The sequence below is a fragment of the Paracoccus versutus genome (genome assembly GCF_000763885.1).
Lineage (GTDB): Bacteria > Pseudomonadota > Alphaproteobacteria > Rhodobacterales > Rhodobacteraceae > Paracoccus > Paracoccus versutus.
Genome location: NZ_JRKO01000010.1, coordinates 1 through 56,628, shown reverse-complemented (window position 1 = coordinate 56,628; position 56,628 = coordinate 1). Strand labels below are relative to the sequence as shown.

Genomic DNA, 56,628 nt, shown 5'->3' with positions numbered 1-56,628 from the left:
TGCCCTGCGCAAAGGCCGGGGCCACCCCGCCTGCTGCCAGCATCGCGGCCATGGCCGCCCCCAGAAGAATTCGCCGCATCAGCTCCCTCGCCGCATGGTTTCGCCGGACATTAGCGCAGGCAGGCGCGGCGCGCCACCGTTCCCGGACCGGGCTTTTGCTGGCCGAAGCCGCCCAGCCGGATGCCCAGGTCCAGCCGGGTGTCCGGCCGCACCTCTTCCGATGAGGTAAAGCGCCGCTCGACCGACATTTCGACGGTTATGCATTCATTGCGGTATTCCAGGCCCAGCTGCGCTTTTTGCGCGCGATCGGCGGTGAAGTCATACCGCGTCTCGGTCGTGGCCCACCAGCCGGGCGCGACCTGCCAGCCCCCGGCCATGGTCAGTTCCGACACATCCTTGTCGCGGCTTTCGCCTTCATCCGAATCAAGCCAGAGATAGCCGGCCGAGACCTGCAGTCCCGGCCTGAACCAGCCCAGCCGCAGCTCGTTGCGGCTGATCGAGAAACCGTCGTCGAACAGCGCGCGGTTGGCGATGGCAAGCCCGTTCGACCCCGAGTAATGTGCCGCCAGCAGCCAGTCCGAGCGCTTGCCGCCCAGGGGGCCGCCGTCCCAGAACCCCGGATCGGTGGCGCCGCTTTCGAAGGCCGCGTCGGCCTCGTCGCGAAAGACGCGCCCGGCGGTCAGGCCGATGGACCAGCCGGCCGGGTCGATCCGGGTCCAGCCGATGCCCAGGTTGGCGCGCCAGCCCGATTCGCGCGCATCCCAGCCGGGAAAGCGGTTCAGCGCGAACAGGTTGCCCTCGTCGAATTCGATCAGCTGGCTGTCCTCGTTCGGCACCTTGTCCTCGGCGTCGCGTTCGGGCGACCAGACCAGCTGCGCCACCGGCTCGACGATATGGGTGATGCCGCCGGAATGGCGGGCGAAGGGCCAGCGCAGCTCGGCCGCCAGCACCGGATCGGCCCGCACCACCCAGTCGTCATAATCGCTGTCCTGGTTGATGCGGTAGAAATCGGCGTCCAGCCGGGTCTCGACCGCGCCGACCAGCCCGCCGGGCAGAATCGCGCTGCGATACCAGTCCAGCGCGACCGAGCCCCGCGCCATGTCGCGGCCGTCGCGATCCAGCGAGGACGAGCGGCGGTGGGCGTGCAGCGACCATTCCAGGCTGGCGATGCCGCCGATCCGGCCGGGCGTCCAGCGCCGCTTCCACAGCGCATCGGCGACGACCGAGGGGGTGAACTCATCGGCCTCGTCCTCGCGCAGCGATTCGTAATTGCCGATCCGCGCCATCATCATGCGGTCGCGGCGCACGCGGTCCAGCGTCAGCCCGCTCCACAGCCGGTCGGCGCTGGAGATGTCGTAATCCAGCAGATAGGCGCGGTTGCTGGCCATCTGGATCTGCAAGCCCAGCATGTAGCCGCGCGGCAGCTCGAACCGCGCGCCGCCGAACAGATAGCCGCGGGTGCGACCCTGCTCGATGCTGTCGCGCGAGATGGCGCCGTTCCATTCCATCGCGCCGTTGCTGAAGGCCTGGCGATAGCGCAGCTCCAGCGTGCGGGTGCGCGAAACGGCGACATAGGGCGTCAGCGTGATGTCCGCATGATCGCCCAGCGTGACGAAATAGGGCAGCTTGATGCCGAACCCCAGCCCCGAGGTGGTGCGGAACTGCGGCCGCAGGAATCCGGTCATGCGCTCGACGCTGGGATCGGGCGCGGTCAGCCAGGGCAGGCTGGCGATGGGCAGGCCAAGCGCGCGCAGCTGCGGACGGTCGAAATGCAGCTTGTTCGTGCGCGCATCATGGGTGATGGCCTGGGCGCGGATTTCCCACAGCGGGATCGGGTTCTCGGCGCAGATCTGGCAGCTGGAGGCGACGACATTGTCCAGCCGGGTGACGGCGCCATTCTCGCTGCGGCGCATCTCGCGCGCGGCCATCTGCATCTCGCGCGCCAGCACCAGCCGGGCGCCGCGCAGGATGCCGTCCTGCATGTTCGGGTCCAGCTGGGCGCTGTCGGCGATCAGGATGGTTTCCTGGGGCGTGCCGGCGCGGGCCGGTTCGGTCAGGTGGATCGGCCCCTCGATCACCGCCGAGCCGGTTTCGTTGTCATAGACCACGCGCGAGGCAACCAGCCGCGCGCCGCGATACCAGATCACCACCCCGCCCGAGGCGGTCAGCCGGTTGTCCGCGCCCAGCGTGACCTGGTCGGCCAGCAGCGTGGCCGGGCTGCCGGTGCCCTCGGCCTCGCTGCCGGTGATGCGCAGGCCGCCGGGCCGGGCGGCGACGCGGGGCGTCTGCGACGCCTCGGTGCCGTCGGCGAAGCGGGCGCTGTCATCGGGGCTTTCGGTCGGGGCCAGCGCCGGGCCGGCGGGGCCCTGCGGCACCTCTTCGGGCTGGTCATAGACCGGCAGGGTCTGGCCCTCGGGCGTCAGGCTTTGTCCCAGCGCCATGCCGGGCAGCATGGCCGCCAGCAGCGCCGCGCGCGCCGTTTTCGCAGTCTTGCGTCCCTTGTGCCTGCGCGCCATCAACCGTCCTCCAGCCGCAAGAGTGCCCCGAGGGCGAAAAGCAGCGCCACGACGGGCGGCGCCCAGCCGGCCAGCGCCGGCGGGATGCCGCCGTTGTCGCCCAGCACCTGCGCCAGGTTGCGCAGGAAGAACAGCGCGATGCCGCAGCCGAAGGCGCCCAGCACCAGAAGCCCCATCCGGCGCCCGCGCATGTGGCGCATGGTGAACACCGCCGCGATGGCGATCATGGCCGCCATCAGCAGCGGCCGGGCCAGTTCCATCTGGAACCAGACCTTGTGGCGCTGGGCGGAAAAGCCCGCCCGCTCCAGCCCCTGGATAAAGGCAGGCAACTGCCAGACCGGGATCGCCTCGGGCCGGCCGAAGCTGTCGCGGATGCGGGCGGCGGTCAGGTCGGTCGGCAGCTCCAGCCGCGGCGCGGTGCGGGCCATGGCCTCGGGGTTGGGCTGGGTCAGCGGCCATTCCTTGGTGTCCGTCAGCTCCCATGCGCCCTGGGTCAGCCGCGCGGTGGCGGCGTCGATACGGCGGGTCGGCCCGATCTCGGGCGAATACACCATGAAGGTCGCGTCATACAGCGTCGTGGCATCGGGGCTGGCGCGGCTGGCGCGGATGACGACCTGGCCCGCGGTCTCGGCCCCGTTCGCGTCCAGCTCGGGCAGGGCCTGGCGCAGCCAGACCGCATTGTCGCCGACGCTGACGGTCTGGCCGCCGCCGCTGCGCATCTGCGCGACCGCGTCGTCATAGCGCTTGGTCGTCGCCGCCACCATCGGGTTCAGCACCGCGACCGCCAGCATCCCGGCCAGCGCCGCCGTGATCGCCGGGGCGCAAAGCACCCGGATGCCCGAACGCCCCGAGGCGCGGATCGCCACCAGTTCCGAGCTGCGCGACAGGCCCAGGAACAGCGCGATCCCCGCCAGCACCGTGATCAGCGGCAGGATGGAATAGAAGCTGGCGGTGATGTTCAGCAGCGACAGGCCCGCCGCGCCCGAAAGCCCGATATTCTCGTCCGAGAAGCGGCGGATCTGCTCGACCACGTCGATCAGGAACAGGATGGCGCCAAAGATCGCCGCGATCATCACCAGCATGCGCAGGAAGCGCCGCGCGACATAGGTGGACAGGATCATGCCGCGCCCCCTTTTGCCGCGGTCGCCTTGGCGGCGCCGCGCAGCCGCCGCGGCCGGGCGGCAAGCCACAGCACCGCGGCGCAGATCGCAGCGCCGACCAGGGGCGAGACATAGATCAGCGGCCAGCGCGCGGCATTGCCGGCGACCTGGTTCTCGGCCGCCGTGCTGAGGAACTGCACCACGATCAGCGCCACCACCGCCCAGATCACCTGCCGCCAGACGCCGAAGCGGCTGAAGCCGCCCAGCAGCAGCATGCCAAAGCCCAGCAGCGCCGCCACCGGCGCCTGGAAGGGCTTGGCCAGCCGCTCATGCGCCTCGGCCAGGGCGCGGTCGGGGGTGGCGCCGGTCGCGGCCAGCAACTCGGGGTCGGGGTCCAGCAGCCGCGGCGTCGAATAGGCGCGCAGGTCGCGCTTGCGGCTGGCACCCGTGTCGATCAGCGTGCCGAGGTCATAGGCCAGTTCGGAGAACCGCGTCACCGACAGGCTTTGCCGGTCGCCGGCATGGCGCAGGTCCTGCACCATGCCCTGCATCATCACCAGCCGCGGCCCCTCGTCGGTCCTGACCAGCAGCGCCTCGGCCGCGGTATAGGTGGTCTGGCTGCCGGGGTCGCGGGCGTCCTCGAGGAAGAAGTCCACCAGACGCCCGTCCGCCGCGATGTCGCGGATGTAAAGCGTGACCCCCTGCACCGGATACTGGAAGGCGCCGGCGCGCAGGAATTGCGCGGTGACGTTCTGCGCGATCTCGGCCTGGCGGTCGGCCAGCCGTCCGCGCGCCATCGGCACCACGGCATGGACCAGCAGCGCCACCATCAGCCCGACCAGCACGCCAAAGACCAGCACCGGCCGCGCCAGCCGCCAGGGCGACATGCCCGTCGCCTGCATCGCCACCAGCTCGGATTCCGAGGCCAGCCGGTTGGTGCCATAGGCGCTGGCCGCGAAGGCCGCGATCGGCAGCACGACCGAGATCACCAGCGGCAGGGTCAGCGCGGTGAACTCCAGCACCACCAGCGCCGTCTGCCCGTCCGAGATCAGCTGCTCGAACAGCGAGACGGCGCGGTTGATCCAATAGACCGAAACCAGCACCAGCGCGAAGAACCCGAACAGGGTCAGCAGTTGCGACAGGATGTAGCGGTCGATGCGGGGCATGGGGGCTTTCGCGGGCTCGGACCCCGCCTGATTAGCCGCTGCGCGGCGGTTGGGAAAGCCCCGGCTCTGGTCAAGCCGCGCGGGCGTGACTAGTTTCCGCCAAGACAGAGCAACGCGAGGGGCGGGACCATGACTCATCCGGTCGAAATTTCCTTTACGGCGACGGATGTCGCGGGGCTGGCCGAGCGGCCCGGCCGCGTCGCCATCCTGGTGCCCAAGGCGGGGCGGTTGCCCGCCGGACTGCCGCGCGCCACGCGCGAGGCGCTGGGGCGCGCCTTCGCCTCGGAGGCATGGAAGGCGGTCAAGCCCGGCAAGGCGCTGGAACTGGCCTTTCCCGCCGGGCTGAAGGCCGAATCGCTGCAGGTCGTGCTGCTGCCGGCCGATGCCGACGTGGCGACGGCGCGGGCGGCGGGCGCCAGCATCGGCGCCAAGCTGGGCAAGGCCGAGACGCTGGTGCTGGCCGGCAACCATGCGCGCGCGGCCGAGGTCGCGCTGGGGCTGGCGCTGCGGGCCTATGACTTCTCGGCCTACAAGACGAAGAAATCCGGCAATGGCGCCGCCGCCGAGGGAGAGGCCCCGGCCGAGCCCGCCGCGACCACCAGCCGCACCGGCGCGCCCCAGGATGCGCGGCTGTCCGATGCGGCAGGCACCGACGATCCGGCATCCGAGCCGACCCAGGGCGCCACGCCGCGCGGCCGGGTGATTTTCATGCACCAGAACCCCGAGGCGCTGGCCCGCGCCGCGGCCGATGGCGCCGCCCTGGCCGAGGGGGTGTTCTTCACCCGCGACCTGGTGAACGAGCCCGCCAACGTCCTGACCACCGGCGATTTCGCCGACCGGCTGCTGGCCATGCGCGAGCTGGGCCTCGAGGTCGAGGTGCTGGAAGAGGACGAACTGGCCAAGCTGGGGATGCGCGCGCTGCTGGCCGTGGGGCAGGGTTCGGAAAGCCCGTCCAAGGTCGTGGTCATGCGCTGGAACGGCGGCGGCGATGCCGCGCCGCTGGCGCTGGTCGGCAAGGGCGTGGTCTTCGACACCGGCGGCATCTCGATCAAGCCCGCCGCCGGCATGGAAGAGATGACCATGGACATGGGCGGCGCGGGCGTGGTCGCCGGCGTCATGCGGGTGCTGGCGCTGCGCCGGGCCAAGGCCAATGTCGTGGGCCTGGTCGGCCTGGTCGAGAACATGCCCGACGGGCGCGCCCAGCGTCCGGGCGACATCGTCCGCTCGATGAAGGGCGACACGATCGAGGTGATCAACACCGATGCCGAGGGCCGGCTCGTGCTGGCCGATGTGCTTTGGTATGCGCAGCAACGCTTCAAGCCCGCCGCACTGGTCGACCTGGCGACGCTGACCGGCGCCGTCATCATCGCGCTGGGGCATGAGAATGCCGGCGTGTTTTCCAACGACGACGCCTTCGCCACCGCGGTGCTGGACGCCGCCAAGGCCGAGGGCGAGGGCGCCTGGCGCCTGCCGCTGGGCCCGGCCTATGACAAGCTGATCGATTCGCGCCTGGCCGACATCAAGAATACCGGCGGTCGCGCGGCCGGCTCGATCACCGCGGCGCAGTTCCTGCAGCGTTTCGTGGGCGAGGGCCTGCCCTGGGTCCATCTGGACATTGCCGGGGTGGCGCTGCCGCCCGCCGAGACCGGGCTTGCGCCCAAGGGCGCATCCGGCTGGGGGGTGATGACGCTGGACCGGCTGGTGCGCGACCGTTTCGAAAGGCGGGGCTGATGGGCTCGGCCCTGTTCTATCACCTGACCCGCTCGGGCCCGGTGCAGCTCTTGCCGATGCTGATCGGCAAGAGCCTGCAGGCGGGCTGGCGGGTCGAGCTGCGGGGCAGGGACCGGGCGCGGCAGGTGGCCCTGGACGAACGGCTGTGGCTGGGCGAGGGCTTCCTGCCGCATGGCCTGGCCGGCGGGCCGCATGACGCCCGCCAGCCGGTGCTGCTGACCGTCGAGGGCCAGGCGGCCGCCAATGACCCGCGCTGCCTGATCGCGCTGGACGGGGCCGGGGTGTCGGCTGCCGAATGCCTGGCGCTGGAACGCGCCTGCATCGTCTTCGACGGCAATGACGCAGAGGCGCTGGAGCGCGCCCGGACGCAATGGCGGGCGCTGAAGGCCGAGGATGTCGCCGCGGAATACTGGTCCGAGGCCGGCGGCCGCTGGGAACGCAAGCAGTAGGGCGGGGCGGACGCCTCCGAGCTTCTCGCCGGACCATCCGCCCTGGCGCCGACGCGACGGACAGGGCTCAGGGGCGGGAACAGCATCCCCGCGGCCTCGCCGCCACAAGGTCGCGCAAGGGCGAGGCGGCCGTCTTCAAGGGGCTGCGTAACCCACAGGACACGCTGGAAATCGCGGCGCTTTTCCGTCGAGGAGATCGTGGCAGAGGGCCGGGGGCTTCCTGCCCCGGAACCAACTCGGAAACGGGCCTGCGAGCGGGCACCGCTTGCGTTTCCGGGCCGCCCGTCGGCAGCTGCGACAGGGTCGGCAGGCTCGCACGGCTAATCCGCAAACTGCGCCCCGGCACGCATCAACTGCACCGGCAAGCCGCTGCAATGCAGGAAGTCCCAGGGTCTGAAGGCCAGGATCTGAAGGGATGGGATGGTGCTGCGAGAGAGGATTGAACTCTCGACCTCTCCCTTACCAAGGGAGTGCTCTACCACTGAGCTACCGCAGCGCCGTGGACGGGGCTTTAGACCGACTGTGCCGGGCGTGCAAGGGGGAAGATCGGGAAAAATGCATTTCGCCGATCGTTGCCGATCGCCGCGCGGCCAGGGCGCCGCCGCTGGACGCAAGCCGGCAAGGACGCTAACAGAAAGGCATGACAAGAACACCCCGCGATCCCCAGGACGATACACGCGAAGCGCGGCTCAAGGCCGCGCTGCGGGCCAATCTCGCGCGGCGCAAGGCGCAGGGGCGCGCGCGGGCCGGGACATCGGCGGAAACGACGAACGAGCAGCATGGGCCAGGGATGCCGCCAAGCCGGCAAGTGCCCACGAACGAGGAATAGATGGACCAGATCATTGTAAGGGGGAACGGGCCGCTCAAGGGCGAGATCCCGATCGCCGGCGCCAAGAACGCCTGCCTGGCGCTGATGCCGGCGACCCTGCTGACCGACCAGCCGCTTACGCTGACCAATGCGCCGCGGCTCTCGGACATCCGCACCATGACCGCGCTCCTGCAATCGCTGGGGGCCGAGGTCGCCAGCCTCCAGGACGGGCAGGTGCTGGCGCTGTCGAGCCACGACCTGACCAGCCACCGGGCCGATTACGACATCGTGCGCAAGATGCGCGCCTCGATCCTGGTGCTGGGGCCGATGCTGGCGCGCGACGGCCATGCCGTCGTGTCCCTGCCCGGCGGCTGCGCCATCGGCGCCCGGCCGGTGGACCTGCACCTGCGCGCGCTCGAGGCGATGGGGGCGGAACTCGACCTGCGCGAGGGCTATGTCCATGCCAAGGCACCCTCGGGCGGCCTCAGGGGCGCGGTGATCGACTTCCCGCTGGTCTCGGTCGGGGCGACCGAGAACGCGCTGATGGCGGCGACGCTGGCGCGGGGCACGACCGTTCTCAACAACGCCGCGCGCGAGCCCGAGATCGTGGACCTGGCCGAATGCCTGCGCCGCATGGGCGCGCAGATCGAGGGTGAAGGCACCTCGACCATCACCGTCGAGGGCGTGCAGGCGCTGGGCGGCGCCACGCATCCGGTGGTGACGGACCGGATCGAGCTGGGCACCTATATGCTGGCCCCGGCGATCTGCGGCGGCGAGGTCGAATGCCTGGGCGGCCGCATCGACCTGGTCGCCGCCTTCTGCGAAAAGCTGGACGAGGCCGGTATCGAGGTGGTCGAAACCGGGCGCGGGCTGAAGGTCGCGCGCAAGAACGGCCGGATCCGCGCGGTCGACGTGGTGACCGAACCCTTCCCGGGCTTCCCGACCGACCTTCAGGCGCAGATGATGGCGCTGCTCTGCACCGCCGAGGGCACGTCGGTCCTGGAGGAGCGGATCTTCGAGAACCGCTTCATGCATGCGCCGGAACTGGCGCGCATGGGCGCCCGGATCGAGGTTCACGGCGGCCACGCCACCGTCCACGGCGTCGAAAAGCTGCGCGGCGCCCCGGTGATGGCCACCGACCTGCGCGCCTCGGTCAGCCTGATCCTCGCCGGGCTCGCCGCCGAGGGCGAAACCATCATCAGCCGCGTCTATCACCTGGATCGCGGCTATGAGAAGGTGGTGCGCAAGCTGCGCGGCGTCGGCGCCGATATCGAACGCATCAAGGAGACCCCCGCCGATGGCTGACGCCCGTTTCACCGATGCCGATCCCGCGCCGCTGGCGCTGCTGGCCGGCGATGCCGACGACCTGACCGTGATCTCGACGCTTACGCAGGATGCGATCCTGCCGGTGACCGAGATCGCCTATGACAGCCGCCACCGCCAGCTGGCGCTGCTCCTGAACCGCTTTCGCTGGGAGGATGCCGAACTCGCCCGCCGCGACGGCCGCCCCTATGAGCGGGTGCGCTCGGTGCTGCTGATCTCGGACGTGCAGCGGGTGCTGAGCGACGGCATCGACCGCAAGGACAAGGATCTGGTCCTGGAACTGCTGGCCCTGACATGGCAGGCGGGCGAGGATGGCACCGGCCGTCTGCTGCTGGAGTTCGCCGGCGACGGCACGCTGGCCATCGACGCGGAATGCCTGAACGTCGAGCTGCGCGACGTGACGCGGCCCTATGTCGCCCCCTCGCGCTGCGCGCCCCAGCATTCCGACACTTGATCCGCCGCGCACTTCAGGGTGCGCGTACGCCGGTTTCGCGGCCGGATGGGTATTTGGGGAACGAAGAAGACGAGCGCTTCTCTGTTCCACAAATACTCGAATCCGGCCTTGCATCCCGCGCTGAACGGGCAGGTTCAGCGCTGCCATAGCCGCTTGAGCCCCTTGCCCGCAGCGGCTAACAAGGGCGGGTCATTGAAGGCTCGAGCCATGCCCATCCACCTTTCGACCGCCCAGCCCGATTTCGCCGAACGCTTCGCCGCGCTTCTTTCGATGAAGCGCGAGGATGCGGCCGATGTGAACGATGCGGTGGCGGCGATCATCGCCGATGTGCGCAGCCGGGGCGACGACGCGCTGGTCGAGTTGACCGGGCGTTTCGACCGCCTGGCGCTGACGCCGGAAACGCTGGCCTTCTCGCGCGAGGAGATCGCCGCGCAGACCGCGAAGGTCTCGGCCGAGGATCGCGCCGCCTTGGCCATGGCTGCAAGCCGCATCCGCGCCTATCATGCCCGGCAGATGCCTGACGATCTCAGCTGGACCGATCCCGAGGGCGCGACCCTGGGCTGGCGCTGGACGCCGGTCGCGGCCGCGGGGCTCTATGTGCCGGGCGGGCAGGCGAGCTATCCCTCGTCGGTGCTGATGAATGCCATTCCCGCGCGGGTGGCGGGGGTCGAGCGGCTGGTGGTCTGCGTGCCGACGCCGGGCGGCGTGGTGAACCCGCTGGTGCTGCTGGCGGCCGAACTGGCCGGGGTGGACGAGATCTATCGCATCGGCGGGGCGCAGGCGATCGCCGCCATGGCCTATGGCACCCGGACCATCCGGCCGGTGGACAAGATCACCGGCCCCGGCAATGCCTATGTCGCCGCGGCCAAGCGGCAAGTCTTCGGCCGTGTCGGCATCGACATGATCGCCGGCCCCTCGGAGGTGCTGATCATCGCCCAGGGCGCGCAGAACCCCGAATGGCTGGCGCTGGATCTGCTGGCCCAGGCCGAGCATGATGCCGATGCCCAGTCGATCCTGGTCACCCCCGACGAATCCTTGGCCCGCGCCGTGGTGGCCGAGGTCGAGCGCATCCTGCCGACCCTGCCGCGCGCCGAGGTGGCGGGCGCCAGCTGGCGCGATTATGGCACGGTGATCGTGACGCGCGACCTCGACGAGGCGGCGGCGCTTTCGGACCGGCTCGCCCCGGAGCACCTGGAGCTTTGCGTCGACGATCCCGAGGCGCTGGCGGAAAAGACCCGCCATGCCGGGGCGATCTTCCTGGGCGGCTGGACGCCCGAGGCGGTGGGCGATTATGTCAGCGGTCCCAACCATGTCCTGCCGACGGCGCGCTCGGCGCGGTTCTCGTCGGGCCTGTCGGTGATGGATTTCCTCAAGCGCAGCACCATCGCCCGGCTCTCGCCCCAGGCGCTGGGGGCGATCGGCCCGGCCGCGGTGCGGCTGGCCGAATCCGAGGGGCTTTCGGCGCATGGCCGCTCGGTCTCGGCGCGGCTGGCGGTTCTGAACGGGGGGCAGCCATGAGCCAGTCCACGAACCGGCTGTGCCGGATCGACATCGACGACAGCGCCCTGCCGCCGCCCACGCCCGAGATCGAGCAGGACCGCCGCGTCGCGGTCTTCGACCTGCTCGAGGACAACAGCTTCATCCTGCCCGGCCGCGAGGGGCAGGAGGTTCCCGCCGGCCCCTATGCCCTGGCGCTGGCGGTGCGCGAACGCCGCCTGGTCTTCGACATCGCCACCGAAGCGGGGGACAAGGTGGCCGAGTTCCACCTGTCGCTGGGTCCGTTCCGGCAGACGGTCAAGGATTACTTCCAGATCTGCACCAGCTATTTCGACGCGGTCAAGCGCCTGCCGCCGGCGCAGATCGAGGCGATCGACATGGCCCGGCGCGGCATCCACAACGAGGGCGCCCGCACCCTGCAAGAGCGGCTGGAGGGCAAGGCCGAGGTCGACATAGACACGGCGCGGCGCCTGTTCACCCTGATCTGCGCGCTCATTCCGGGGTGATTCGTGGTCGGACCGATTCCCCATTCGGTGCTGTTTTGCTGCGACCACAACGCCATCCGTTCCCCCATGGCCGAGGGGATGATGAAGAAATTCTACGGCCGCGCCGCCTATGTGCAGTCGGCCGGGGTCAAGAACGACATGGAGATCGACGGCTTCGCCATCGCCGTCTGCAAGGAGATCGGGGTCGAGCTTTCGACCCATCGCGCCCGGTCCTTCGAAGAGATGAAGGCCTGGGGCGACGACCTGACCAGCTTTGACCTGGTGATCGCCCTTTCGCCGGCCAGCCAGAGGCAAGCCCTTGAACTGACGCGGGTTTCGCATCTGGACGTGGAGTATTGGCCGATCATGGACCCCAGCGGCCTGGCCGAGGGGCGCGAAGCCAAGCTGGCGCTTTACCGCACCGTGCGCGACCAGATCCGCAAGCGGATGATCGAGCGTTTCGGCCCGCCGACCGAAGGCTGAAGAAAACTTCCGCGCGCTAACGGAATCTTAGCCTATTGGCGCAATGCTGCCGGAAATCCCTTGCAGGAGGTTTCCCGGATGACCGAAATCCAGCGGCTTCACCACGATCTTGAATGGGCCATGCGGGCGATGGGTTCGCATCGCGCGGTGCTGATCCTCGACCTTGCCGGGCATATCGTCGCGGTGAACCAAAGCTACCTGGGCATGTGCGGCTATCGGCGCGAGGAGTTGATCGGCCGGCCGGTGGTGATGCTTCTGGATCCCGTGGACAAGGTGCCGGACCGGCTGTGGCGCATGCTCGAGACGCCGGATGGGCGCGAGGCGCGGCTGCACGACCTGGCGCAGGTGGCCAAGTCGGGGCGGCGCTTCCGGGTCGATGCCCGCATCTGCCCGATTCGCGACGAGGGGGGCCGGGTCTGCCTGACCGTGCTGTTCCTGCGCGAAGCGGCGGAAGAGGCGGGGCCGCAGCACCCGGACCTGCCGCGGATCGCGGGCATGGCGCAGATCCTCCGCCTGCCGCCGCGCCGGCTGGCCGAGCCGCGGTCGCGGCCGGGCCGATGCGGCCGGTCGGGGACCGGCATCGCCCTGTGCGCCCCGGCGCGGCGCGACCATTGACGGATGCCGTGCGGCGGGTGTCTCGCAGGGGGGGCGGTCAGACGACGACCGCCGCGCCCTCGGTGGCGGGGCCGACATTGCGGCGGAAGGCGGCGAAAAGCTCGCGCCCCAGCCCTTCGGCCGAATGGGAGGGGTCATGCGTGGCCGCCGGCCGGTCCTCGAAGCCGGGGGCAAGGCAGGTCAGCGTGCCGGCCACCGCGTCGAGCCGGACGGGATCGCCGTCGCGCAGCCGCGCCAGCGGCCCGCCATCGGCCGCCTCGGGCGAGATGTGGATCGCCGCGGGAACCTTGCCCGAGGCGCCGGACATTCGGCCATCCGTGACCAGCGCCACCCGCAGCCCGCGATCTTGCAGCACGGCAAGGGTGGGGGTCAGCGAATGCAGTTCGGGCATGCCATTGGCGCGGGGGCCCTGGAAGCGGACGACGACCACCACGTCCTCGGTGAACTCGCCGCGCTTGAAGGCGGCCTTCACCTCTTCCTGGTCGGCAAAGACGCGCGCGGGGGCTTCGATGACATGGCGTTCGGGCGCCACGGCCGAGACCTTGATGACGCCGCGGCCCAGGTTGCCCGACAGCTGCTTCAGCCCGCCGGTCGCGGCAAAGGGATCGGCGGCCGGGCGCAGGATCTTGTCGTTCAGCGTCTCGCGCGCGCCGCCGACCCATTCGATCCGGCCGTCCTTGAGGCGGGGTTCCTGCGCATATTGCCCCAGCCCGCCGCCGGCGATGGTGCGCACGTCCTCGTGCAGCAGCCCCGCCTCCAGCAGCTGGCCGATCATGAAGCCAAGGCCGCCCGCGGCATGGAAATGGTTCACGTCGGCCAGGCCGTTGGGATAGACGCGGGCCATCAGCGGCACGGTCTCGGACAGGTTGTGGAAATCCTCGAGGTCCAGGATCACGCCGGCCGCCCGCGCCATCGCCGGCAGGTGCAGCACCAGGTTGGTCGAGCCGCCGGTCGCCATCAGCCCGACGATGCCGTTGACGAAGGCGCGTTCGTCCAGCACCTCGCCCGCAGGCAGGTAGTCGTTGCCCAGCCGGGTGATCGAGGCCGCGCGCTGCACGGCGGCGCTGGTCAGCGCATCGCGCAGGGGCGTGTTCGGATTGACGAAGCTGGAGCCCGGCAGATGCAGGCCCATGAACTCCATCAGCATCTGGTTGGTGTTCGCCGTGCCGTAGAAGGTGCAGGTGCCCGGCGCGTGATAGCTGGCCATCTCGGCCGCCATCAGCGCCTCGCGGCCGACCTCGCCGGTAGCGAATTGCTGGCGGACCTTGGATTTCTCGTCATTGGGCAGGCCCGAGGGCATGGGGCCGGCCGGCACGAAGACGGCGGGGATATGGCCGAAGGTGGCGGCGGCGATGATCAGCCCCGGCACGATCTTGTCGCAGACGCCCAGGTAAAGCGCCGCGTCGAAGGTGTCATGCGTCAGCGCCACGCCCGAAGCCAGCGCGATCACATCGCGCGAGAACAGCGACAGCTCCATCCCCGGCCGGCCTTGCGTCACCCCGTCGCACATGGCCGGAACCCCGCCCGCGACCTGGGCCGTGGCACCCGCGGCATGGGCGGCCTGGCGGATCAGGTCGGGATAACGCTCATAGGGCTGGTGGGCCGAAAGCATGTCGTTATAGGCGGTGACGATGCCGATGTTGGGCTTGCGCGTTTCGGCGAAGTCCTGCTTGTCGGGCATGGCGGCATAGGCATGGGCCTGGTTGCCGCAGGACAGGTGGGCGCGGCGCGGCCCTTCCTCGGCGGCGCGGGCGATCTTGGCCAGATAGGCGCTGCGGCTTTGGATCGAACGCTCGCGGATACGGTCGGTCACCCGGTCGATGGTGGCGTGCAGGGTCATGGCTGGCATCTCCTTTGGCGCCAATGTAAGCCGTTAGCGTTAACAAGGCAACCGGCCGGCTCTTGCCCGCGGCCGCGCGGCGTGGCAATCCTGCGCCGTTTTGCACGAGGCCGCCATGACCGCCGATCTGCCCATCATCCGACTGCGCCCGAAATCCAAGCCCCAGGCGATCCGCCACGGCTTTCCCTGGGTCTTTGCCGACGAACTGGTGACGGACCGGCGCACGCGGGTGATCCCGCCGGGCAGCTTCGCCGTGCTGGAGGACGCCGAGCGCCGCCCCCTGGGGCTGGTCACGGTCAACCCCGATTCGCGGATCATCGCCCGCGTGATGGACCCCGACCCGCAGGCGCGGATCACCCGCGACTGGATCGCGGCGCGGCTGGACCGGGCGCTGGCGCTGCGGGCGCGGCTGTTCGACCGGCCCTTTTACCGGTTGGTCCATGCCGAGGCCGACGGGCTGCCCGGCACCATCATCGACCGTTTCGGCGATGCCGCGGTGATCCAGCCCAATGCCGCCTGGGCCGAGCGCATGGTCGGGGAGATCGCCGCGGCGCTGCGCGAGGTCGCGGGCGTTGCGACGGTGATCCTGAACGGGCAGGGGCGGGCGCGGGCGCTGGAGGGGCTGGACGAGCGGACCGAGATCCTGTCGGGCGCCGTCGACGGCCCGGTCGAGGTGCCGATGAACGGCGCGATCTACCTGGCCGACCTGACGCAGGGGCAGAAGACCGGCCTGTTCTATGACCAACGCCCGAACCATGCCTTTGCGCAGCGGCTGGCCCAGGGCCAGCGGGTGCTGGACGTGTTCTCGCATGTCGGCGGCTTCGGCCTTGCCGCCCTGGCGGCCGGCGCCACCCATGCCACCTGCGTCGACGGCTCGGCCGCCGCGCTGGAGCTGGCACGGGGCGGCGCGCGCGCCATGCGCGCCGAGTCGCGGCTGACCATCCGCCAGGGCGACGCCTTCGAGCAGATGGAGGCGCTGGCCGCCGAGGGCGCGCAGTTCGATCTGGTGATCTGCGACCCGCCGGCCTTCGCGCCCTCGAAACCGGCGCTGGAGGCGGGCTTGCGCGCCTATGAGCGGGTGGCGAAGCTGGCCGCGCCCCTGGTCGCGCCGGGCGGCTATCTGGGGCTGTGTTCCTGCAGCCATGCCGCCGATCTCAACGCCTTTCGGAATGCCAGCGCCCGCGGCATCGGCCGCGGCGGGCGGCGGATGCAGCTTCTGCATACCGGCCAGGCCGGCCCGGACCATCCCACGCTGCCGCAGCTGGCCGAGACCGGCTATCTCAAGGCGCTGTTCTTCCGGCTGGACGGATGAAGGCAGTCCTGGACGCCTGCGTGCTGTTTCCGACCGTGCTGCGGGAGATCCTGGCCGACACGGCGGCGGCGGGGCTGTTCCAGCCGCTCTGGTCGCGCCGCATCCTGGACGAATGGCGCCATGCCGCAACCCGCCAGGGCGTCGAGGCGGGGGCCGAGATCGCGCTGCTGGAATCGCGCTTTCCGCAGGCGCTGGTCGAGCCGGGGCAGGAGGTCTTCGGGCTGGACCTGCCCGATCCGGCCGACCGGCATGTGGTGGAATGCGCGCTGGCTGCGGGCGCGCAGGCGATCGTTACCGCCAATCTGCGCGACTTTCCGCGCAGGGCGCTGGCCCCGGTCGGGCTGCGGGCGATTCATCCCGACGAATTTCTGCGCGACCTCTGCCTGCGGGCCCCCGAAACCGTGCTCGCGGCCGTGCAGGCGACCGAGGCGCGCGCCCGTGCCGCCGGCGGCGACATGACCCGCAAGGAGCTGATGCGCCGCGCCCGCCTGCCGCGCCTGGCCAAGGCGATGGCGCGTCTTGATGCAACCGAAACCGCGCCCTTCCCGTTGCATGGCGCGACCCCGCGGGAACAGGATTGAAAGGGGACGGATTTGAAGGACTTGATGTTATCGCTAACATCCGCTAATCGGCAGAGCAGCGATGAGGAGGCAGCGATGGTTTCACGCGTCATTCCGGTTGAGGATTTCGACCTGGTGATCTTTGGTGCAACCGGCGACCTGGCCCGGCGCAAGATCGTGCCGGGGCTGTATCGCCGCTTTGTGGCCGGGCAGGTTCCGGCCAGCGCGCGCATCATCGGCGCCGCCCGCACCCGCCAGGACGACGAAGCCTTCCGCGCCGAGATGCGCGAGGCGATCGAGGAATTCATCGGCCCCGGCCAGGACCAGGCGCAGCTTTCGGCCTTTCTCGACATGCTGGGCTATGTCGCCATCGACGCGCGCGGCACCGATGGCTGGGCCGAACTCAAGGCGCGGGTGCGTCCCGGCGTGATCCATGCCTTCTATTTCTCGGTGGCGCCGGCGCTGTTCGGCGATATCGCCGAGCGCCTGGCCGGCAACGGCATCGCCGATGCCGACAGCCGCATTGTTGTCGAAAAGCCCTTCGGCCGCGACCTTGCCACTGCTCGCGCGCTGAACGCCACGCTGGCCCGGCATTTCGACGAGAACCAGATCTATCGCATCGACCATTACCTGGGCAAGGAAACCGTCCAGAACCTGATGGCGGTGCGCTTCGCCAACATCCTGTTCGAGCCGCTGTGGAACGCGCAATACGTGGACCATGTCCAGATCACCGTGGCCGAGACGGTGGGCGTCGGCGGGCGCGGCGAATATTACGACCATTCCGGCGCCATGCGGGACATGGTGCAAAACCACCTGATGCAGCTTCTGTGCCTGATCGCGATGGAGCCGCCCTATCATTTCGACCCCGATGCGGTGCGCGACGAAAAGCTCAAGGTGATCCGGGCGCTGGAGCCGCTTGCGCCCCAGGACATCGTGCGCGGCCAGTATCTGGCCGGCCCCGACGGCCCCGGCTATCTGGAGGATTCCGAGAACCCGCAGTCCCGCACCGAAAGCTTCGTGGCGCTGAAGGTGCGGATCGCCAACTGGCGTTGGACCGGCACGCCTTTCTACCTGCGCACCGGCAAGCGGCTGCGCGCGCGCACCAGCGAGATCGTCGTGACCTTCAAGGAGCCGCCGCATTCGATCTTCGACGACGGCGGCACGCACAAGGCCAACCAGCTTGTCATCAAGCTGCAACCGAACGAAGGCATGCACCTGACCGTGATGATCAAGGAGCCGGGGCCGGGCGGCATGCGCCTGGTGCAGGTGCCGCTGGACATGAGCTTTGCCGATGCGCTGGGGGCCGAGGGCTCCGACATGCCCGATGCCTACGAGCGGCTGATCATGGACGTGATCCGCGGCAACCAGACCCTGTTCATGCGCGGGGACGAGGTCGAGGCCGCCTGGGCCTGGACCGACCCGATCATCGCCGCCTGGGAATCCGGCTCGAAGCGGCCCGAGCCCTATGATGCCGGCTCCAGCGGCCCCGAAGAGGCGCTGCGCCTGCTGCATCGCGACAACCGCCGCTGGAGGGAGATCCGGCCATGACGCTCGAGTTCATCGAATATCCCGACCGCGAGATGCTGTTTTTGTCGCTGGCGGACCGCGTGGCGGGGCAACTGTCGCAGCATTTGCGGGTGAACGACAGCGCCAGCCTCTGCGTGCCGGGCGGCACCACGCCGGCGCCGCTTTACGACTATCTCTCGGGCAGCGAGATCGACTGGCCGCGCGTCACCGTGCTGCTGAACGACGAACGCTGGGTGGATGGCGAGCATCTGCGCTCGAACGGCCGGCTGTTGCGCCGCCACCTGCTCAAGGACAAGGCGGCGGGGGCGCATTACATCGACCTCTATACCGGCGACGAGCGCCCCGAGGACGCGGTGCCGGCGCTGGCCGAGGCGATCGCCCCGCACCTGCCGCTGACCGTGCTGCTTCTGGGCATGGGCACCGACATGCATACGGCAAGCCTGTTCCCCGCGGCTTCCGAAACCGTCCTGGCGCTGGCGCCGGACGCGCCGGTGGTGATGGCGATCAACAGCGTCAAGGACGAGCCGCGGATCACCCTGACCGCCTCGGCGCTGAAGGGCGCGATCAACACCCATCTGCTGATCGCCGGGGCCGACAAGCGCGAGGCATTCGAGCGCGCGCAGGGCCTCGACCCGACCGAGGCGCCGATCCGCGCCTTTCTTGGCGACATTACCGTGCATTGGGCAGAGTGACATGACCATCTGGAGCCGGTTGCAAGACCACCGCAAATCCCAGGGCGCGCTGCGGATCGAGGCGCTGTTTGACGCCGATCCGACCCGCGCCGCCACCTTCTCGACCCAGGCCGAGGGGCTGGTGCTGGACTGGTCCAAGACCAGCATCGACGCCGGCGCGCGCGAGCTGCTGCTGGAACTGGCCGCGCCGGTGCCCGAGCGCCGCGAGGCCATGTTCGCCGGCCAGCGCATCAACGAGACCGAGGACCGCGCCGTGCTGCACACCGCGCTGCGCAACCTCGAAGGCAGCGTCGCGGTGGACGGCCGGGACGTGATGCCCGAGCTGCGCCGCACCCATCGGCGGATGTGCGATTTCGCCCGCGCCATCCGCGACGGCAGCTTCGCCGGGCAGGGCGGCCGAATCACCGATGTCATCAACATCGGCATCGGCGGCTCGGACCTCGGCCCGGCCATGGCCACGCGGGCGCTGGCGCCCTGGCATGACGGGCCGCGGGTGCATTTCGTCTCGAACGTGGACGGGGCGGACATCGCCGATACGCTCAAGGGGCTCGATCCGGCGACCACGCTGGTCATCGTCGCCTCCAAGACCTTCACCACCATCGAGACCATGACCAATGCCAGGACGGCGCTGGACTGGATGGCGAAGGCCGTGGCGCAGCCGGCGGCGCAATTTGCCGCGCTCTCCTCGGCGACCGACCGCACCGCCGAATGGGGGATCGAGCCCTCGCGCGTCTTCGGCTTCGAGGATTGGGTCGGCGGGCGCTATTCCATGTGGGGCCCCATCGGCCTTTCGCTGATGATCGCCATCGGGCCCGAGAACTTCGACCGCTTCCTTGCCGGCGGCGCGGCCATGGACCGCCATTTCCGCGAGGCGCCGCTGGCCCAGAACCTGCCGGTGATCCTGGCGCTGGTCGGCATCTGGCACCACCAGGTCTGCGGCTACGGCACCCGTGCCGTCTTGCCCTATGACAACCGCCTGGCCCGGCTGCCGGCCTATCTGCAGCAGCTGGAAATGGAATCGAACGGCAAGCGCGTGGCCATGGACGGCAGCGACCTGGTGCTGCCCTCGGGCCCGGTGGTCTGGGGCGAGCCGGGCACCAACGGCCAGCATGCTTTCTACCAGCTGATCCACCAGGGCACCGCGGTGGTGCCCTGCGAATTCATCCTCGCCGCCCGCGGCCACGAGCCCGAGCTTGCGCATCACCACCTGCTGCTGATCGCCAATTGCCTGGCGCAATCCGAGGCGCTGATGCGCGGCCGCTCGCTGGACGAGGCGCGCGCGCTGATGCAGGCCAAGGGCCTGACCGGCGCCGAACTGGAACGCCAAGCCCGCCACCGCGTCTTTCCCGGCAACCGCCCGTCGACCACGCTGCTGATCCCCGAACTCGACCCCTACACGCTGGGCCAGATCGTCGCGCTCTACGAGCACCGCGTCTTTGCCGAGGGGGTGATCCTGGGCATCAACAGCTTCGACCAATGGGGCGTCGAGCTTGGCAAGGAACTGGCGCTGAAGCTGGCGCCGCTGCTTCAGGGCAAGCCCGCGCCCGGCCACGACCCCTCGACCGAGCATCTCGCGGCGCTGATCCGCGACGCGCGCAGCTGAACGCTTCTCTGTTCCCCAAATACTCCAGGGACGGCGCCACCAGCGCCGCCCTCGCCGATTCGATCCACTTGCGCATTCCGGGATTGACCGCCGGCGCATCCCGGCTAGCCTTGGCCTGCGCAGACGGGAAGGAAAGCGATGGATCTTCTGGCCAGGGCGACAGCCGCCATCGGCGGCGCGATGGTGCTGATGCGGCGGATGGGCGCGCCGCGGACGGCGGCGTTCGGGCCAAGCCCCGCCATCCCCGAGGCGAAGAAACAGGGCATCATGACGCTGAAGATGCCCACCGCCCGCGGCTGGGCGCCGGGCCAGCGGCCCAAGGCCGCGCCGGGCCTGCGCGTCGATGCCTTCGCCCGCGACCTGCAACATCCGCGCTGGATCGAGGTGCTGCCCAATGGCGACGTGCTGGTGGCCGAGGCCCTGCAAGAGGCCAGCCCGCCGCAATCCCTGCTCGACCGCGCCGCCCAGGCCACCATGCGCCGCGCCCGCGCGCTGGGCACCAGCGCCAACCGCATCACGCTGTTGCGCGACGGCGATGGCGATGGCGTCGCCGAGACGCGCGAGGTTTTCCTGGCAGGCCAGCGCCAGCCCTTCGGCATGGCCCTGGTCGGCGACACCTTCTATGTCGGCAATACCGACGGCATCGTTGCCTTTCCCTATGCGCCCGGTGCCACGCGGCTGGACGGGCCGGGCCGCCGGCTGGTCGATTTCAAGCCCGGCGGGCATTGGACGCGCAGCCTGATCGTCTCGCCCGACCGCAAGCGGCTTTATTGCGGCGTCGGCTCGCTGACCAATATCGCCGACGAGGGCATGGAGGCCGAGGAAGGCCGCGCCGCGATCTGGGAACTGGAGCTGGAGACCGGCGAGGCCCGCATCTTCGCCTCGGGCCTGCGCAACCCGGTCGGCCTCGCGTGGGAGCCCGCGACCGGCGCGCTCTGGACCGTGGTGAACGAACGCGACGGGCTGGGCGACGAGACGCCGCCGGACTACCTGACCTCGGTGCAGGAGGGCGGCTTCTACGGCTGGCCCTGGTCCTATTGGGGACAGGTGGTGGACGACCGCGTGCCCCAGGACGCGGCCGAGGTCGCCCGCGCCATCACCCCCGATTACGCCCTGGGCGGCCATACCGCCTCGCTTGGCCTGTGCTGGATGCCCGAGGGCACGCTGCCCGGATTCCCCGACGGCATGGCGATCGGCCAGCACGGCTCCTGGAACCGCTCGACGCTGTCGGGCTACAAGCTGATCTTCGTGCCCTTCCGGGACGGCCGGCCCGCCGGGCCGCCGCGCGACATCCTGTCTGGCTTTCTTTCCGAGGACGAGAAATATTCCCATGGCCGCCCGGTCGGCGTTGCCATCGGCCCGGACGGCAAGTCGCTTCTGATGGCCGATGACGTGGGCGACGTGATCTGGCGGGTCAGCGCGGCCTGAACCGGCCCGCTTGCGTCAGAACCACTGGCCCGGCTCCATCAGCCCCAGGTCCATCAGCTGCTGGGCGTTCCAGCGGAAGGGATGCGAGTTGCGCCAGCGGAAGCTGCGGATATGCCCGCGCGAGCCGGGGTTCTTGGCCAGCGCCTTGGCCACCCGGAACGAGGCGACGGCGGCGGTCAGGTTGTTGTGCCAGGGGCAGGCATAGGTGTTGTATTCCTCGACGTTGAAGCGCAGGTCGGGCAGCAGCCGCAGTCCCGGCTGGCTGCGAAACAGCGCGATGCGGTCGATGCGGCGGCGATCCTGGGGCAGGTGCTCCTCGAATCGCCAGCGCAGCCCGCCGTGGAAATCCAGCTGCCGTTCCTTGTGGCGGCCGTCGCGGTCCACGCGGCCAAGCGCGTAATAGCCGGTGCGGTCGAACATCGCCTCGTCCAGGCTGACCGCATCGGGGAAACGCTCCAGGTCCGGGGCATAGAGGTCGACGACATAGGTCAGCATCGCCCGCCGGCGTTCCTCGGCGTGAAAGGCCAGCATCTCGCCCACGCTGCGGCTTTCCGAGAAGGGATAGAACAGGAACTCGGCATTATAGCCGTAGTAGAGCCAGGTATCGGCGGGCGCGGTCTCGATCACCGCATTGACCGCCTCGACCTGGGCCCGGCCGCGGCGGGAATCGTGGCGCAGGTTGAGGATCCGGTCCGCGCCCTCGCCGGGCAGGACATGGGCGGGCAGCGGCTCGGGCGACAGCGCCAGGATCAGCCGGAAACCGGCCGCAAGGTGGTGCGCCAGCGTCCTTTGCACCGCCGCCTCGTCCTCGATCAGCAAAACCGCGACCGGCCCCTTGTCCAGCCGGCCGCCCGGTGCCTTCAGGAAATCCCCCAGGCTGGGAAAGCTCATGGCAGGGCGGCCTTGATCTGTTCCAGCGCCTGCGCCAGCGCCGCCGGGTCCAGCGCCGCGCGATCCAGCAGGGCCAGAAGCTCGGCCTTGCGTTTGGGCGCAAGGGACGAGCCGTCGATCATGGCGCGCACCTTGGCGGCATCGAAGCCCTGCGGGGTCAGGGCGGCATCGATCCCGACCGCCTCGCCGGCCGCGGCGCCGGCTTCGCGCGTGGCGCTGGCCGCCTCGCGGGCGGCGGTGCTTGCGGCGATGGCGGCGGCCTCGGCCTGTTCGGGGGTGGCGTTGGCCTGGGCCGCGGCATCCGCGGCGCGGTCGGCGGCGGCGATGGCGGCCTCGGCCGCCGCCTCGGCCTGGTCGGCGCGGCGGGCGCTGCCGCCGACCGCCGCCTGCCCGGCCGAGGCCGAGGCTTCGGCCGCGGCATCCGCCGCGATGGCCGCCGCATCGGCCGCGGCGTCGGCTGCGGCATTGGCGCCCTGCTGCGCCGGGGGCGGGGGCTCGGCCGGTGCCTGGGCCGGCGGGGGCGGCGCGTCGCCGGCCAGCCGGCCCATCGGATCGCCGCCGCTCCACAGCCACAATCCGCCAAGCGCAAGGGCAAGAATCACGATCACGGCCAGGAATTTCTTCATCGGTCTCTCCGTCAGGGCTGCGGCGGGTCGCCCCCTTCTATGCCATGCCGCGCCAAGGGGGGGAAGCGGCCCCGCAAAACCGTGCAAAACGGCGGCGGAACCTGGGGCCGAGCCATCGAATCCGGTTGAAAATCTGCCTGCGCAGGACTATTTAACCGCCCGGAACCCCTGGCAACACAAGGAAGACAGCCATAGCCCGCAGACCGCATAACGCTCCGCCCACCCGTGACACCGGCCCCCGCGTCAACGAGCGCATCCGAGTCGCCGAAATCCGCCTGATCGGTCCCGAAGGCGAGAATGTCGGCGTCGTGACACCCGCCCGCGGTCTGGAGCTTGCACAGGAAGCCGGGCTGGATCTTGTCGAGATCTCGCCGAATGCCACGCCCCCGGTCTGCAAGATCATGGACCTGGGCAAGTTCAAGTATGAACAGCAAAAGCGCGAGGCCGAGGCCCGCAAGAAGCAAAAGATCATCGAAATCAAGGAGATCAAGTTCCGTCCTGGAACCGATACCCATGATTACGACGTCAAGATGCGCTCGGTCATGAAGTTCCTGGCCGAGGGCGACAAGGTCAAGATCACCCTGCGCTTCCGCGGCCGCGAGATGGCGCACCAGCAGCTTGGGGTCGAGCTTCTGAACCGCGTCGCCGCCGATGTCGGCGAGGCGGGCAAGGTCGAATCCATGCCCAAGCTGGAAGGGCGCCAGATGGTCATGATGATCTCGCCGAAATAAGGGGCTTTGGGGATGGCGGCCGAGGTGACGATTCTGGTTCTGCGCGAACCGGGTGCCGACCCGGCGCTGCCCCTGCCCGAATACCAGACCCAGGGCTCGGCCGGCGCCGACCTGCGGGCCGACCTGGGCGGGGCCGAGCTGCTGCTTGAACCCGGCCAGATCCGCCTGGTGCCTACCGGGCTGCGCGTGCAGATCCCCGAGGGCTACGAGATGCAGATCCGCCCTCGCTCCAGCCTGGCGCTGAAGCATGGGGTGACGCTGCCCAACACGCCCGGCACCATCGACAGCGACTATCGCGGGCCGCTGGGGGTCATCATGATCAACCTGGGCCCGCAGCCCTATGCGATCCAGCATGGCGAGCGCATCGCCCAGGCGGTGATCGCCCCCGTGACCCGCGCCGCCTATGTCATGGCCGAGGCGCTGGAGCAGACCGCGCGCGGCGAAGGCGGCTTCGGCTCGACCGGGCGGGGCTGAGCCCGTGCTGATCCTTCTTCTCATGCTTGCCGTGCTGGTCGCGGCGCGCCTGCTTGGCTGGCCGGAATGGCGCGGCTGGGCGGGGGTCGCGGCCCTGTGGCTGGCCGCCATCGCCGCGCTGGTGCTGGCGCCCGGCAGCGCCCTGGCGCGACTGGTCGGCGGCGATCCTCGGGTCTGGGGGCTGGCCGGCGGCGTGGTGGCGCTGGGGCTGGGCTATCGCCTGCTGCTGCGGCAGCTGCATCGCCGCGCCATCCCCTTGCCTGACCCGCCCGCGCCCGCGCCGGCCGGCCCGCTTTCGGACCCGGAACTGGATCGCTATGCCCGCCATATCGTGCTGCGCGAGCTGGGCGGGCCGGGGCAGGCGGCGCTGCGGCGCGCCCGCGTGCTGGTCGTGGGCGCAGGCGGGCTGGGCGCGCCGGTCTGCCTTTACCTTGCCGCCGCCGGCGTGGGCCGGATCACCGTTGCCGACGACGACCGGGTCGGGCTGTCGAACCTGCAGCGCCAGGTGATCTTTCGCAGCGCCGACGACGGCCGCCCCAAGGCCGAGGCCGCGCGCGATGCCATGCTGGCGCTGAACCCGCATGTCGCGGTTACGGCGCTGAACCGCCGCATCGGGGCCGAGGATGCCGCGCTGGTTGCCGAACATGACCTGGTGCTGGACGGCACCGACAGCTTCGCCGCCCGCCGCGCGGTGAACGCGGCCTGCATCGCCGCCGGCGTGCCCTTGGTCGCCGGCGCCATCGCGCAATGGGAAGGGCAGGTGACGATCTGGGATCCGCGCCACGGCGCGCCCTGCATGGCCTGCATCTTTCCCGATGCCCCGGCCGCCGGCCTTGCGCCCGCCTGCGCCGAGGCGGGCGTCGTCGGCCCCTTGCCCGGCGTCGTCGGCAGCCTGATGGCGCTGGAGGCGATCAAGCTGATCGCGCGGGCCGGCGAGCCCCTGCGCGGCCGGATGCTGATCTTCGACGGGCTTTATGGCGAAAACCGGCTGATGAAAATCGCGCGACGCGCCGATTGTCCCGCCTGCGGCTCTGGACATTTCCGCGCAGGCTGAAACACTCCCGGCCGGAAAAGGAGGCTCGCATGAACCCCGAACTGACGCATTGGACCGGCCCGCTGGGCCTGCCGCGTTTCGACCTGATCCGCGACGAGGATTTCGACCCGGCCTTCGACGCCTGCCTGAACATGGCCGAGGAGGCGGTCGAGACCATCGCCGCCAATCCCGCTCCGCCGAGCTTTGCCAACACCGTCGCCGCGCTCGAGACGGCCGAGGAGCCGCTGAACCGGCTCTGTGCCATCTTCTTCACTCTGGCCGGCGTCGATTCCAACCCGGCGCGCGAGGATCTGCAGCGCCGCATCGCCCCGCGCCTGGCCGCGCATGGCAGCAAGGTCAGCATGGACCCGCGGCTGTTCGACCGGGTCGAGGCGGTGATGCAGGACGCCGACGAGCTTGCGCCCGAGGACCGCCGCCTGACCGAGCTGACCCTGCGCGGGCTGCGCCGGGCGGGTGCCGGCCTGACCGGCGCGGCGCGCGAGCGCATGGCGGCAATCCGCGAGCTGCTGGCGGTGCTGTCGACCGATTTCGCCCAGAACGTGCTGGCGGATGAGCGCGACTTTGCCATGGCCGTGGCCGACGACCAGCTGGCCGGCCTGCCCGACTGGCTGGTCCGCGCCATGCGGGCGGCGGCGCGCGAACGCGGGATGCCGGGGCAGGTGGTGACGCTGAACCGCTCGCTGATCGTGCCCTTCCTGGAATATGCCGAAGATCGCGCCCTGCGCGAGGCGGCCTGGCGGGCCTGGGGCGCGCGCGGCTCGGGCGCAGGGGCCGTCGGGGCTGCGACCGACAACCGCCCCATCGCCGCCGAGATCCTGCAATTGCGGCACGAGCGCGCCCGGCTTCTGGGCTACGAGGATTTCGCCAGCTACAAGCTGGAGCCCGAGATGGCCCGCAGCGCCGAGAATGTCGAGGCGCTGCTGACCCAGGTCTGGGCGGCCGCCAAGACGCGGGCCGAGGCCGATGCCAAGCGCCTGACCACCATGCTGCGCGAGGACGGCGTGAACGGCGCGCTGGAGCCCTGGGACTGGCGCTTCTATGCCGAGCGCCGGCGCAAGGCCGAACACGATCTCGACGAGGCCGAGGTCAAGCCCTACCTGACGCTGGAGGCGATGCTGGGCGCGGTCTTCGACACCGCGCAGCGCCTGTTCGGCATCGAGATGCGGGCATTCGACGCGCCGCTCTGGTCGCCCGATGCCCGTGCCTGGGAGGTGACGCGGGACGGCCGGCGCATGGCGGTCTTCGTCGGCGATTACTTCGCCCGGCCCGGCAAGCGGTCGGGGGCCTGGTGTTCGTCGCTGCAACAGCAGCACAAGATCGGCGAGGGACAGCGGCCGATCGTCACCAATGTCTGCAACTTCACCCCGCCCGAGGCCGCGGGCGCGCCGGCCTATCTGTCCTGGGACGATGCGCATACGCTGTTCCACGAATTCGGCCATGCGCTGCATCACATCCTGTCGGACGTGTCCTGGCCCTCGATCTCGGGCACCTCGGTGGCGCGGGATTTCGTCGAATTGCCCAGCCAGCTTTTCGAGCATTGGCTGGAACGGCCCGAGGTGCTGGACCGCCACGCCCGCCATGCCGAGACCGGGGCGCCGCTGCCCGCCGCGCTGCGCGACCGCATGCTGGCGGCCGGCAATGCCGACCGGGGCTTTGCCACCACCGAATACCTGGAAAGCGCGCTGGTTGACCTGGCCTTTCATCGCGGCGCGCCGCCCGCCGATCCGATGGCGCGGCAGGCCGAGGTGCTGGCGGAGCTGGGCGCGCCCGCCGCGATCCCCATGCGCCATGCCACGCCGCATTTCGCGCATGTGTTTTCCGGCGACGGCTATTCTTCGGGCTATTACAGCTACATGTGGTCAGAGGTGATGGATGCCGACGCTTTCGCGGCCTTCCTGGAAAAGGGCGATCCCTTCGACGCGGAAACCGCGCGGCGGCTGGAGGAATGGATCCTCTCCAAGGGCGATTCCCAGCCGGCCGACGAGCTGTGGCTGAAATTCCGCGGCCGGACCCCCGGCGTCGAGGCGCTGCTGAAGGGGCGTGGGCTTCTGCCCGAGGCCCGCTGACCGCCGCTTTCGCATAGGCGCGATTCGCTGGGCAAGGGCTTGCGCGAATCCGTCGCTTCGTCGCGGTCCGGCGGCTTCCATGGCGGATTGCACAACCACAGGAAATATGACCTGAGGGCTGGTCGCTGCCAGGTTGATATCAACCCGTCTATTCCGGCAGGCGGGGTGCCAATTCCTTGATGGCCCGGCAGCCCCGGCCTATCCTTTCCAGGCAGTTTTTAGAAAGTAGGCGGTGATCTGTCCGGGAGGAAGGCATGCGGGTTTCCAATGCGGCCTCGATGAAAAGCGTCGATGAAGTGCCGATCGACAAGATGGGGCTTCGACATTATTTCGTCAATTACGAGAAATATATCGGCCCTCTTCGCATGCAGCCGCTGCGATTGCTGGAATTGGGAATAGCGCGCGGCGATTCGCTAAGACACTGGGAATCCTGGCTGCCGAATGCCAAGATCACCGGGCTGGACATCAAGCCCTGCGAGGCACGTTTCGAAAGCGGCCGGGTGCGCTGCTATGTCGGCGAACAGCAGGACAGGGCGGTTCTGGACCGGATGGCGGCGGAACGGGCGCCGCGGGGTTTCGATGTCATCATCGACGATGCCTCGCATGTGGGGCAATTGTCCCGCATCAGTTTCTGGCATCTTTTCGAAAACCATCTCAAGCCGGGCGGATATTACTTCATCGAGGATTGGGGCACCGGATACTGGCGGCAATATCCCGACGGAAAATCCTATCACCCCCGGCCGCCCCGGCTTTCTCCCCGTGAAAGGCTGCTCGACAGGCTGCATCGTTCGGGGCTGGCGCAGGCGGTTTCCCCGCTGGGCAAGCTGACCGGCTGGATGCGCTGGAACCTGGTGCGGCGGCGGTTTCACGGCCATGACCGCGGCATGGTCGGCTTCGTCAAGGAACTGATCGACGAATGCGGGGCCGAGGACATGACCCATCCCGATTTCGGTGCCGGCACGCCGCGCGCCTCGCGCTTTGCCTGGATGCGCGTCTCGCTGGGCCATGTGGTGATCCGCAAGGCCGGCTGACCCGCCGGCGCGGGTCTCAGTCGCGGATCTCGTCCGGGTCGACGCCCCAGATCGTCGTCTTGGGCACCCAGCCCTTTTCCCCGCCGCCCGAGACCCGGCACCAGTCGATGCTGCATTCGTGCAGCCGGACGATGGCGCCGGCCTCGGCCCGCGCCACCACCTCGGCGCGCGGCTCGGGGCGGGCCAGCAGGTCCAGCATGTCCTTGGTCACGATGGCGGTGCGCACGCCCGACAGCAGCGAATAATGCACCCAGCCGCCGGCGCCGTCCTGGTCCTCGACCCGGCGCCAATGGCCGAACTCGGCCACCACGCGCAAGGGCATGCCGGCATGGCGGAACACCCAGTCGATGCGATGCGACAGGCTGGGGCCGCGCCGGGCGTTGCCCTCGCCCCCCTTCAGGCTGACATAGCGCGGCAGCGGCAGGTTGGTGACAGAGCCGCGATTCGGGTCGCGCCGGCCGTCCTGGTGGCGGCTGATCGTCGCATCGGCGGACAGGCCGGGGATCTGCTTGGCGTCCAGCGTCTCGCCCGGATCGGTGGCTTGCGCCAGCGCCGCCGATCCCAAGCACGCCACCGTCGCCAGTATCGCGGCGCCAAGCCAGACCTGTCCTTGCTTCATCTGCCCGTCCTGCTTTTTCGGGGTCTTGTGCCTGCCCCGCATCGCGGGCACTTTGCCAAAAGCCGCCCGGCTTTGGAAGAGAGGAGCGACCATGCCCGCCGTTCATGCGACCGATCCGACCCGCTCGCGCCTTAAAGTTACCGTGACCCGGCGGCTGCCCGAGGCGGTCGAGACCCGGATGTCCGAGCTTTTCGACGTTTCGCTGAATGCCGACGACCACCGGATGAGTCGCGAGGAACTGGTGGCCGCCATGCGCGTCTCGGACGTGCTGGTGCCGACGATCACCGATCAGATCGACGCGGCCATGCTGGCCCAGGCCGGCGACAAGCTGAAGCTGATCGCCAATTACGGCGCGGGCGTGGACCATGTCGACGTGCATTCCGCCCGCCAGCGCGGCATCCTGGTCAGCAACACGCCGGGCGTGGTGACCGAGGACACCGCGGACGTGGTCATGGCGCTGATCCTGGGCGTCACCCGCCGCCTGCCCGAGGGCATGGCCGAGATGCAGGCCGGCCGCTGGCACGGCTGGTCGCCGACCGCGCATCTGGGCGGGCGGCTGGGCGGGCGGCGCCTTGGCATCCTGGGCATGGGCCGCATCGGCCAGGCGGTGGCGCGGCGGGCGAATGTCTTCGGCATGCAGGTGCATTACCACAACCGCCGCCGCCTGCGCCCCGAGATCGAGGCCGAGTTGCAGGCGACCTATTGGGAAAGCCTGGACCAGATGCTGGCGCGCATGGACATCGTCTCGGTGAACGCGCCGCATACCCCCTCGACCTTCCACCTGCTGAACGCGCGGCGGCTGAAGCTGATGAAGCCCTCGGCCGTGATCATCAACACCTCGCGCGGCGAGGTGATCGACGAGAATGCCTTGACCCGGATGCTGCGCGCGGGCGAGATCGCCGGTGCCGGCCTTGACGTCTTCGAGCATGGGCACGAGATCAACCCCCGCCTGCGCGAATTGCCCAATGTCGTGCTGCTGCCGCATATGGGCTCGGCCACGATCGAGGGGCGGGTCGAGATGGGTGAAAAAGTCATCATCAATATCAAGACCTTCGCCGATGGCCACCGGCCACCGGACCTGGTGGTGCCCTCGATGCTGTGACCCTGGCGCCCCGGTTTTCCGGGGCGTTTGGCCTGACGGCCCGGATGTCTCATGTCGTTTCTTTGCCAGGATCGTGTCGGGGGGAACGGCAGTGCCGCGCGTCGTTCCGGCATTTGATCGGCGGGGAAGCCGGGGCAGGGGCTCGCCGTGAAAACCGCCGTGCTGGCCTTGGGGTCGGAGGCGGTGCCGTGGGCTGCAGCATCGCGCTGCACCTGGCCCGCGTGGGGTGACGCTGCTGGTCGAGCGCGACGTGTTGACGGCCGATGCGCAATATTGCGCCGGGCATGTGCCCCGTCCGCGCCATCTGCGTTGCCTGTATGGGCGAACTGGGATCGAGCCGCGTTCGGCGGCCGTCTCCGGGAGCGGCGGGTCGCGAAAGGCATGGGCTGAAGTGGGTCGGCGGCGGGTACAGAACTGGCCGCGGCAGGAAAGGGGCTGTCGCGCCTCGGCCGCGATGCGGTGCCGCTCCGGGCTGGACCGCTTCGCCGATCTGGAGAAGGCGTTCAACTGAGCGGGTGATGCTGGCAGGGGCTATCCGCCGCAAAGAGGTGATCCGGCTGAGCGGCCGCCTGACGCCTAACGCTGGGGGCGCCAGGCGCCTTATGCGGCTGGCGAAAGGGTCGGGCGGCGGGTCGCGGGCCTTTGGCAAGTCCCTCGGCCTGGGCTATGTTCGCCCGGACCTGGCCCAGCCGGGCACGAGGCTGAAGCTGCGCATGCCGCGCGCTGTGGAAGGCGGTCGTGATCGGGGACCGCTCCTATGGCCCGGAAAACAAGGCGATTCGTGTCGACGGCTGACCTGTGCCACAGCCATGGCCTGCGACGGCCAGGCCGGCCCATCTAGCGCAGCTCGGCCAGCCGCCGCTCCAGATCATCCCGCAGCGCCACCCGCTCCTCGGGCGAAAGGAAGGCGCCCAGCTCGACCTCGCGCTGGCCATCGGTCAGCACCAGGTAATCCTCGACCGGGCCGTTCTGGCGCAGGGCGGTGCGCACCCAATAGGGGTTGGTCTGCCAGATGCGGTCCGGCCGTCCGGGATCGCTGCGGGTCAGGATGAGGCGGTCGCGTCCGACCAGCATCACCTCATGCGCCGCGCCATAGCTGCGCGCGATGCCCTGCCATAGCCCCCAGACCGCCAGGGCGGCAAAGGGCAGGAGCCCCCAAAGCACCTTCGATCCGACCACCGCCAGCAGGGGCAGCGCCAGTCCCGCGGCGGTCAGCGAGATGACCCAGACGAAGCCCCGCCGGGACAGCGAGCGGTGCGGCCAGATCTCGAGCCGAAAGCAGACGGCCCCGGATTGCTCCGGGGCCGCGTCATGCCATGCGTAGGGCATCGTTCAATGCGCGGGATCAATGCGCCTGGGCGCGATCCCAGTCCTCGCGCTTGGGCAGGGTCTCGAAGGTATGCTCCGGCGGCGGCGAGGGCAGGGTCCATTCCAGCGTGTCGGCGTGTTCGTTCCAGTAGTTCGGCACGTTCACGCGCTTGCCGGCGAAGAGCGTGTAGAACACGATGCCGATAAAGAACAGGAAGGAGGCGAAGGAGATATAGGCGCCGATCGAGGAGATGTTGTTCCAGTAGGCGAACTCGACCGGATAGTCGATGTAGCGGCGCGGCATGCCCTGGCGGCCCAGGAAGTGCTGCGGGAAGAAGATCAGGTTCGAGCCGATGAACATCATCCAGAAATGCAGCTTGCCGGCCCATTCCGGGTATTGCCGGCCCGACATCTTGCCGATCCAGTAATAGACCCCGGCAAAGATGGCGAAGACCGCGCCCAGCGACATCACATAGTGGAAGTGGGCGACGACGTAATAGGTGTCGTGATAGACCCGGTCCAGCGGCGCCTGGCTCAGCACCACGCCGGTCACGCCGCCGACGGTGAACAGGAACAGGAAGCCGAAGGCCCAGAGCATCGGCGTCTTGAACTCGATCGAGCCGCCCCACATGGTGGCGATCCAGGAAAAGACCTTGATGCCGGTGGGCACGGCGATGGTCATGGTGGCCAGCATGAAATAAGCCTGCTGGGTCAAGGACATGCCGGCGGTATACATGTGGTGCGCCCAGACGACGAAGCCCAGGATGCCGATTGCCGCCATGGCCAGAACCATCGGCAGGTAGCCGAAGATCGGCTTGCGCGCGAAGGTCGAGATGACGTGGCTGATGATGCCGAAGCCGGGCAGGATGATGATATAGACCTCGGGGTGGCCGAAGAACCACAGGATATGCTGGTAAAGCACCGGGTCGCCGCCGCCGGCCGGGTCGAAGAACTGGGTGCCGAAGTTGCGGTCCATCAGTAGCATGGTGATGGCGCCCGCCAGCACCGGCAGCGACAGCAGGATCAGCCAGGCGGTGATGAAGACCGACCAGGCGAACAGCGGCACCTTGAACAGCGTCATCCCCGGCGCACGCATGTTCAGGAAGGTGGTGATGATGTTGATCGCGCCCAGGATCGAGCTGGCGCCCGAGACGTGGACGGCAAAGATCGCCAGGTCCATGGAATAGCCGGCCTCGGTGGTCGAGAGCGGCGGATAGAGCACCCAGCCCACGCCCGAGCCCATCTGGTCGTTGCCGCCCGGCGCCAGCAGCGAGGCCACGCCCAGGGCCACGCCGCAGACATACATCCAGTAGCTGAGGTTGTTCAGCCGCGGGAAGGCCATGTCCGGGGCGCCGAGATGCAGCGGCATGAAATAGTTGCCGAAACCGCCAAACAGGGCCGGGATGACCACGAAGAACATCATCAGCACCCCGTGATAGGTGATCATGACGTTCCAAAGATGCCCGTTCGGCGTGCATTCCGCCGAGGCGTCGGCGATGAGGCGCGCGCCCTCGACGCACATGTATTGCACGCCGGGATGCTGCAATTCCATCCGCATATAGACGGTGAAGCAGACCGAGATCAGACCGACGATGCCGGCCGTGAACAGGTAAAGGATACCGATATCCTTGTGGTTTGTTGACATGAACCAGCGGGTGAAGAACCCGCGGGTGTCATGATGGTCACCGTGGCCGTGAACGGCTGCGTCTGCCATGCGTGGACTCCCTAGACATGCGGCTGGCCGGCCCAAGGGCCAGCGGACTCGCTAAGTTTCTAGCCCACATTCCTACCCCTCGCAATGCGAAGAAGGGACTAAAAGTCGCGCCCCTGCGCGGTTTTGCCGCAGGCAGGGGCGCGCCGTTCCGGGGGTCGCCGGTCAGTTCGCGGCGCCTTCGGCGGGGGCCGCCTCGGCACCCGCATCGGGCGAGTGCTGGGCCAGGAAGGCGACCACGTCGGCCTGGTTCTTGCCGAGCTTGAAGGTCATCTTGGTCTTGGCGGCCGAATCGCCGGTCTTCTCGACCAGCCAGGGCTTGGGATCGGTGACGTATTCGATCAGGTCGGCCTCGGACCAGACCATGTCGGGGTTCTTTTCCGCCACTTCAAGGATGCCGTCGCCGTATTTGAAGCCTTCGACCGAGGCGATCTTGCGGCCGACGACGCCGTAGAGGTTCGGCCCGGTCTTGCCGCCCTTGACGATGTCGGTGCCGTCCGGTGCCTGGACCATGTGGCAGGCCTTGCACTTGTTGAATTCCTTCTCGCCTTTGGCGGCGTCGCCTTCCTGGGCCACGGCGGGCAGGGCGAGGGACAGGGCGGCGAGAGTGGCATAGATGCTGATCTTCATCGCGTTTCCTCTTGGGTAATCGCTTTTTCCGGGGGAGCGGACCTCTCCGCCTCCCGCCTTGACAGGGCTATCATGCGTCAAGCCGTCCGAACACCGGAAAAAGGTCGCAGGACGGTGAAGGGTGAATATGTCGCAGGGCGAAAATCAGCCGCCGAGCGGGGGGAAATTGCGCGCGAAGCTGCGGCGCAGCGCCAGGTCCAGATCGCCCATGCCGACGGGCAGGCCCATGTCCACCAGGCTGGTCACGCCATGGCCCTGGATGCCGCAGGGCACGATGCCGGCGTAATGGCCCAGGTCCGGCTCGACGTTGATCGAAATGCCGTGGAAGCTGACCCAGCGGCGCAGCTTGACGCCGATGGCGGCGATCTTGTCCTCGCGCATCGAGCCGTCGGGCAGGGACGCCTTGTCGGGGCGCGCGATCCAGACGCCGACGCGGCCGTCGCGGATCTCGCCCTTGAGGTTGAACTCGGCCAGCGCGTCGATGACCCAGGATTCCAGGGCCTTGACGAAGGCGCGCACGTCGCGGCCGCGGCGGTTCAGGTCCAGCATGACATAGACCAGGCGCTGGCCCGGCCCGTGATAGGTGTATTGCCCGCCGCGGCCGACGGCATGCACCGGAAAGCGCGCCTCGAGCAGGTCGGCCGCGCGCGCCGAGGTGCCGGCGGTGTAGAGTGGCGGGTGCTCGACCAGCCAGACCAGCTCGTCCGCCCGGCCCTCGGCGACGGCGGCGGCGCGCGCCTCCATGAAGGCGACGGCTTCCAGATAATCGGTGAGGCCGGGGGCGGTGATCCATTCGGTCATGGGCGGTGAGATATTCCCGCCCGCGGGCCGTCGCAAGGGGGCGGGGGCGGTTCCGGCGGATCGGTTCGCGGTGGGGGCTGTCTGCCCCCACGCCCCCGAGGGTATTTCCGCAACGAAGAAGCGAGGCAGATGACGAATCCGCGGGGCCGGATCATGAATCCGATGCAAGATCATTGTGCGGATGTTGAATTTCACTAAATGCCTGTCTGCGGCTATACAGCACATTTGATGAAACGCGCGGACCCTGGACCATGACCTTGCCCCTTTCCCCCGTCTTCGACGCCCTGCGTGCGGCTGCGCGCGAACGCATCCTGATCCTCGACGGCGCGATGGGGACGCAGATCCAGCAGCTTGGCCTGAAGGAGGCGGATTTCGCCGGCCATGGCGCGGGCTGCGCCTGCGGCTGCCATCCGCCGGCGCCGGGCGAGCATCCGCAGCAGGGCAACAACGACCTGCTGAACCTGACCCAGCCCAAGGCGATCGAGGAGATCCACTATCGCTATGCCAAGGCGGGCGCGGATATCGTCGAGACCAACACCTTTTCCTCGACCACCATCGCGCAGGCAGACTATGGCATGCAGGCGGCGGTCTATGACCTGAACCTGCACGGCGCCCGCATCGCGCGGCAGGCGCTCGACCGCGCCACGGCCGAGGACGGGCGGGTGCGCTGGGTCGCCGGCGCGCTGGGGCCGACCAACCGCACCGCCTCGATCAGCCCGGACGTGAACAATCCCGGCTATCGCGCCGTCACCTTCGACGAGCTGCGCATCGCCTATGCCGAGCAGATCCGCGGGCTGATCGACGGCGGCGCCGACCTGATCCTGATCGAGACCATCTTCGACACGCTGAACGCCAAGGCCGCGATCTTCGCCTGCGAGGAGGTGTTCGAGGAAAAGGGCCAGCGCCTGCCGGTGATGATCTCGGGCACCATCACCGACCTTTCCGGCCGCACGCTGTCGGGCCAGACGCCGACCGCCTTCTGGCATTCCATGTCCCATGCCGCGCCGATCACCGTGGGCCTGAACTGCGCGCTTGGCGCCGCCGCCATGCGCCCGCACCTGGCCGAGCTTTCCGCCGTCGCCGACACGCTGATCTGCGCCTATCCCAATGCCGGCCTGCCCAACGAGATGGGCCAGTATGACGAATCGCCCGAGGAGATGGCGGCGCAGGTCGCCGAGTTCGCCCGCGAGGGGCTGGTGAACGTGGTGGGCGGCTGCTGCGGCTCGACGCCCGAGCATATCGCCGCCATCGCCCGCGCCGTGGCCGAGCTGCCGCCGCGCGAGATCCCCGAGATCGAGCCGCGCCTGCGCCTGTCGGGGCTAGAGCCCTTCGTCAAGACCGACGACATCCCCTTCATGAACGTGGGCGAGCGGACGAACGTCACCGGCTCGGCCCGGTTCCGCAAGCTCATCACCAATGGCGACTATGCCGCCGCGCTGGACGTGGCCCGCGACCAGGTGGAAAACGGCGCCCAGATCATCGACGTCAACATGGACGAAGGGCTGATCGATTCGAAGCAGGCGATGATCGACTACCTGAACCTGATCGCCGCCGAGCCCGACATCGCCCGCGTGCCGGTGATGATCGACAGCTCCAAATGGGAGGTGATCGAGGCCGGGCTGAAATGCGTCCAGGGCAAGGCGATCGTGAACTCGATCTCGCTGAAAGAGGGCGAGGAGAGCTTCCTGACCCAGGCCCGGCTTTGCCGCCGCTATGGCGCGGCCGTGGTGGTGATGGCCTTTGACGAGACCGGCCAGGCCGATACCGAGAACCGCAAGGTCGAGATCTGCTCGCGCGCCTATGACCTGTTGGTCAACAAGGTCGGCTTTCCGCCCCAGGACATCATCTTCGACCCGAACATCTTTGCCGTGGCGACCGGGATCGAGGAGCATGACAATTACGGCGTCGATTTCATCGGCGCGACCCGGCGCATCACCCAGGCCCTGCCGCATGTGCATGTCTCGGGCGGGGTCTCGAACCTTTCCTTCAGCTTCCGCGGCAACGAGCCGGTGCGCGAGGCGATGCATGCCGTGTTCCTGTATCACGCCATCCAGGCGGGGATGGACATGGGCATCGTCAACGCGGGCCAGCTTGCGGTCTATGACCAGATCGACGAGGGCCTGCGCGAGGCCTGCGAGGACGTGGTGCTGAACCGCAAGCCGAAAGCCGGCGGCACGGCGACCGAGAACATGCTGGAGATCGCCGAGCGGTTCCGCGGCGAAGGCGGGGCCAAGGCGCGCGAAAAGGATCTGACCTGGCGCACATGGCCGGTCGAGAAGCGGTTGGAACACGCCCTGGTCAACGGCATCACCGAATATATCGACGAGGACACCGAGCAGGCGCGACTGAATGCCGAACGCCCGCTGCATGTGATCGAAGGCCCGCTGATGGCGGGGATGAACGTCGTCGGCGACCTGTTCGGCGCCGGCAAGATGTTCCTGCCGCAGGTGGTGAAATCGGCCCGGGTGATGAAGCAGGCGGTGGCGCATCTGCTGCCCTACATGGAGGCCGAGAAGGCCGCGGCGGGCGGCGCGGGCGGTTCCTCCAGCGCCGGCAAGGTGCTGATGGCGACGGTCAAGGGCGATGTCCACGACATCGGCAAGAACATCGTCGGCGTCGTGCTGGCCTGCAACAATTACGAGATCATCGACCTGGGCGTGATGGTGCCCGCGACCAAGATCCTGGAAACCGCCAAGGCCGAGAAGGTGGACATCATCGGCCTGTCCGGCCTCATCACCCCGTCCCTGGACGAGATGGTGCATGTCGCGAGCGAGATGGAGCGCGAGGGTTTCGACATTCCGCTGCTGATCGGCGGGGCGACCACGAGCCGCGTGCATACGGCGGTCAAGATCCATCCGCGCTATGCGAAGGGGCAGGCGGTCTATGTCACCGATGCCAGCCGCGCGGTGGGGGTGGTGGGCAGCCTGCTCTCGGGCCAGAAGAACGCCTATGTCGAGACTATCCGCGCCGAATACATGGACGTGGCCAACAAGCACGCCCGCGCCGAGGCGGAAAAGAAGCGCCTGCCGCTGGCCTCGGCCCGCGACAATGCGCTGCGGGTCGACTGGTCGGGGTTCGAGGCCAAGGCGCCCGAGTTCCTGGGCCCGCGCGTGATCGAGGATTTCGACCTTGCCGAGATCGCGCGCTATATCGACTGGACCCCGTTCTTCCAGACCTGGGAGCTGAAGGGCGTCTATCCGCGCATCCTGGACGACGCAAAGCAGGGCGAGGTGGCGCGCCAGCTTTTCGCCGATGCGCAGGCCATGCTGAAGCGGATCATCGACGAGCAATGGTTCCGGCCGCGGGCGGTCGTCGGCTTCTGGCCGGCGAACCGGGTTGGCGACGACATCCGGCTTTTCACCGGCGAGGACCGGGCGGCGGAACTCGCGACGCTGCACACGCTGCGCCAGCAGGTCAGCAAGCGCGACGGCCGCCCGAATGTGGCGCTGGCCGATTTCGTCGCCCCCGAGGGGCATCGCGACTATGTCGGCGGTTTCGTGGTGACGGCGGGCGGCGAAGAGCAGCAGATCGCCGAGCGCTTCAAGGCCGCGCATGACGATTTCTCGGCCATCCTGGTGCAGGCCCTGGCCGACCGTTTCGCCGAGGCGCTGGCCGAGATGATGCACGAGCGGGTGCGCCGGCAATACTGGGGCTATTCCGACGAAAGCTTCGCCCCCGAGGAACTGATCGCCGAGCCCTACAAGGGCATCCGCCCGGCGCCCGGCTATCCTGCCCAGCCCGACCACACGGAAAAGGTCACGCTGTTCAGGCTGCTGGACGCGACTGCGGCGACCGGGGTCGAGCTGACCGAGTCGATGGCGATGTGGCCCGGCGCCTCGGTCTCGGGCCTCTATATCGGCCATCCCGAGGCTTATTACTTCGGCGTCGCCAAGGTCGAGCATGACCAGGTCCTGGACTATGCCGACCGCAAGGGGATGGCGGTGCGCGAGGTCGAGCGCTGGCTGGCGCCGATCCTGAACTACACCCCGCAGGCGGCGGTCGCGGCCGAGTGAAAAAAATTCGCGCGGCGGGTGAAAAAAATGCCCTTTTCATCCGCCGCGCAAGCGTCTATGAGACGCGAGCCTACGAAAGTGCGGTCGTGGCGGAATTGGTAGACGCGCAGCGTTGAGGTCGCTGTTCCTTAACCGGAGTGGAAGTTCGAGTCTTCTCGACCGCACCATTTTCATCCCCTGAAAATCTGGAAGAAACCGTCGCGGCATCGTGGCGATTCATGGTTGCGGCTGGCGCGTCACCGCTTGGCCTTGGCTCAAGGCCGCCCTGGTCCGCCAAGCGGCGCCAGCCGGGGTAGAAGGCCAGCCATCTGCCGTGATGTATACTTACGCAAAATGGACAATAATGCCGCTTTCTCTGTCGGGGATCGCCTTATCTCCTGGCGTATTTCTGCGTTTTTCGGACGTTTTCATCGGCCGGATACCTTCTTTCATCACAGGAAGTACGGGGGGATGGCAGGTTTCCATGAAATACTGTCGAAACGCTCGGCTATCGAGGAAAGCCTTGTGATCATACAAAATAGACAATAAAGCCTTCTCACTTTGTTGAGAGGTTTCCCATGATCGGACGTGTTTTTGCGCTTTGCGCAGCCTTTTCTCTGGCAGGCTGCGCCACCATCACCCGCGGGACGAAGGACGTGCTTGTCGTCAATTCGACCCCCGGCGGGGCCCAGGTCAGGCTCAGCGACGGGCAGACCTGCGAGAATACCCCCTGCAGCTTCAAGGTTCCGCGCAAGTCGGAGCTGAACGTCGCGGTGACGAAGGACCGCTGCAAGCCGCAGCAGGTCCGCGTGACCAACCGCGTGGCCGGCGGCGGCGGCGCGGCGATGGCCGGCAACGTGCTGGTCGGCGGGATCATCGGCGCGGGCGTCGACGCCTCCTCGGGGGCGATGCTGGAACTGGTGCCGAACCCGGTCAACGTGCAGCTTGAATGCCGCTGAGCCCTCGGCCCGGCCGATGCGCGAGGCCCGCCGGACATCGGCGGGCTTTTTCATGCGCCGCGCGCGGACCCGCAAGGGCGGGCTTGTCGTCGCAGCCGGTCCTTTCGCGAAACGGCGGGGGAAATCACGCGCCCCAGGGGCCTGCCCAGCGGGACGGCCGGCTTTTCCGGCGTTTCGCGGCGGGTTTGCTGTTCCCTTCGCCGCCCGCTTGCGCCTAGTCTCTGCCCGAAGAAGGGGAGAGTTTCCATGTCCGAGAATTGGGGTTTCGACACCACCGCCATCCATGCAGGCAGCGCGCCCGACCCGGCGACCGGGGCGCGGCAGGTGCCGATCTATCAGACCACGGCCTATGTCTTTCAGGACGCCGCCCATGCCGCGCGGCTCTTTGGCCTGCAAGAGGTCGGCTATATCTATTCCCGCCTGACCAACCCCACCGTCGCCGCGCTGCAGGCGCGGGTGGCCGAGCTGGAGGGCGGGGCCGGCGCGGTCTGCTGTTCCTCGGGGCATGCCGCGCAGATCATGGCGCTGTTCCCGCTGATGGGGCCGGGCCGGAACCTGATCGCCTCGACCCGGCTTTACGGCGGCACCATCACCCAGTTCAGCCAGACCATCAAGCGCTTCGGCTGGTCGTGCAAATTCGTGGACCTGGACGACCTGGACGCGCTGCGCGCCGCCATCGACGACGACACCCGCGCCATCTTCTGCGAATCGATCAGCAATCCGGGCGGCTATGTCACCGACATCCCGGCGGTGGCCGAGGTTGCGGAGCAGGCCGGCCTGCCGCTGATCGTCGACAACACCCTGGCCACGCCCTGGCTGTGCAAGCCCATCGAGCTGGGCGCGACGCTGGTGGTCCACAGCCTGACCAAATACATGACCGGCAACGGCACGGTGACGGGCGGGGCCATCGTCGATTCGGGCCGGTTCGACTGGTCGGCCTCGGACAAGTTCCCCAGCCTGTCCCAGCCCGAGCCAGCCTATCACGGGCTGAAGTTCCACGAAACCTTCGGCGCGCTGGCCTATACCTTCCACGGCATCGCCATCGGGCTGCGCGACCTGGGCATGACCATGAACCCGCAGGCCGCGCATTACACGCTGATGGGGATCGAGACCCTGGGCCTGCGCATGGCCCGCCATGTCGAGAACGCGCTCGAGGTCGCGGAATGGCTGGAAAACGATCCGCGCGTGACCTCGGTCACCTATGCCGGCCTTGCCTCGTCGCCCTGGAACGAGACGGCGCGGCGGGTCTATCCCAAGGGGGCGGGGGCGCTGTTCACCTTTGCGATCAAGGGGGGCTACGACGCGGCGGTGAAGCTGGTGGATAACCTCAAGCTCTTCAGCCATGTGGCGAACCTGGGCGATGCGCGCTCGCTGGTGATCCATTCCGCCTCGACCACGCACAGCCAGCTGACCGACGAGCAGAAGATCGCGGCCGGCGCCGGGCCGGACGTGGTGCGGCTCTCGATCGGGATCGAGGACGCGGCCGACATCATCGCCGACCTGGACCAGGCGCTGGCGGCTGCCACGGCCTGAACCGGAAAGGGCGGCGCATCGTTGCGCCGCCCGTCGGGGGATCAGTTCGCCGGAGCCTCGATCGGGGGCTCCTCGGGTGCGATTTCTCCCTCGGGTGTGATTTCACCTTCGGGCGGCTCGCCGCCTTGCGGCGCATCGGCCGGGCGCATGGCGAAGACCGCGGTGACATCGGCGCTGACGGCCAACTCGCCCGCCTCGATGGGCGTATCGGCCGAGCCGGCCGCCTGGGCGCGCATGGCCATCATCGGGCGCGGCCCGCCGCCCGTCGGTGCCTCGGAAAGCGAGATCAGCCGGCCAAGCCGCATCCCCGCCGCCTCGGCCATCACCTCGGCGCGGCGGCGCGCCTCGGCCACGGCCTCGCTGCGGGCCTGGTCCTCGGCCTCGGCCATGTCCTCGCGCGAAAACGCGATGCCGCTGATCTCGTTGGCGCCCGAGGCGACCAGCTTGTCCAGCACCGCGCCCAGCCCGGCGATGTCGCGCACCCGCACGGTCACGCTGTTCTGCGCGCCATAGCCGGTCAGCTTCGGCGGCTGGCCCTGGTCCGAGTAATCCATGACCGGTGACAGGTTCAGCCCCGAGGTCTGGATGTCGCGCGCCTCGATCCCCTCGGCCTTCAGCGTCTCGATGACCTTGGCCTGCTGCTCGGCGTTCTGCGTCATCGCCTCGGCCGCGGTGGCGGCGCGGGTGCTGACGCCCAGGGTGATCGTGGCCATGTCGGGCTGGATCGTGGCATGGCCGGTGCCGGTCACGGTCAGCTTGGCGAAGGGGGCTGCATGTTTCATCATGTGATGTCCCATCTGCGCGGGCGGCGGCGGCGCGTCGGCCGGGGCGGTCTGGGCCAGCAGCGGGCCGGCGCCCAGAACGATCAGCGTCGTGGCGGCCAGCAGGGGTCGGAATCGGGGCATCGGGTCTTACTCCTTGGCGCATCGGGTGCTTTGCCCTTGCGCGGTTGTCTTCACGAGCCCCCATAACGCCGCAAATGCGTTCCGGGATGCGTCACAATCCGGTGTTCGGCTTTTCACGGATCGCGTTCTGGGCTAGTTCAGAACCATCAATCACGAAGATGCGTCCGGGACAGCCCAGGGCGCCCGGAACCGAAAGCAAAGCCTGTCGATGTCGCTTGATTCCGTCACCGAATACGCACTCTCCTTCAGCGAGGATGCTGTGCATCTGGAACGTCGCGAGCGGGGCCCGCAGGGGCAGGACGGCGTCGCGCCGGGGGCTTGGCGGCATCTGGGCTCGGTCGATTTCGCCTCGCCCGACTTTCACGACGCGCTGGCGCGGCTGCGCGCCATGGCGACCGGGGACGAGGCGGTGCTGCCCGTCGTGCTGATCATTCCCGACGACCAGATCCTCTACACGACGCTGACGGTCGCGCCGGGTGCGGATCGCGACCATGCGGTGGGCCGCGCGCTGGACGGGCTGACCCCCTATGCGATCGAGGATCTGGCCTTTGACTGGCAGGGCGAGGGCGACAGCGTCCGCGTCGCCGCCGTGGCCCGCCAGACCCTGCGCGAGGCCCGCGATTTCGCCCGGCAATACGGGTTCGATGGGCGGGGATACTGCGCCGCGCCGGCCGCGGGACTTTATCCGGGCGAGCCGGTCTTCGTGCTGGAGGCGGCGCCGCGCAGCCGCCCGCAGGTCGATCCGGCGCAGGCCGGCGTGACGGCCTCGGCGCTGCTGATCGAGGAAGAGCCGGCCGAAACCCAGGACGCGCTGGATCTCGACGGCGACGGTTCCGAGGCGCCGGAGGATGCGGCGGAAAATGTGCCCGAGCCGGTGGCTGACGGGGAGGCCGGCGACGATCCGGCCCCGCAGGCGGAGCCGGGCGAGAGGGTCGGGTTTTCCGAGGAAGCTGCGGTATTCATCGAAAATAACATCGAAAAATCTGAGGAAGCTGAGAGGGCTGATCCGGCCTCGACCCCTGAGGAGGCCGCCCCAGCGGAAAGCGATGCTTCGGAGACGCTCGAAGCGGCAGAGCCGGACCAGCCTGACGCGGCTGCGCCGGAGGCCGGACCCGGCTCGCGGCCCGAAGCCGTGCCGCAGGCAGGCGCCGCGCTGAACCCGCGGGCCCGCGCCGTGCATGAACGCGCGGCGGATGCCCGCCGTGCCCCCCGACCGGCGGGCGCCGCCCCGGCCCAGCCCCGCCGTCCCGGCGAACGGGGCGGGCTTGCCGGGCTGATCGCCATGCTGGGCGCGCTGGTCGTCGGGCTGATCCTGATCTGGGCCTTCCTGGTGCCGGACCGGCAGGAAGCGCAGCTTGCCGCAGCCGCCCCGGCCGAGCAGGTGCCGGCGGCCGAAGCCGAACCCGCGCCGGAACCCGCACGGGAACCCACGCCCGCACCGACCGCTTCTCCGTCGGCCGCGACCGAGCCCGCCCCGGCAGAGGCTGCGCCTGAGCCAGCGTCCCAGCCCGCGTCTGCCCCGGCGCCGGAGCAGCGCGCGGCGGCCGAGCCTGCAGCCGCGCCGCTTTCGGCCCTGACCGAGGAGGAACGGCGCCGGGTCATGGTCGCCGCTGCCGCGGTCGCAGCTGCCGTGGTGCCGCCCGCGGCGCAGAGCGCCGCGCCAGCAGCGGCGCCGGAGCCCGCCGCACCCGCGCCGGACGACGCCACGGCCAGCGCCGCCCAGGCCGCCACGCTGCCCGCCGCGACCTCGGCCCCCGCTGCCGCGCCGCCCCGGCCCGCGCCGGTCGCCGCCGGTCTGACCAGTTCGGCCCGGCCGCAGCTTGCGCCGCGCCGCAGCACGCCGCAGACTTCGGCGCCGCGGGCCGATACCGCGCCGCGCGTGCCCTCGAACCCGCTGCCCTATGAGGCCAGCCAGTCCCGTGCCCAGCCCGTCGGCAGCGCGCGGCCGCCCGGACGCAGCCGCGCCGCGCCGCCCGCCGCCGCCGCCCCGACGTCGACGCCGGCGCCGACACCGGCCCCGGCGCAGGAGCCCGCCGTCCAGCCCGTCGCCGCGACCGGCAATGCGATGCTGCGCGGCTCGGCCCGGCCGCCGTCGCGCCCCGAGGGCTCGACCCCCGAGGTTCCGAGCGCGGGCCTGTCTGCCGACGACCTGACCCCGGCCGAACAGGGGCATCTGCGCGACCTTATCCGCGACCTCGGCCGCGATGGGCTGGTCGTGCAGCAATCCCCGCCCCGCGGCGAGCGGCTGGCGCAGGCGCGGCCGCAGCGCAAGCCCGGTTCGGCCAGCGATGCCGCCAGCCCATCGGCCATCGACGCCGCGGTGAGATCGGCGACCACGCCGCCACCAGACAAGCCCGACCATGTCGAAAGCGCCGCCGCGCCCGCCCAGGATTCGGGCGGGCTTTTGCGTGGCTCGGCCCGGCCCCGCGCCCGTCCTGGCGCGTCGGCCGCCATCTCGGCCGCGGTCGCGGCTTCGCCCGCCACGCCGGGCGGGGTGCGGCTTTCGGCGCTGGCTTCCTCGCCCCTGCCGCCCCGGCGCGGCGAGCGCGCGGCCCCCGATGCGGCACCGACGGCCGAGGCCCCGGCCGCTGCGCCCGCGGCCGCGCCCGGACCCAGCGAGGCCGAACTGGCCGCCCGCCGCAAGCTTGACGAGCAGTTGCAGGCCCAGGCCGAGGCGCGCATCCGCGCCCGCGCCGCCGCCGACGCCAAGGCCGAGGCCGAGGCCCGCGCCCAGGCCGAGGCCCGCGCCCGCGCCCAGGCCGCAGCCGAGGAACGGGCCGCCCGCGCCCAACGCCAGGACTACAAGCCGCCCGAGATCGACAACGAGCCCGAGATCGCTGCCAACGCCCTGCCCAAGGGCGCGACTTCGGCCTCGGTGGCCAAGGCCGCGACCCAGGCGCGCGGCATCGACATGGGCCGCACCACGGTCATCGGCATCATCGGCGCCGGCAAGGCCAGCCGCGCGCTGATCCGGCTGCGCAGCGGCAAGGTGGTGACGGTCCGGCTGGGCGACCGCATCGACGGCGGCACGATCAATTCCATCGGCGACGGACGGCTGACCTATGTCAAGGCGGGCCGCACCCATGAATTGCGGATGCTGGACGGGCGCTGACCAAGGTTTCCTGCCAGTCGCCTGGCCATTGCCCGAGCGGCCGGACGATCCCCCCGCGGGCCCGCCGCCCTGTGAGAGCCCGGTGCATCTGCCTGTGGGAAGCCTTCGTGACCTGGGGTTGCATCCTGCGCGCGGGTCGTCCCGATGGCGGTTTCCGGAATGCCCAGCCTCTGCTGGGGTCGTATCCGACATGGGGGGCGGTCGCCCCGCGCCTATCGCAATCATCACCGGCAACGCGACCGGGCATTCCCGCCGAGGCGGTGCCGGACGCGGCCAATCCGTGCCGGGGCCGGTGCGAATCGCCGGCCGGTCTAGCCGTTCCGGCGCAGCACCTGCCCGGCGAGATAAAGCGAGCCGCAGATCAGGATGCGCGCGCCGGGGTGATCCGTGGCGATGCGGCCGACCGCCGCCAGCGCATCCGGGGCGGTGCTGGCCGCAAGCCCCACCGAGGTTGCGGCTGCGGCGGTGTCCTCGGCCGGCAGGGTGTTCGGCTCGCCGGGGATCGCCACGGCGGTCAGGCTGTGCGCCACCCCGGCCAGCGGCCGCATGTAGCCCGCCACGTCCTTGGTGTTCAGCATGCCGCAGACCAGATGCGTCGGCCGGCGCGGCAGGGCGGCCAGCGTCGCCGCCACCGCCTCGCCCCCGGCCGGGTTGTGGCCGCCGTCGAGCCAAAGCTCGCAGGCCCCCGCCGCCTCGACCAGCGGGCCATGGCCCAGGCGCTGCATGCGCGCGGGCCATTCGGCCTCGGTCACGGCGGCGCGAGCCTCGATGCGGCCGAATCCCAGTTCGCGCAGCGCGGCGATGGCGGTGCCGGCGTTCACGATCTGATGCGGGCCGGGCAGGACGGGCAGGGGCAGGTCCATCAGCCCGTGTTCGTCCTGGTAGACCAAGCTGTCGCCCTCGCGCCGGCTGTCCCAGTCCTGCCGGCCGATGCGCAGCGGCGCGAACAGCCGCTCGGCCTTCTGCTCGATCACCTCGCGGGCGACGGTCTCCTGCGGGGCGACGATGCAGGGCACGCGGCGCTTCATGATCCCGGCCTTTTCGCCGGCGATCTCGGCCAGCGTCTCGCCCAGGTATTGCGTATGGTCGATGCTGATGGGGGTGATGATGGTCAGGGCCGGCGCCTCGATCACGTTGGTCGCATCCAGCCGGCCGCCCAGGCCCACTTCCAGCAGCGTGTAATCCGCCGGCGTGCGCGAGAAGGCCAGGAAGGCCGCCGCGGTGGTGATCTCGAAGAAGGTGATCGGCGCGCCGGCGTTCGCGGCCTCGCATTCCTCGAGTGCCGCGGCCAGGTCGGCCTCCGAGATCAGCTCCCCGGCCAGCCGGATGCGTTCGTGGAACTGCGCCAGATGCGGCGAGGTATAGGCATGGACGCGCTTGCCGGCCGATTCCAGCCCGGCGCGGATCATCGCCTGGGTCGAGCCCTTGCCGTTGGTCCCGGCGATGTGGATCGCGGGCGGGATGCTGCGCTCCGGGTTGCCCAGGGCGGCAAGGATGCGGTGTATCCGGTCCAGCGACAGGTCGATGACCTTGGGATGCAGCTGCATGAGCCGCGCGAGAATGGCGTCGGAGGAGGTCATCGCGATGTCGTCTGGCCTAGGCGGAGGCGTTGTCGGCGGCGTTTTCGTGGCGCGGTGCGGCGATGGTGCCGGGCGCGGGCAGGTCGCCCACCACCGGCGCGGGCAGGCCGCCCAGCATGCGCAGGATCGAGATCAGCTCCTCGCGCAGCTTCTTGCGATGCGTCACCCGGTCCAGCATGCCGTGTTCCAGCAGGTATTCGGCGCGCTGGAAGCCCTCGGGCAGCTTTTCGCGGATGGTCTGCTCGATCACGCGCGGGCCGGCAAAGCAGATCAGCGCGTTCGGTTCCGAGATCTGGATGTCGCCCAGCATGGCATAGCTGGCGGTCACGCCGCCGGTGGTCGGATGGGTCAGCACGACGATATAGGGCAGCCGCGCCTCTTTCAGCATCTCGACGGCGACGGTGGTGCGGGGCATCTGCATCAGCGACAGGATGCCTTCCTGCATCCGCGCGCCGCCGGCGGCCGAGAACAGCACCAGGGGCCGCTTGAGCTTTACCGCGCGTTCGGCGGCGGCGATGATGGCATTGCCGACATACATGCCCATCGAGCCGCCCATGAAGGAAAAGTCCTGCGCGGCGGCGACGATGGGGGTGCGGCCGATCTCGCCCTCGGCGACCAGCATCGCCTCTTTCTCGCCGGTGGACTTCTGCGCGGCCTTCATGCGGTCGGGGTATTTCTTCTGGTCGCGGAAGCCCAGCGGGTCGGCGACCGGCTCGGGCACCTTGACCTCGACGAAGACGCCGCCGTCGAACAGCGCGGCAAAGCGGCCGCGCGGGCTGATCGCCAGGTGATGGTCGCAATTCGTGCAGACGTTCAGGTTGTCCGACAATTCGCGGTGGAACAGCATGGTCCCGCATTCCGGGCATTTGGTCCACAGGTTCTCGGGCACCTCGCGGCGCGAGAACAGCGAATTGATGCGCGGACGGACATAATTGGTGATCCAGTTCATCGGCGGCCCCCTGCGCTGCGTTCTGGGCTCAGATATGCAAAGCGGTGCCGAATTGCAATTCCGCGCTGTCCGGGCTTTCATGGCGGCATGTGGACCGAAGCCCTTGTGTTCATGCATTACGCAGCCGCGCTGGCCGTTTCGGTGCGCGTGCTGCTGCGTCCGCGGCTTGAGCCGACGGTCCGCCTGTCCTGGATCCTGGTGATCGAGCTGGTGCCGCTGGTCGGCATCCTGGCCTATGTGCTGTTCGGCGAGATCCGCATGCGGGGCGCCGAGGTCGAGACCATGGCCAATGTCCGCTCGCGCCTGTCCGGCCTGTGGCAGTCCAGCCCCGAAGAGCTGAAGGTGCTGCCCGATTTCGCCGAGCCGGTCATCAAGGCGAATCGCGCCACCACCGGCTTTGCCGCGGTGGCCGGCAACCGCGCCGCGCTGCTGCCCGAGGACGACAGCGCCATCGCCGCGCTGGTCGAGGCGATCGACGGCGCGACCGAGCATGTCCACATGCTGTTCTATATCTGGCTCGACGATCCCTCGGGGCGTTCGGTGGCCGAGGCGGCGATCCGCGCCGCCGGGCGCGGCGTCAAGGTGCGGGCGATCATCGACGCCTTCGGCTCGCGCGCCTTCGGCCGGTCCGAATCCTGGTCGCGGATGAAGGCGGCGGGGGTCGAATGCGTCGAGGCGCTGCCGCTGAGCATCCCGGTGATCGGCGGGCTGTTCCAGCGCATGGACCTGCGCAACCACCGCAAGATCGTGGTGATCGACCATGTGCTGGGCTTTACCGGCAGCCGCAACTGCTCGGACCGGGCCTTTGCCATCAAGCCGCGCTATGCGCCCTGGATCGACGTCTTCCTGGCCATCGAGGGGCCGGTGGTGCGGCAGATGCAGGCGGTCTTCCTGCAGGACTGGATGAGCTATACCGGCGAGGACCTGGGCGAGATGCTGCGCATGACCCGCCCCGTCACCGCGCCGGGCGAGGTGGCGCAGGTCGTCGCCACCGGGCCGGACGAGCGCCAGGGCTCGCTGTCGGACTGCATGGTGACGATGATCCATGCCGCCCGCGAGCGGCTGGTGATCACGACGCCCTATTACGTGCCCGACGCCTCGCTCGATTCGGCGATCCGCACGGCGGCGCGGCGGGGCGTGGACGTGACCGTGATCCTGCCCGAGCGCAACGATTCGCTGGTGGTGCAGGCCACGTCAGAAGGGTTCTATTACGGGCTGGTTTCGGCCGGGGTCAGGCTGATGCTGTTCCAGGGCGGGCTCTTGCATTCCAAGATCATCACCGCCGACGGGCGCATGGCCATGCTGGGCAGCGCCAACATGGACCGCCGCAGCTTCGAGCTGAACTACGAGATGAACATGCTGTTCCTGGGCGGCGACATCACCGAGCGGCTGGACGAACGCCAGCAGGGCTATATCGACCGCGCCCGGCCGATCGCGCTGGAGGACATCCGCGGCTGGTCGGTCCGGCGCCGGCTGCGCAATAATCTTCTGGCGCTGGCGGCGCCGATCCTGTGACGGAGGACGCGATGACGGACCGCAGCAAGGACAAGATCGTGGACGGCGCCGCCGCGCTGTCGCCGGAGGAATTGCGCAAGGCGCTGGCCGACCTGCCCGAGTGGCACATGGCCGAGGACGGCAAGTCGATCCAGCGCGAATGGCGCTTCAAGAACTTCAGGCAGGCGGCGCAGCTGGCCAACCTGGCCGCCTGGCAGGCCGAGGCCGCCGGGCACCATCCCGACATCGCCTTTGGCTGGGGCCATGCCCGCGTCACCTATGCGACCCATTCGGCCGGGGGCGTGACCATGAACGACCTGATCATGGCCGCCCGGCTGGACGCGGCCCTGGGCTGAGGGCGGGCGGCAGCCCCTTGCTCCGCGGGCGGGCTGGGCCTATCCAGAATCCAGCCGGAGGATGCAGCCATGAAGAACAGCCGTTTCGACAAGTCGACCCTGCCCAGTCGCCATGTCACCGAAGGGCCGGCCCGCGCGCCGCATCGCAGCTATTTCTATGCCATGGGCATCTCGGACGAAGAGATCCATTCCCCCTGGGTGGGGGTGGCGACCTGCTGGAACGAGGCCGCGCCCTGCAATATCGCGCTGGCCCGCCAGGCCCAGTCGGTCAAGCAGGGCGTCAAGAAGGGCGGCGGCTGCCCGCGCGAGTTCACCACCATCACCGTCACCGACGGCATCGCCATGGGGCACGAGGGGATGCGCTCGAGCCTTGCCTCGCGCGATGCCATCGCCGACACGGTCGAACTGACCATGCGCGGGCATTGCTATGACGCGCTGGTCGGGCTGGCGGGCTGCGACAAGTCGCTGCCGGGCATGATGATGGCCATGGTGCGGCTGAACGTGCCCAGCGTCTTCATCTATGGCGGCTCGATCCTGCCGGGCAAGCTGGACGGGCGCGACGTGGTGGTCCAGGACGTGTTCGAGGCCGTGGGCCAGCACGCCGCCGGCAAGATGACCGATGCCGAGCTGGAGATCCTGGAGCGCGTGGCCTGTCCCTCGGCCGGGGCCTGCGGCGGGCAATATACCGCCAACACCATGGCCTGCGTCAGCGAGGCCATCGGGCTGGCGCTGATGAACAGCTCGGGCGCGCCGGCGCCCTACGAATCGCGCGATCAATACGGGCTCGCCTCGGGCGAGGCGGTGATGGCGCTGATCGAGAAGAACATTCGCGCCCGCGACGTGGTGACGCGCAAGTCGCTGGAAAACGCGGCGCGGGTGGTGGCCTGCACCGGCGGCTCGACCAATGCCGGGCTGCACCTGCCCGCCATCGCGCATGAGGCGGGCATCCCCTTCGACCTGTTCGACGTCTGCGACATCTTTCGCGACACGCCCTATTTCGTGAACCTGCGTCCCGGCGGCGACTACGTTGCCAAGGATCTGTTCGAGGCCGGCGGCGTGCCGGTGGTCATGCGCGAGCTGCGCCGTGCCGGGCTGATCCACGAGGATTGCCTGACCGCCTCGGGGCGCAGCATGGGCGAGGAACTGGACCTTGTCGCGCGCGAGATCGACGGCAAGGTCATCCATCCGGTGACGGCGCCGCTGTCGCGAACCGGCGGCGTGGTCGGGCTGCGCGGCAACCTGGCACCCGACGGCGCCATCGTGAAGGTCGCGGGCATGGCGCCCGAGCATCAGGTCTTTACCGGCCCCGCCCGCGTCTTCGAATCCGAGGAAGAGGCCTTCGATGCCGTCACCCGCCGCGACTATGCCGAGGGCTGCGTGATCGTCATCCGCAACGAAGGCCCGGCCGGCGGCCCCGGCATGCGCGAGATGCTGGCGACCACCGCGGCGCTGTCGGGGCAGGGCATGGGCAAGAAGGTGGCGCTGATCACCGACGGGCGGTTTTCCGGCGCGACGCGCGGCTTCTGCGTCGGCCATGTCGGCCCCGAAGCGGCGCATGGCGGCCCCATCGCGCTGCTGCGTGACGGCGACATGATCACCATCGACGCGATCCGGGGCGAGATTTCCGTGGCGCTGAGCGACGAGGAACTGGCGCAGCGCCGCGCCGCATGGGCCGGGCCGCGCAAGACGGATTATGCCTCGGGCGCGCTGTGGAAATACGCCCAGCTGGTCGGCAAGGCTCGCTACGGCGCCGTGACCCATCCGGGTGCGGCCGCCGAAACCCACGTCTACATGGATCAGTGACAGGCGGACGCATGGCAATACGCCCTGGTAAATGGCTTGAACGCAAGACCCGAGAGCGGGCTGCACGGCAATGGACGGCGCTGGCCGGAGGCGTCGAGACGCTGCCCTCCGCCCGCCTGCGCCACCTGCGCGAGGAGGCGCGCGCGCTGCGCGGCAGCCTCGACCGCTTCCTGATCGGCGCCGACCGCCGCGCGGCGCGTTCGCGTGCGGCGCTGGATGCGCTGCACCTGCCTGGCGGCACCGACTGGCGCTGGCGCCCCGGCTTCATGGCCGGGCAGGTCACGCCGCGCGGGCTGGCCGGGCCCGAGGCCGGCGACCGGCTGGGCGAGGGGGCGGCGGTCTGGCACGACTGCCCCGAACGCGCGCTGATCTTCGAACAACTGGCCAATGGCGGCGCGACCGACCTGTCGCCCTTTGGCATGCGGCTCGAGGTGTTCGGCTTTGCCGGCAGCTTCCTGTCGCTGTCCATCGACCTGCCCGAAAGCGCGTTGCAGGGCCTGACCCGCAGCCATGTCCTGCGGCTGGAGACCGGCATCATCGCCGAGCGCGCGCTGGAGGTCTATGCCCGGCTGAACATCGGCCATGGCCCGAACACCGACCAGGCCACGCTGCAACTGCGCCGCTTCGAGCCGGGCCATTACAGCCGGCAGGTGACCGAGTTCGACCTTGCCTATATCCCGATGAACGAGAAGCGGCTGGAAAAGATCTGGCTGGACCTGATTTTCGAGGCGCCCCGCATGAATGCGGTCGAGATCCGCGAGCTGTTCTTCTCGCGCCACCTGCGGGCCCAGTTCTGACCCTGGTTCTGACCAAGGAATGTTTTAATGAGTGAATTTGAATCCCTGGGGCTGAAAAGCGGGATCTGGCAGGGGGTGATCCACCGCGACGCCCAGCCGGGCCGGCTGGTGCTGGTGCATATGGGCAGCCGCGTGGCCGAGGCTCGGCTGACCGCCGAAGCACCCGGCCGCTGGCGCGTCGCCGCCGCCATCCCGGTCGAGCGGCTGTCGGAAGGCGCGCAAAGCTTCCTTCTGGTCGAGGACGGGGGCGCCGAGGGCGAGCCGCCCCGGCCCGGTGCCCGCCGCCTGGCCAGCCTGACCCTGGTCGCGGGCGAGATCCTGGACGGCGACCTGCATGCCGAGCTGAGCCTGATGCGCGGCGAGCTGGAGCTGCTCAAGAAGGAATTGCGCCGCCTGGCGGCCGCGCCAGCCTGAGCGCCGGCTTCAGTCCTTGCTCCAATAGCCGTAGCCGCCGAGTTCCGCAAAGCCCAGCCGGTCATAGGCCGCGCGGGCGCCGGCATTGGCGCGGCCGACCGCCAGCGCCAGCCGGGTTGCGCCCTGCACCTCGGCCCAGGTCGCCGCCATGCGGATCAGCCAGCCCGCCACGCCCTGCCGGCGCAGGGCGGGCACCACCTCGATGGCGTGGATCATGGCGACCGGCCCGTCCAGAGCCACGAAGGCCGCGCCGGCCGCGCGATCCTGCATCCGCCCCAGCAGCGCGGTCTTGGGCAGGGCCACGCGCTCCATCACCGCCTGGCGGGCGGCCGAGACATTGCCGTCGCTCCAGATGTCGCGCTGCATGGCCAGCGGCGGCCAGATCTCGAAGGTGGCCAGCGGCGGGACGGGCAGGGCGGTCAGCCGGGCGCAATCGGCGGCCAGGATCGCAGTGGGCGTGCCATGGCGAAAGCCCTGCGCCGCCAGCGCCTGCGCCAGCGCGGCATCGTCATCGGCGACGCGGAACATCGGCCGCTCGTTCCAGCCGCGCTGGATGGCTTCGGCGCGGGCGATGTCGGCCTCGGTCCAGTCGGGCCGCGCGGCGCGGGCCGAGCTGACGCGGCCGCCGCCGCCCCGGCCGCGGCCGACCAGGAAACCGCCGGCCGGCGCATATTCGGCGGCGGGCCAGGTGGTCTCGAAGGCGCGGGCGATGTCGGGATCGCCGATCACAGGGCCAGCCTTTCGCGCAGCAGGGTCATGGCGTCGGTGACGCGCTTGTCGTCCAGCCCGCGGATCACCAGGCTGGTGCCGTAGCGCTGCCCGCTCTGGAAGGGATAGGAGCCGAGCGACAGGTCCGGGAAGGCATCGGCCACGGCGCGCAGCTCGTCGGCCACGTCGGATTCCGGGCGCAGCACCTCCAGCGCCTCGCTGACCGAGGGGCGTCCGGTCGGCAGGCCCGGCACCACCGCCTCGACCATGGCGCGGAACACCTCGGGCACGCCGGCCATGACATAGGTGTTGCCGATATGGAAACCCGGCGCGGCGGAATGCGCGTTGGGGATCAGCGCCGCGCCCAGCGGGATGCGGGCCATGCGCAGGCGGTTGCCGGTCACTTCGACGCCGCGCGCCTGCCAGCGCTCGACCATGACGCGCCGCGCCTCCTCGTTGATCTCGATGCCCACGCCGAAGGCGGCGGCGACGGCATCGGCGGTGATGTCGTCATGCGTCGGCCCGATGCCGCCCGAGGTGAACAGCATGTCCCAGGCGCCGCCCAGCGAGCAATCCAGCGCCCTGATCGCGGCGGTGATCTGGTCGTGGTCGTCGCCGACGATGCGCACTTCGCGCAGGTCGACGCCGATGCTGTTCAGGACCTGCGACAGGTAATGGGCATTGCCCTCGCGCGTGCGGCCCGAAAGGATCTCGTCCCCGATGACGAGGATGGCGGCGGTGGGATTGTCGGATTGCATCGGCGCGCTCCTCCTGGCGATCTGGCTCCTTGCGCAAATGTATAGGTCCGCCCGAGGGGCTGGAACAAGTGGCGGCATGGGACTATCTGTGGGACGGACCAGCAGGACGACGCCAAGGGGACGCCATGAACGACGCACGCCAGACCCGCGAGGGAATCCGCATCCACGACCCGCAGGACTTCCAGGGCATGCGGGCGGCCGGGCTGATCGCGGCGCAGATCCTGGACGAGGTCGGTCCCTTGGTGCAGCCCGGCGCCACCACCGGCGGCCTGGACGATTTCATCCGGGGCCGGGTCGAGGAACTGGGCGCCACCAGCGCCACCATCGGCTATCGCGGCTACCAGCACGCCAGCTGCATCAGCGTGAACCACGTCGTCTGCCACGGCATCCCCGGCGACAAGATCCTGGCCGAGGGCGACATCCTGAACATCGACGTGACGGTGATCGTGGACGGCTGGTACGGCGACAGCTCGCGCATGTATGTGGCGGGCAGGCCCAGCGTCAAGGCGCGCCGGCTGATCCAGGTCACGCATGACGCGCTGATGTGCGGCATCGAGGCCGTCCGTCCCGGCGCCACCTTCGGCGACATCGGCTGGGCGATCCAGTCCTATGTGGAATCGAACCGCATGTCGGTGGTGCGCGACTTCTGCGGCCACGGCCTTGGCCGCAGCTTCCACGCGCCGCCGAACGTGCTGCATTTCGGCCGTCCCGGCAAGGGCCCGGTGCTGGAGGAAGGCATGTTCTTCACCATCGAGCCCATGGTGAACCTCGGCCGGCCCGAAACCAAGATCCTTGCCGACGACTGGACGGCGGTGACGCGCGACAAGTCGCTCTCGGCCCAGTTCGAGCATTCGATCGGCGTGACCGCGGATGGCTGCGAGATCTTCACGCCTTCGCCAAAGGGCCTGTTCTTCCCCGAGCTGGGCTGACTTCCCGGATCCGGCTTCTTCGTTCCGAAAATACCCATGCGACCGGGCAACCGTCGCTGCCGCATGGGTATTTGTGAAACGGAGAAAAACGCAGGCCGGTGTACAAGGGCCAGGCCTGCGCCCGTTTCACCGTATGGCAAATACCCATGCAACACCGCCCGCCGGCGCGGCGTCAATGCTTGCGGATGGTCTCGCCCGGCAAGATGGTCGGGGCCAGCGCGATGATGCCGTTCTCGGGCCGCGCCTCCTTGCCGGCGACGATGCGCGCCGCGCGCCGGCCGATGTCGATGCGCCGCGCGTCGGTGGTGGTCAGCCGCATCGGCAGCCCGTCCAGCAGCTCGACGCCGTTGAAGCCCGCAAGCCCCAGCCTGCCGGGAATGTCGTAGCCATTCTCCATGCACCACAAGAGCCCGCCGGCCCCGATCATGTCGTTGGAGAAATACAGGAAATCCAGCTCCGGCTCGCGCGTCAGGATGCGCTCGGTCATCTCGCGCCCCTTCAGCAGCGACGAGCCGCCCTGGTAATATTCCCGCGCCGCCAGCTGCACGCCGCGCTCGCCCAGCCGTTCCTCGAAGCCGGCGAGCCGCTTGCGGGCGCGATGGTCCTCGGGCATGTGCGTGCCGATGAAGCCGATGCGGCGATAGCCGGCGGCCAGGATCTCGTCGGCCATCTCGGCCCCGGCCCGGCGGTGCGAGATGCCGACGGCGGTGTCGATCGGCGTGCCGTCCACATCCATGATCTCGACCACCGGCAGGCCGGCGTTGTCCAGCATGGCCCGCGCCGCCCGGCTGTGTTCCAGCCCGGCCAGGATCACCCCCGAGGGCCGCCAGCTCAGCATGTCGTAAAGTACCGCATCCTCGCGCGAGGGGCTGTAATTCGTCACGCCCACTACCGGCTGCAGGCCGGTATCGTCCAGTTCGGCCGAGATCCCGCCCAGCACGTCGGGAAACACCATGTTCGACAGCGACGGGATGACCACCGCGACCAGGTTCACGCGCTGGCTGGCGAGCCCGCCTGCGATCTTGTTGGGGACATAGCCCAGCGTGCGGGCGGCGGTCAGCACCTTCTCGCGCGTGGCGGCCGAGACGTCGCCCCGGTTGCGCAGCACGCGGCTGACGGTCATCTCGGACACGCCTGATGCTTCGGACACATCGCGCAGGGTCAGTGGGCGGCGGGGTCTTTTCGTGTTCATCGCAACTACCGGGACGCAATCATGTTACCGTTATCTTTTCCGCCCGGCCGCGGCAAGCTTGCCATTTTCGCGGCCAGAGGGCAAAAGAGGCCCCAGGCGGCCCCGTGGCTCAACTGGATAGAGCAGCCCCCTCCTAAGGGGCAGGTTACAGGTTCAAGTCCTGTCGGGGTCACCATCAGCCCTTGCATGTGCCTGATGATTGCCTGACGCGCTGCAAGGCTTTGCCATCCTCATCTTGGACCCGTTTTGCTAAGGCGGCCATCGGCTCGCCGCTGAGAATCGCCGTCATGGATAAAGCGCATCCGGCTGCCAACGTGGCGCTAGGCCGACTAAGCCGCCCACCGTTCGCGGTTCGACCGGATCAGGCGAGACAAAGGAGGTGCTTCTTGGGCCCAGGTGATGGGGGGAAGGCGCCGCCTGCAGCCTCTGAGACTCCTGGCCTTTGTTGTTATTTGGTTTGATTCTCGTGTTTTTGTTCCTGCGTTTGCTGGGGAAAGGGGGGCTGGTTTGGGGG

General features: G+C 69.3%; 49 protein-coding genes, 3 tRNA genes and 1 pseudogene (1 of these 53 only partly in view). 34 read left to right on the top strand and 19 right to left on the bottom strand.

The genetic code is table 11. The features are described from left to right. From IT40_RS30420 to lptF, 4 genes and pseudogenes are all read right to left on the bottom strand, one after another. A pseudogene (locus IT40_RS30420) lies at positions 1–91 on the bottom strand (SurA N-terminal domain-containing protein); its annotated part reaches 311 nt to the left of the window's first position; the annotation flags it as partial. A gap of 19 nt (positions 92–110) precedes the next feature. Continuing rightward, entirely contained in the window at positions 111–2,516 is a 2,406-nt protein-coding gene (locus IT40_RS05890) for an LPS-assembly protein LptD (protein ID WP_036751746.1), read from the bottom strand. Then, complete coding sequence (lptG, locus tag IT40_RS05885; protein WP_036751842.1) at positions 2,516–3,637, bottom strand: LPS export ABC transporter permease LptG; 1,122 nt, start codon at positions 3,635–3,637, stop codon at positions 2,516–2,518. Before lptG ends, IT40_RS05890 begins: the two co-directional genes overlap by 1 nt. After that, a complete protein-coding gene (lptF, locus tag IT40_RS05880; RefSeq protein WP_036751744.1) occupies positions 3,634–4,782 on the bottom strand; it encodes an LPS export ABC transporter permease LptF in 1,149 nt (382 codons plus the stop codon). The genes lptG and lptF overlap by 4 nt, the downstream gene beginning before the upstream one ends. A gap of 129 nt (positions 4,783–4,911) precedes the next feature. Here lptF and IT40_RS05875 point away from each other — a divergent pair, with 129 nt between their 5' ends. After that, positions 4,912–6,513 (top strand): leucyl aminopeptidase, encoded by a 1,602-nt coding sequence (locus tag IT40_RS05875; RefSeq protein ID WP_036751741.1) that lies wholly within the window; start codon positions 4,912–4,914, stop codon positions 6,511–6,513. Next, a complete protein-coding gene (locus IT40_RS05870; protein ID WP_036751739.1) occupies positions 6,513–6,962 on the top strand; it encodes a DNA polymerase III subunit chi in 450 nt (149 codons plus the stop codon). Before IT40_RS05875 ends, IT40_RS05870 begins: the two co-directional genes overlap by 1 nt. A gap of 421 nt (positions 6,963–7,383) precedes the next feature. Here the strand turns inward: IT40_RS05870 and IT40_RS05865 are convergent. Beyond that, a tRNA-Thr gene (locus IT40_RS05865) sits at positions 7,384–7,458 on the bottom strand. 144 nt (positions 7,459–7,602) lie between these two features. On the opposite strand from IT40_RS05865, the gene IT40_RS29940 reads away from it, so the two are divergent. From IT40_RS29940 to IT40_RS05835, 7 genes are all read left to right on the top strand, one after another. Further along, positions 7,603–7,791 carry a hypothetical protein gene (locus tag IT40_RS29940; RefSeq protein WP_084196879.1) on the top strand — a complete coding sequence of 63 codons (189 nt, stop codon included), beginning with the start codon at positions 7,603–7,605 and terminating at the stop codon, positions 7,789–7,791. Further along, positions 7,792–9,075, top strand: coding sequence for a UDP-N-acetylglucosamine 1-carboxyvinyltransferase (murA, locus tag IT40_RS05860; RefSeq protein WP_036751737.1), 1,284 nt, complete (start codon positions 7,792–7,794; stop codon positions 9,073–9,075). After that, positions 9,068–9,547 (top strand): DUF2948 family protein, encoded by a 480-nt coding sequence (locus tag IT40_RS05855; protein WP_036751735.1) that lies wholly within the window; start codon positions 9,068–9,070, stop codon positions 9,545–9,547. Before murA ends, IT40_RS05855 begins: the two co-directional genes overlap by 8 nt. A gap of 207 nt (positions 9,548–9,754) precedes the next feature. Further along, positions 9,755–11,065, top strand: coding sequence for a histidinol dehydrogenase (gene hisD, locus IT40_RS05850; RefSeq protein WP_036751733.1), 1,311 nt, complete (start codon positions 9,755–9,757; stop codon positions 11,063–11,065). Beyond that, positions 11,062–11,550: a UPF0262 family protein gene (locus IT40_RS05845; RefSeq protein WP_036751731.1), complete on the top strand. Its 489-nt coding sequence runs from the start codon at positions 11,062–11,064 to the stop codon at positions 11,548–11,550. The genes hisD and IT40_RS05845 overlap by 4 nt, the downstream gene beginning before the upstream one ends. A 3-nt stretch (positions 11,551–11,553) precedes the next feature. Continuing rightward, positions 11,554–12,012 (top strand): arsenate-mycothiol transferase ArsC, encoded by a 459-nt coding sequence (locus tag IT40_RS05840; protein WP_036751729.1) that lies wholly within the window; start codon positions 11,554–11,556, stop codon positions 12,010–12,012. Between the two features lie 78 nt (positions 12,013–12,090). Beyond that, positions 12,091–12,627, top strand: coding sequence for a PAS domain-containing protein (locus tag IT40_RS05835; RefSeq protein WP_036751727.1), 537 nt, complete (start codon positions 12,091–12,093; stop codon positions 12,625–12,627). A 37-nt stretch (positions 12,628–12,664) separates the two neighbouring features. On the opposite strand, the gene edd is transcribed toward IT40_RS05835, so the two are convergent. Continuing rightward, entirely contained in the window at positions 12,665–14,467 is a 1,803-nt protein-coding gene (gene edd, locus IT40_RS05830; protein WP_036751725.1) for a phosphogluconate dehydratase, read from the bottom strand. 115 nt (positions 14,468–14,582) lie between these two features. On the opposite strand from edd, the gene IT40_RS05825 reads away from it, so the two are divergent. From IT40_RS05825 to IT40_RS05800, 6 genes are all read left to right on the top strand, one after another. Continuing rightward, positions 14,583–15,779 (top strand): RSP_2647 family RNA methyltransferase, encoded by a 1,197-nt coding sequence (locus tag IT40_RS05825; protein WP_036751840.1) that lies wholly within the window; start codon positions 14,583–14,585, stop codon positions 15,777–15,779. After that, positions 15,776–16,360: an RSP_2648 family PIN domain-containing protein gene (locus IT40_RS05820; protein ID WP_036751723.1), complete on the top strand. Its 585-nt coding sequence runs from the start codon at positions 15,776–15,778 to the stop codon at positions 16,358–16,360. Before IT40_RS05825 ends, IT40_RS05820 begins: the two co-directional genes overlap by 4 nt. A 75-nt stretch (positions 16,361–16,435) precedes the next feature. Further along, positions 16,436–17,887 (top strand): glucose-6-phosphate dehydrogenase, encoded by a 1,452-nt coding sequence (zwf, locus tag IT40_RS05815; protein WP_036751721.1) that lies wholly within the window; start codon positions 16,436–16,438, stop codon positions 17,885–17,887. Beyond that, positions 17,884–18,558 carry a 6-phosphogluconolactonase gene (pgl, locus tag IT40_RS05810; RefSeq protein WP_036751719.1) on the top strand — a complete coding sequence of 225 codons (675 nt, stop codon included), beginning with the start codon at positions 17,884–17,886 and terminating at the stop codon, positions 18,556–18,558. The genes zwf and pgl overlap by 4 nt, the downstream gene beginning before the upstream one ends. Position 18,559: 1 nt before the next feature. Beyond that, a complete protein-coding gene (gene pgi, locus IT40_RS05805; RefSeq protein ID WP_036751717.1) occupies positions 18,560–20,161 on the top strand; it encodes a glucose-6-phosphate isomerase in 1,602 nt (533 codons plus the stop codon). Between the two features lie 138 nt (positions 20,162–20,299). Then, positions 20,300–21,589 carry a PQQ-dependent sugar dehydrogenase gene (locus IT40_RS05800; protein WP_036751715.1) on the top strand — a complete coding sequence of 430 codons (1,290 nt, stop codon included), beginning with the start codon at positions 20,300–20,302 and terminating at the stop codon, positions 21,587–21,589. A 15-nt stretch (positions 21,590–21,604) separates the two neighbouring features. Here IT40_RS05800 and IT40_RS05795 read toward each other — a convergent pair whose 3' ends face one another. Further along, positions 21,605–22,480: a glycosyltransferase family 2 protein gene (locus IT40_RS05795; RefSeq protein ID WP_036751713.1), complete on the bottom strand. Its 876-nt coding sequence runs from the start codon at positions 22,478–22,480 to the stop codon at positions 21,605–21,607. Then, positions 22,477–23,106, bottom strand: a complete 630-nt coding sequence (locus IT40_RS05790; RefSeq protein ID WP_036751711.1) for a hypothetical protein — start codon at positions 23,104–23,106, stop codon at positions 22,477–22,479. Before IT40_RS05790 ends, IT40_RS05795 begins: the two co-directional genes overlap by 4 nt. Before the next feature lie 191 nt (positions 23,107–23,297). Here IT40_RS05790 and infC point away from each other — a divergent pair, with 191 nt between their 5' ends. The 5 genes from infC to IT40_RS05765 all read left to right on the top strand — a co-directional run bounded on the left by infC (position 23,298) and on the right by IT40_RS05765 (position 28,462). Further along, positions 23,298–23,837: a translation initiation factor IF-3 gene (gene infC / locus IT40_RS05785; RefSeq protein WP_036751709.1), complete on the top strand. Its 540-nt coding sequence runs from the start codon at positions 23,298–23,300 to the stop codon at positions 23,835–23,837. Between the two features lie 12 nt (positions 23,838–23,849). Then, a complete protein-coding gene (gene dut / locus IT40_RS05780; protein WP_036751707.1) occupies positions 23,850–24,311 on the top strand; it encodes a dUTP diphosphatase in 462 nt (153 codons plus the stop codon). A 4-nt stretch (positions 24,312–24,315) separates the two neighbouring features. Then, positions 24,316–25,365 carry a HesA/MoeB/ThiF family protein gene (locus tag IT40_RS05775; protein WP_243700220.1) on the top strand — a complete coding sequence of 350 codons (1,050 nt, stop codon included), beginning with the start codon at positions 24,316–24,318 and terminating at the stop codon, positions 25,363–25,365. Positions 25,366–25,394: 29 nt separating this feature from the next. Further along, positions 25,395–27,431, top strand: coding sequence for a M3 family metallopeptidase (locus tag IT40_RS05770; RefSeq protein ID WP_036751703.1), 2,037 nt, complete (start codon positions 25,395–25,397; stop codon positions 27,429–27,431). Positions 27,432–27,685: 254 nt separating this feature from the next. Continuing rightward, on the top strand, positions 27,686–28,462 hold the full coding sequence (locus IT40_RS05765) for a class I SAM-dependent methyltransferase (protein WP_036751701.1): 777 nt from the start codon (positions 27,686–27,688) through the stop codon (positions 28,460–28,462). A gap of 16 nt (positions 28,463–28,478) precedes the next feature. Here the strand turns inward: IT40_RS05765 and IT40_RS05760 are convergent, their stop codons facing one another. After that, positions 28,479–29,081, bottom strand: a complete 603-nt coding sequence (locus IT40_RS05760; RefSeq protein ID WP_036751838.1) for an SH3 domain-containing protein — start codon at positions 29,079–29,081, stop codon at positions 28,479–28,481. Between the two features lie 91 nt (positions 29,082–29,172). Between IT40_RS05760 and IT40_RS05755 the strand changes: the two genes are divergently transcribed. Together IT40_RS05755 and IT40_RS28385 are read left to right on the top strand one after the other, a co-directional pair. Beyond that, positions 29,173–30,183 carry a 2-hydroxyacid dehydrogenase gene (locus tag IT40_RS05755; protein ID WP_036751699.1) on the top strand — a complete coding sequence of 337 codons (1,011 nt, stop codon included), beginning with the start codon at positions 29,173–29,175 and terminating at the stop codon, positions 30,181–30,183. 226 nt (positions 30,184–30,409) lie between these two features. After that, the gene (locus tag IT40_RS28385) at positions 30,410–30,694 is read left to right on the top strand and encodes a hypothetical protein (protein WP_147307306.1); all 285 of its coding nucleotides are present in this window, start codon (positions 30,410–30,412) and stop codon (positions 30,692–30,694) included. 326 nt (positions 30,695–31,020) lie between these two features. On the opposite strand, the gene IT40_RS05750 is transcribed toward IT40_RS28385, so the two are convergent. The 4 genes from IT40_RS05750 to lipB all read right to left on the bottom strand — a co-directional run bounded on the left by IT40_RS05750 (position 31,021) and on the right by lipB (position 34,633). Beyond that, positions 31,021–31,512 carry a DUF2244 domain-containing protein gene (locus IT40_RS05750; RefSeq protein ID WP_036751697.1) on the bottom strand — a complete coding sequence of 164 codons (492 nt, stop codon included), beginning with the start codon at positions 31,510–31,512 and terminating at the stop codon, positions 31,021–31,023. A 16-nt stretch (positions 31,513–31,528) separates the two neighbouring features. After that, positions 31,529–33,205 carry a cytochrome c oxidase subunit I gene (gene ctaD / locus IT40_RS05745; protein WP_036751695.1) on the bottom strand — a complete coding sequence of 559 codons (1,677 nt, stop codon included), beginning with the start codon at positions 33,203–33,205 and terminating at the stop codon, positions 31,529–31,531. A 162-nt stretch (positions 33,206–33,367) separates the two neighbouring features. Further along, positions 33,368–33,832, bottom strand: a complete 465-nt coding sequence (locus IT40_RS05740) for a cytochrome c550 (RefSeq protein ID WP_036751693.1) — start codon at positions 33,830–33,832, stop codon at positions 33,368–33,370. A 144-nt stretch (positions 33,833–33,976) separates the two neighbouring features. Further along, positions 33,977–34,633 carry a lipoyl(octanoyl) transferase LipB gene (lipB, locus tag IT40_RS05735; RefSeq protein WP_036751689.1) on the bottom strand — a complete coding sequence of 219 codons (657 nt, stop codon included), beginning with the start codon at positions 34,631–34,633 and terminating at the stop codon, positions 33,977–33,979. 251 nt (positions 34,634–34,884) lie between these two features. On the opposite strand from lipB, the gene metH reads away from it, so the two are divergent. The 4 genes from metH to IT40_RS05715 all read left to right on the top strand — a co-directional run bounded on the left by metH (position 34,885) and on the right by IT40_RS05715 (position 41,117). After that, positions 34,885–38,646, top strand: coding sequence for a methionine synthase (metH, locus tag IT40_RS05730; protein ID WP_036751687.1), 3,762 nt, complete (start codon positions 34,885–34,887; stop codon positions 38,644–38,646). A gap of 80 nt (positions 38,647–38,726) precedes the next feature. After that, positions 38,727–38,813: transfer RNA gene (locus IT40_RS05725), tRNA-Leu, on the top strand. Positions 38,814–39,203: 390 nt separating this feature from the next. Beyond that, the gene (locus tag IT40_RS05720) at positions 39,204–39,584 is read left to right on the top strand and encodes a hypothetical protein (RefSeq protein ID WP_036751685.1); all 381 of its coding nucleotides are present in this window, start codon (positions 39,204–39,206) and stop codon (positions 39,582–39,584) included. Between the two features lie 246 nt (positions 39,585–39,830). Then, a complete protein-coding gene (locus IT40_RS05715; protein ID WP_036751683.1) occupies positions 39,831–41,117 on the top strand; it encodes an O-acetylhomoserine aminocarboxypropyltransferase/cysteine synthase family protein in 1,287 nt (428 codons plus the stop codon). A 41-nt stretch (positions 41,118–41,158) separates the two neighbouring features. On the opposite strand, the gene IT40_RS05710 is transcribed toward IT40_RS05715, so the two are convergent. Continuing rightward, on the bottom strand, positions 41,159–42,022 hold the full coding sequence (locus IT40_RS05710) for an SIMPL domain-containing protein (protein WP_036751681.1): 864 nt from the start codon (positions 42,020–42,022) through the stop codon (positions 41,159–41,161). A 208-nt stretch (positions 42,023–42,230) separates the two neighbouring features. Here IT40_RS05710 and IT40_RS28380 point away from each other — a divergent pair, with 208 nt between their 5' ends. Next, the gene (locus tag IT40_RS28380; protein ID WP_036751679.1) at positions 42,231–45,134 is read left to right on the top strand and encodes a hypothetical protein; all 2,904 of its coding nucleotides are present in this window, start codon (positions 42,231–42,233) and stop codon (positions 45,132–45,134) included. A 311-nt stretch (positions 45,135–45,445) separates the two neighbouring features. Here the strand turns inward: IT40_RS28380 and IT40_RS05700 are convergent, their stop codons facing one another. Both IT40_RS05700 and accD read right to left on the bottom strand, forming a co-directional pair. Beyond that, the gene (locus IT40_RS05700; protein WP_116171298.1) at positions 45,446–46,714 is read right to left on the bottom strand and encodes a bifunctional folylpolyglutamate synthase/dihydrofolate synthase; all 1,269 of its coding nucleotides are present in this window, start codon (positions 46,712–46,714) and stop codon (positions 45,446–45,448) included. 16 nt (positions 46,715–46,730) lie between these two features. Further along, positions 46,731–47,663 (bottom strand): acetyl-CoA carboxylase, carboxyltransferase subunit beta, encoded by a 933-nt coding sequence (gene accD / locus IT40_RS05695; RefSeq protein WP_036751675.1) that lies wholly within the window; start codon positions 47,661–47,663, stop codon positions 46,731–46,733. 111 nt (positions 47,664–47,774) lie between these two features. Here accD and cls point away from each other — a divergent pair, with 111 nt between their 5' ends. From cls to IT40_RS05670, 5 genes are all read left to right on the top strand, one after another. Continuing rightward, a complete protein-coding gene (gene cls / locus IT40_RS05690; protein WP_243700312.1) occupies positions 47,775–49,178 on the top strand; it encodes a cardiolipin synthase in 1,404 nt (467 codons plus the stop codon). Between the two features lie 11 nt (positions 49,179–49,189). After that, positions 49,190–49,513: a 4a-hydroxytetrahydrobiopterin dehydratase gene (locus IT40_RS05685; protein ID WP_036751671.1), complete on the top strand. Its 324-nt coding sequence runs from the start codon at positions 49,190–49,192 to the stop codon at positions 49,511–49,513. A gap of 69 nt (positions 49,514–49,582) precedes the next feature. Beyond that, complete coding sequence (ilvD, locus tag IT40_RS05680; protein WP_036751669.1) at positions 49,583–51,316, top strand: dihydroxy-acid dehydratase; 1,734 nt, start codon at positions 49,583–49,585, stop codon at positions 51,314–51,316. An 11-nt stretch (positions 51,317–51,327) separates the two neighbouring features. Beyond that, complete coding sequence (locus IT40_RS05675) at positions 51,328–52,113, top strand: DUF6478 family protein (RefSeq protein ID WP_036751667.1); 786 nt, start codon at positions 51,328–51,330, stop codon at positions 52,111–52,113. 27 nt (positions 52,114–52,140) lie between these two features. Next, positions 52,141–52,527, top strand: a complete 387-nt coding sequence (locus IT40_RS05670; protein ID WP_036751665.1) for a hypothetical protein — start codon at positions 52,141–52,143, stop codon at positions 52,525–52,527. A 9-nt stretch (positions 52,528–52,536) separates the two neighbouring features. Here IT40_RS05670 and IT40_RS05665 read toward each other — a convergent pair whose 3' ends face one another. Both IT40_RS05665 and IT40_RS05660 read right to left on the bottom strand, forming a co-directional pair. Then, entirely contained in the window at positions 52,537–53,256 is a 720-nt protein-coding gene (locus IT40_RS05665) for a GNAT family N-acetyltransferase (RefSeq protein ID WP_052095759.1), read from the bottom strand. After that, positions 53,253–53,993 carry a competence/damage-inducible protein A gene (locus tag IT40_RS05660; RefSeq protein WP_036751663.1) on the bottom strand — a complete coding sequence of 247 codons (741 nt, stop codon included), beginning with the start codon at positions 53,991–53,993 and terminating at the stop codon, positions 53,253–53,255. The genes IT40_RS05665 and IT40_RS05660 overlap by 4 nt, the downstream gene beginning before the upstream one ends. Before the next feature lie 125 nt (positions 53,994–54,118). Between IT40_RS05660 and map the strand changes: the two genes are divergently transcribed. Then, complete coding sequence (gene map, locus IT40_RS05655; protein WP_036751661.1) at positions 54,119–54,922, top strand: type I methionyl aminopeptidase; 804 nt, start codon at positions 54,119–54,121, stop codon at positions 54,920–54,922. A 172-nt stretch (positions 54,923–55,094) separates the two neighbouring features. Here the strand turns inward: map and IT40_RS05650 are convergent, their stop codons facing one another. Continuing rightward, entirely contained in the window at positions 55,095–56,114 is a 1,020-nt protein-coding gene (locus tag IT40_RS05650; RefSeq protein WP_084196878.1) for a LacI family DNA-binding transcriptional regulator, read from the bottom strand. Between the two features lie 98 nt (positions 56,115–56,212). Here IT40_RS05650 and IT40_RS05645 point away from each other — a divergent pair. Further along, positions 56,213–56,289: transfer RNA gene (locus IT40_RS05645), tRNA-Arg, on the top strand. Positions 56,290–56,628 lie beyond the last annotated feature (339 nt).

Bases quoted from the DNA above. Each gene is read 5' to 3' on its own strand.
- IT40_RS05890 (WP_036751746.1), bottom strand. From the start codon at position 2,516: ATGGCGCGCAGGCACAAGGGACGCAAGACTGCGAAAACGGCGCGCGCG.
- lptG (WP_036751842.1), bottom strand. From the start codon at position 3,637: ATGATCCTGTCCACCTATGTCGCGCGGCGCTTCCTGCGCATGCTGGTG.
- lptF (WP_036751744.1), bottom strand. From the start codon at position 4,782: ATGCCCCGCATCGACCGCTACATCCTGTCGCAACTGCTGACCCTGTTC.
- IT40_RS05875 (WP_036751741.1), top strand. From the start codon at position 4,912: ATGACTCATCCGGTCGAAATTTCCTTTACGGCGACGGATGTCGCGGGG.
- IT40_RS05870 (WP_036751739.1), top strand. From the start codon at position 6,513: ATGGGCTCGGCCCTGTTCTATCACCTGACCCGCTCGGGCCCGGTGCAG.
- IT40_RS29940 (WP_084196879.1), top strand. From the start codon at position 7,603: ATGACAAGAACACCCCGCGATCCCCAGGACGATACACGCGAAGCGCGG.
- murA (WP_036751737.1), top strand. From the start codon at position 7,792: ATGGACCAGATCATTGTAAGGGGGAACGGGCCGCTCAAGGGCGAGATC.
- IT40_RS05855 (WP_036751735.1), top strand. From the start codon at position 9,068: ATGGCTGACGCCCGTTTCACCGATGCCGATCCCGCGCCGCTGGCGCTG.
- hisD (WP_036751733.1), top strand. From the start codon at position 9,755: ATGCCCATCCACCTTTCGACCGCCCAGCCCGATTTCGCCGAACGCTTC.
- IT40_RS05845 (WP_036751731.1), top strand. From the start codon at position 11,062: ATGAGCCAGTCCACGAACCGGCTGTGCCGGATCGACATCGACGACAGC.
- IT40_RS05835 (WP_036751727.1), top strand. From the start codon at position 12,091: ATGACCGAAATCCAGCGGCTTCACCACGATCTTGAATGGGCCATGCGG.
- edd (WP_036751725.1), bottom strand. From the start codon at position 14,467: ATGACCCTGCACGCCACCATCGACCGGGTGACCGACCGTATCCGCGAG.
- IT40_RS05825 (WP_036751840.1), top strand. From the start codon at position 14,583: ATGACCGCCGATCTGCCCATCATCCGACTGCGCCCGAAATCCAAGCCC.
- IT40_RS05820 (WP_036751723.1), top strand. From the start codon at position 15,776: ATGAAGGCAGTCCTGGACGCCTGCGTGCTGTTTCCGACCGTGCTGCGG.
- zwf (WP_036751721.1), top strand. From the start codon at position 16,436: ATGGTTTCACGCGTCATTCCGGTTGAGGATTTCGACCTGGTGATCTTT.
- pgl (WP_036751719.1), top strand. From the start codon at position 17,884: ATGACGCTCGAGTTCATCGAATATCCCGACCGCGAGATGCTGTTTTTG.
- pgi (WP_036751717.1), top strand. From the start codon at position 18,560: ATGACCATCTGGAGCCGGTTGCAAGACCACCGCAAATCCCAGGGCGCG.
- IT40_RS05800 (WP_036751715.1), top strand. From the start codon at position 20,300: ATGGATCTTCTGGCCAGGGCGACAGCCGCCATCGGCGGCGCGATGGTG.
- IT40_RS05795 (WP_036751713.1), bottom strand. From the start codon at position 22,480: ATGAGCTTTCCCAGCCTGGGGGATTTCCTGAAGGCACCGGGCGGCCGG.
- IT40_RS05790 (WP_036751711.1), bottom strand. From the start codon at position 23,106: ATGAAGAAATTCCTGGCCGTGATCGTGATTCTTGCCCTTGCGCTTGGC.
- dut (WP_036751707.1), top strand. From the start codon at position 23,850: ATGGCGGCCGAGGTGACGATTCTGGTTCTGCGCGAACCGGGTGCCGAC.
- IT40_RS05770 (WP_036751703.1), top strand. From the start codon at position 25,395: ATGAACCCCGAACTGACGCATTGGACCGGCCCGCTGGGCCTGCCGCGT.
- IT40_RS05765 (WP_036751701.1), top strand. From the start codon at position 27,686: ATGCGGGTTTCCAATGCGGCCTCGATGAAAAGCGTCGATGAAGTGCCG.
- IT40_RS05760 (WP_036751838.1), bottom strand. From the start codon at position 29,081: ATGAAGCAAGGACAGGTCTGGCTTGGCGCCGCGATACTGGCGACGGTG.
- IT40_RS05755 (WP_036751699.1), top strand. From the start codon at position 29,173: ATGCCCGCCGTTCATGCGACCGATCCGACCCGCTCGCGCCTTAAAGTT.
- IT40_RS05750 (WP_036751697.1), bottom strand. From the start codon at position 31,512: ATGCCCTACGCATGGCATGACGCGGCCCCGGAGCAATCCGGGGCCGTC.
- ctaD (WP_036751695.1), bottom strand. From the start codon at position 33,205: ATGGCAGACGCAGCCGTTCACGGCCACGGTGACCATCATGACACCCGC.
- IT40_RS05740 (WP_036751693.1), bottom strand. From the start codon at position 33,832: ATGAAGATCAGCATCTATGCCACTCTCGCCGCCCTGTCCCTCGCCCTG.
- lipB (WP_036751689.1), bottom strand. From the start codon at position 34,633: ATGACCGAATGGATCACCGCCCCCGGCCTCACCGATTATCTGGAAGCC.
- metH (WP_036751687.1), top strand. From the start codon at position 34,885: ATGACCTTGCCCCTTTCCCCCGTCTTCGACGCCCTGCGTGCGGCTGCG.
- IT40_RS05720 (WP_036751685.1), top strand. From the start codon at position 39,204: ATGATCGGACGTGTTTTTGCGCTTTGCGCAGCCTTTTCTCTGGCAGGC.
- IT40_RS05715 (WP_036751683.1), top strand. From the start codon at position 39,831: ATGTCCGAGAATTGGGGTTTCGACACCACCGCCATCCATGCAGGCAGC.
- IT40_RS05710 (WP_036751681.1), bottom strand. From the start codon at position 42,022: ATGCCCCGATTCCGACCCCTGCTGGCCGCCACGACGCTGATCGTTCTG.
- IT40_RS28380 (WP_036751679.1), top strand. From the start codon at position 42,231: ATGTCGCTTGATTCCGTCACCGAATACGCACTCTCCTTCAGCGAGGAT.
- IT40_RS05700 (WP_116171298.1), bottom strand. From the start codon at position 46,714: ATGACCTCCTCCGACGCCATTCTCGCGCGGCTCATGCAGCTGCATCCC.
- accD (WP_036751675.1), bottom strand. From the start codon at position 47,663: ATGAACTGGATCACCAATTATGTCCGTCCGCGCATCAATTCGCTGTTC.
- cls (WP_243700312.1), top strand. From the start codon at position 47,775: ATGCATTACGCAGCCGCGCTGGCCGTTTCGGTGCGCGTGCTGCTGCGT.
- IT40_RS05685 (WP_036751671.1), top strand. From the start codon at position 49,190: ATGACGGACCGCAGCAAGGACAAGATCGTGGACGGCGCCGCCGCGCTG.
- ilvD (WP_036751669.1), top strand. From the start codon at position 49,583: ATGAAGAACAGCCGTTTCGACAAGTCGACCCTGCCCAGTCGCCATGTC.
- IT40_RS05675 (WP_036751667.1), top strand. From the start codon at position 51,328: ATGGCAATACGCCCTGGTAAATGGCTTGAACGCAAGACCCGAGAGCGG.
- IT40_RS05670 (WP_036751665.1), top strand. From the start codon at position 52,141: ATGAGTGAATTTGAATCCCTGGGGCTGAAAAGCGGGATCTGGCAGGGG.
- IT40_RS05660 (WP_036751663.1), bottom strand. From the start codon at position 53,993: ATGCAATCCGACAATCCCACCGCCGCCATCCTCGTCATCGGGGACGAG.
- map (WP_036751661.1), top strand. From the start codon at position 54,119: ATGAACGACGCACGCCAGACCCGCGAGGGAATCCGCATCCACGACCCG.
- IT40_RS05650 (WP_084196878.1), bottom strand. From the start codon at position 56,114: ATGAACACGAAAAGACCCCGCCGCCCACTGACCCTGCGCGATGTGTCC.